Consider the following 44,428-nt stretch of genomic DNA (forward strand, 5'->3'; position numbering starts at 1 on the left):
AAAACGGAGAGTTTTTCAGGCAACTCTTTTTGGATAGAATCGATAAATAATGCAAATGCTCTATCTTCAATTATAGCAGATAATTTCAAATTTACCTGAAAGTTATCTGACTTTGAATAATCGGGTTCCGCTTTACCTTCCGAAAGTGTATTGTAATATATCTTATCAACTCCTTGTCCTGAACGCTCAACAATTCCTGTTTTCTGTAGAATATCCGCTAATAATCTATTTCTTGGAGTGCTTGGAATTTTTATTAGGTTTTCTAATGTTACACCTGATGGAAAACCACCAGCGTTAATAATATCAAGTCGTTGGGGAAATTGTTTAATTACAATTTCAGAAGTCCTTTTATAATCGCGATGCGATATTGCATTGTTAATAGATTCACGAATGACCTCTTCATTAAAATAAGGTACATTAAAAATATAAGCTCCATCTTGAATAGGAAAACTCCCGTTTCTTAAATTAATAGTTTTCCAGAGGTCTTCTATTAAAATAAAAAAAGGTTCAGTAAATTCGATTCTATTGTCAAATGGTATTTGACTCTCCGAATTTCTATATTCTAACATTACTTTGGCTTGTGGAAGCCTTTGTTGTAAAACTTCTTTTTTTGCTAAAAGAATTAAAGCAGCATTAGTTAAGTTTCCGTTTTTTAAAAGTTCTAAATCAGAAAGAATTTGCTCATTTGGCAATGATTTAAACTGAGGATTATTTTGTTTTATTGAGTATTTTTCTTTCAATAAAGCCATTGCTTTATTGTCTAAATCAAAAATTGTTAATCCTTCACATATTTTTTGAGAGAAGTCAGGTTCTTGTTCTTGAATAATTTTCAGATAAAATTCATCGGACATTGGCTTCAACTCTTCACCAACTCTCATTAAAGCAACGTCTTCAAATTTAAAAACCTTTCCTGCAGGGCGACAAGGAACTTCTATTACCAAAACTCTTTTTTGATCTTCAAACAATTCATAAACTTCAGGTCGGATACCTATATCAGTATATATCTTAGATTCTAATTCACCTATTGAACCCAAATTTTGTTTTGTACCTATAACTTCATGTGGGTAATTATCACTCATACCAATGACTAAAAAACCTCCACCTTCATTACATAAAGCGGTAACATATCCTAAGATACATCTTCGTCTATCATTTGGTTTTGGTTTAACTCCACCATCATAAGATATGTTACCTCCTTCGCCTTTTTTAAATTCCACTTTATCCTCAGATTCCTTGAGTTTTTTAAATTTTTCAATGGTTATCATAAATAAAGTTTAATTTAAAAAATTATTTCTTCCCTTGGTACAAAACAGGATTCAATTCGTCGTCATTGTACATTTTCATTTGCTTGTACACTTTCATGAATTTATCTCCATTTCCAATATCAGTCAACAAATCATCAATTGCTGTAGACAAATCTGTTCTTTGTTCTAAAAGAATGTTTAGTTTTTCCTGACATTTGTCTCTGTGTTCTTGCGAAGCCTCTGCACGATTAGCTTCTTCGGTCATGTGGTAAATTTTCAATGCTAAAATTGACAATCTATCAAATGCCCAAGCTGGACTTTCTGAGTTGATTTTAGCTTCTTCTTTTACAACAACCTTAGAGTATTTTTGTAAAAAATAACTATCAATATATTCCACCATATCCGTACGTTCCTGATTAGAAGCATCAATTCTTCTTTTCAAGGTCAAAGCCGCAACCGGATCAATTTGTGGATCACGAATAATGTCTTCAAAATGCCATTGCACCGTATCAATCCAATTTTTTAAATACAATAAATGCTCAAACTGTTCCTTTGGAAAAGGATTGTTTATCGGTTGATCTACATTATCAAATTGGTGATAATCTTTTATACTTTGCTCAAAAACGGAATAAGCTAATTTTGAAAACATCTTTATCTTTTTATTTAGACAAAGATACTTTTTATACTTTTATAAAAAAATTACATTTTAACTTTCTGTTTCTCATTCCTAACCAATAATTCGTCTCTTATGCAAATTCATTATTTATCCGAAAAAAACAGCATTTTAAATCACTTTCTAGGCGAAATTAGAGATGTAAACATCCAAAAAGATGCAATGCGATTTAGACGAAATATTGAGCGTATTGGCGAAATTATGGCGTATGAATTAAGCAAAGAATTAGATTATAAAGCGATAGAAATTCAAACTCCAATTGGAATCAAAAAAACAACTCAAATTACCAATCCTATTGTGCTTTGTTCCATTTTAAGAGCAGGTTTAAGTATGCATTTGGGGTTTTTAAATTATTTTGACCAAGCCGAAAACGGATTCATTTCCGCCTACAGGTACCATCCTAATAATGATGATTTTTTTGAGATAAAAGTCGAATACCAGGCTATTGCTGATATTACTGATAAATGTTTGTTATTAATCGATCCAATGTTGGCTACGGGTCAATCCATAGTTGCCGTTTACAATAAGTTGATTGAAAGAGGAATACCAAAAACAATTCATATTGCCGTGACAATCGCTGTTCCTGAAGGCATTGCTTATCTGGAAGAACATTTGCCTGACAGCTGCCATTTATGGATAGGTGCTTTAGACGAAAAACTAAATGAACATAATTATATTGTTCCAGGTCTTGGAGATGCTGGCGATTTGGCTTACGGAATCAAATTATAATTGAGAGAAAAAAGCAAATAAACTACACAACATCAATACCCCTAAAGCCAGTTCTTGATTTAATTTCAACTGAGGCATTTCGATATGGCTAGTAGTCATCATTGCCAAAGGAGCAATTGTAAAAACCAATAAATCATTGCTTTTATTTGCCGAAATCACATAAATGATAATCCCAATAAAAAAAGCAAACAGAATTTTCTTGAACGAAGCATGCAACAATAAGGGTCTAGAAGGCAAAGTCATTAGCATCGAAATAACAAAAAACAATGCCACGGTGGCGTAAATAGACAGCGCAGCATTCTGATAATTATTAGTAAAATAATCAATACTAAAATTAGTTTCTACTCCATTAGTAATATAGCTAATTGCGTCGGAATTGAATACTAACGAATACACTGCAAAAATAATTCCTATTGCGAAAAAGGCAATGAAAGGTAAAAGCCAGTTTCTATAATCTCCCGAAACATGCGAAATAATAGAAACAAATACCAACACAAAATACAAAATACACCAAAAATGAAATAAGGAAGCAACAAAAATCCATAAAGAAGCGTCAAATATTTTCTCTTTAGAAGCCTTTTGAGATTGTAACGAAATTAGTCTTCGAAAAGCCAAAAGAATAAAAAAGTTAGAAAAAACCAGATTGATATCATCAAAAAGTGAGGGAAAAAAAAGAAAAAATAACATAAAGAACAAAACGCTGTATGCACTGTCTTTACTTAGGTCGTTTTTTTTGGCTATAAAATTAGTTATCAACGCCGAAGCTAAAATAACCAATCCAATTCCAATTTTTTTTAAAACTAAAATAGTCGAATGCGACCAAGCTAAATCTTGAATTTGATATACAAAATCGAAAAACAGGATTAAAAATACTACTAATGAAAAATTTAATGGTGTAGATTTTTTAAAAACACTTGTAATCATAAGGATATTTTATACTTTTGTGACTGTAAATATAATACTTGTTTAAAAAGGAAACGAGTTATAGTAAATTTTTATTGGTATAAAAAATTTAAAATATTTACTCAATTATAACAACGATTAATAAAATTTAAAAATTCTATATCATGAAGTCATTTTTCGAAGGAATACAATCTCTTTTTGTTGATTTTCTTTTCTTACCATTAGATGGATTACGCTCTTTAGAGTTAAGCCACTGGTTTTTAGCAAACACAATTAACTGGATTTTTATGATTATCTGTGCAGTTGCAATGGTTTACTGGATTAAACAATTACGTATTTTTGATGATGCAGGAACTGAAAATCAAGATACTACTGCACACTCTTTCTTTAAATAAGAATAGAAACTAAACGAATAAAAAAAAATCGAATTGCACTTCAAAATGCAATTCGATTTTTTTATTTAAAAAGGTTTCAATTTTAAACTAAATCGAAACCAATATCTTTTCTAAAATACACATTGTCAAAATGAATGGCTTCAATGTTTTGGTACGATTGTGCCAAAGCTTCCTGGAAAGAATCACCGTAAGATGTAACTGCCAATACTCTTCCTCCATTCGTAACTACATTTCCGTTATCCAATTTTGTTCCTGCGTGGAAAACAATCGAATTACGCACATTTTCTAATCCAGTAATTACTTTTCCTTTTTCAAAATCTTCAGGATATCCACCAGAAACAAGCATTACCGTGGTAGCACTTCTTGGGTCGATTTCCAGTTCAAATTGATCTAATTTTTCATTGGCTACAGCCAAAAACAATTCTACTAAATCCGTTTTCAATCTTGGAACAACTACTTCCGTTTCTGGATCACCCATTCGAACATTATATTCAATTACAATTGGTTCATTTTTAACATTGATTAATCCAATAAAAACAAAACCTTTATACGGAATTCCATCTTTCTGGAAACCTTCAATCGTAGGTTTTACAATACGAGTTTCAATTTTTTCCATCAACACCGCATCCACATAAGGAACTGGAGAAACTGCTCCCATCCCACCCGTATTCAATCCTGCATCACCTTCACCAATACGTTTGTAATCTTTAGCAGTTGGTAAAATTTTATAGCTTCTTCCGTCTGTCAAAACAAAACAGCTCAATTCAATTCCGTCCAAAAATTCTTCGATAACTACTTTTGAACTCGCAGCACCAAATTTTTGCCCTACTAACATGTTTCTCAACTCTTCTTTGGCTTCAGCCAAATCATGAATAATCAAAACTCCTTTTCCAGCTGCTAAACCATCAGCTTTCAATACGTAAGGCGGTTGCAACGTTTCTAAGAAATCGCATCCTTTTTCTACTGTTTCAGCAGTAAAACTATCATAAGCTGCTGTTGGAATTTTGTGTTTTACCAAAAATTCTTTGGCAAACTCTTTACTCCCTTCTAATTGCGCTCCAATTTTTGAAGGACCAATTACTGGAACATGACTCAATTGCTCATCATTCAGGAAAAAATCATAAATACCTTTTACTAATGGATCTTCAGGACCTACCACAACCATTTCGATCTTTTCGGCAATAACCAAAGCTTTAATAGCTTCAAAATCGGTCACAGCAATCGCAACATTAGTGGCAATCTCAGCAGTTCCAGCATTTCCAGGTGCCATAAAAAGGGTATCACAAAGTGGACTTTGAACCATTTTCCATGCAAATGCATGCTCTCTTCCGCCTGAACCCAATAGTAATATATTCATGTCTTTTAATTTTAGTTGCAAAAACTCATTTTTTAGAGTGCTGCAAAAATAATTGCTTTTGAACTTAAAAAATAATTATTTTTTAAAAAGTTGTCGATTCTTCCCCTTTAGTTCTTGTTATAATATTATTTTTGAAGAAATAAACACTCGCATGTTTTCTATTTTCGACCTTTCGCTGCAACTAAACGGCTTTCCAATCCGGAAAGCAAAATCCGATTTGGACAAAATAGTAGCACTTTCTCCTGCCGAAAAAAGACAATTTATTGAAAATCAGAAACTCACTATTGTGGAATTTCATTTAGAAAACAATGCTTTTTATCAAAAATTAGTTGGTTCAAAAAAGTATACAAACTGGGAAGATTTACCTATTTTAAACAAAACCAATCTCCAAAGTCCTTTAGAATACCGACTTTCAAAAGGCTTTACAACCAAAAACTGTTATATCAACAAAACTTCTGGTTCGAGTGGTACCCCTTTTATTTTTGCCAAAGACAAATATACTCATGCGCTCACTTGGGCATCCAATATGTACCGTTTTGGTTTACATGGAATTAATTTTAATCGTTCGCTACAAGCGCGATTTTACGGAATTCCATTGGATTTTATGGGCTACAAAAAAGAACGTTTTAAAGACTTTTTGAGCAGACGTTTCCGATTTTCTATTTTTGATTTATCGGATGCTGTTTTAGAAAAAATGCTGAAAAAATTCGAAACTACAAAATTCGAATACCTCAACGGTTATACGAGTTCGATAGTTTTATTTGCTAAATTTTTGCGAAAGCGAAACCTCATCTTAAAAGATATTTGTCCCACTTTGAAAGTGTGTATGATCACCTCCGAAATGCTTTTTGAAGACGACAAGAAATTATTAGAAATGCAATTCGGAATTCCAATTGTCAATGAATACGGTGCTTCCGAACTGGATTTGATTGCTTTCGAATCCCGAAGCGTCGGGACTGAAAACCAATGGCAAATCAATTCAGAAACGCTATTTGTGGAAATCCTAGACGAAAATAATCAAGTTTTACCTTACGGCAAAGAAGGTCGCATTGTAATAACTTCTTTGTTCAACAAAGCACATCCGTTTATTCGTTACGACATTGGAGACATCGGAATTTTGGACGAAAAAAGTACTTTAGAAAAACCTATTTTAAAACAACTTATTGGTAGAACTAATGATGTTGCCGTTTTGCCAAGTGGTAAAAAATCGCCAGGATTGACTTTTTATTATGTGACCAAATCGATTATTGAAGACGATGGAAATGTGAAAGAATTTGTCATCAAACAACGAAAAATCGACCATTTTGAGATTGAATACGTAAGCGAAACCGAACTAGATTTGGCACAAATTCAAAAAATAGAACAAGCCATCGCTTTATATCTGGAATCCAACTTACATTTTACATTTATCCGAAAAAATACCTTAGAAAGAACCGCTAGAGGAAAACTAAAACAATTTTCTTCATTTTTATAATCTAAGTAAAATCGTATATTAGTATTTCTAAATTTTAAGCCATGGACGCTAAACTTATTCTTTCGGAAGAAACTATTTCTAACACCATTTACTACATTAGAAATCAAAAAGTGATGCTCGATAGAGATTTAGCAAAGCTTTACGGGATTGAAACTAGAGTTTTAAAACAAGCTGTAAAAAGAAATATATCCAGATTTCCCGAAGATTTTATGTTCGAATTGTCTAAAGAAGAGTTTCAAAACTTGACATCACAAATTGTGACATCAAGTTGGGGCGGAACAAGAAAATTACCTTCTGCTTTCACAGAACATGGAGTTCTAATGTTATCCAGCGTTTTGAATAGCGAAAAAGCCATTCAGACCAACATTCAAATTATGCGAATTTTTACCAAAGTAAGACAAATGCTTCTTGACACCACAGAAATGAAATTGGATATTGTTCAAATCCAGAAAAAACTGGAAAATCAAGGCAAAAATATTGAATTGGTTTTCTCCTATTTGGATGAGTTAACCGAGAAAAAAGAAGAAGAAAAACCAAGAACAAAAATTGGATACAAAAAATAATTAAATCGCCTTAGAATAACACTGTTTTATGACTAATTGGGTGAATAAAAATCCAATCATACACAACATAGAAACAACTAAGTTAAAGCCATGAAACTGTCTGTAAACCGCAAAATTATATTGAATTAAAGCAGTTTTAGAAGTGGACAAAGAATTCTCCCGAATGCGATAAAAAGCCAAACTTTCAGGAACTGGTTTTGCTGTTTTTATTTTCTTTAAAATGGTCAACCAATGCATCCAATCTTGGCGTTTTCGAATATTTGAAATACTGATTTTTCCAAAATATTCCACATCATAAATCCCCGTCAAATTACCCACATAATTACAGAAAAATAGTTGGCGATACGATAAATTTCGTGGTGCTTCTACTCTTCTGTTTAATGAATTTCCTTGTTCGTCGATGCAATCGTAAAACGAAAAAGTAAACGGCAACTTATGCGTTTGCAAAAAATTAATTTGCTTTTCGAGTTTATCCGATTTCCACAAATCATCGGCATCCAGAAACGAAATGTACTTTCCATTGGCTTTAGCAACCCCAAAATTTCGCGCAACGCCTGTACCTGAATTTTTTTCTAACGGATAAAATTGAATCCTTTTATCCACTAGAAAAGAAGTTATTATTGTTTGGGTTTCATCAGTCGAAACATCGTCAACTAATAGCATTTCCCAGTTTTGGTACGTTTGATTTTGGACAGAAATAATAGTATCTGAAATGTATTTCTCAGAATTGAATATTGGAATAATTACAGATACTAAAGCGTTTTCCATTCTATTTAATATAATCCGTAAAATCCTTATGCTCCTCTTTAGAAAGTTCTTCAGGAGACAAAGATTTGAAATACTCATAGGTAATTTTCATGCCTTCAGCACGACCCACTTTAGCTTCCCAACCCAATAATTCTTTGGCTTTAGTAGTATCTGGTTGGCGCTGTAAAGGATCATTTATTGGCAACGGATGATACACCACTTTTTGATTAGTTCCTGTTAATTTGATAATTTCTTCGGCAAAATCTTTAATGGTAATTTCGTCTGGGTTTCCAATGTTTACTGGATACACATAATCCGAATGCAGCAATCTGTAAATTCCTTCTACCTGATCGTCAACATAACAAAACGAACGCGTTTGTAATCCATCTCCAAAAATGGTCAAATCTTCGCCACGAATGGCCTGACCAATAAATGCCGGAATTACTCGACCGTCATTAAGACGCATCCTAGGACCGTAAGTATTAAAAATTCGAACAATTCTAGTTTCTACACCGTGAAAAGTATGGTAAGCCATTGTTATGGATTCCTGAAAACGCTTGGCTTCGTCATAAACGCCTCTTGGTCCTATTGTATTTACATTTCCGTAGTATTCTTCCGTTTGCGGATGAACCAATGGATCTCCATACACTTCAGAAGTGGAAGCAATCAAAATTCTGGCTTTTTTTACTCTTGCTAATCCTAATAAATTATGCGTTCCAAGTGAACCCACTTTCAAAGTCTGAATTGGAATTTTTAAATAATCAATTGGACTTGCTGGTGAAGCAAAATGCAAAATATAATCCAATTCGCCAGGAACGTGAACAAATTTGGTAATATCATGATGGTAAAATTCGAAATTTTCCAGTTTGAACAAATGTTCTATATTTTTCAAATCGCCTGTAATAAGGTTATCCATTCCTATCACAAAATAACCTTCGTTAATAAAACGATCGCACAAATGAGAACCCAAAAATCCCGCAGCACCTGTAATCAATATTCTTTTCATAAATAATTTTCTTTCTAACTGATATTAAAAATTTGTTCTAATATTTTAATGGTAATCAAATAAGTCGGTTTTACACCAGTGGTTCCTAATCCGCCAGAAGCCAACGTACTTCCTGTTTCTAACGGATTATCTGAAGCATAATACGCATAACGTACTTTGACATCTTTCGGAATACTTTTCCTTATTTTAGACGCCGATTGTATCGCTTTTTGATAATGCGAACCTTCCATTTCCAATCCAATTACGCTCCAGGTCGATTCGTGGAAAAATTTCAACAAATCTCTATTTTGCAACGAAGTTCCTAAAACGGTAACCATCGAACCCGAAAAAACAGCAATATCATTGCCTTCAAACATTTCAGGAGTTAATTCATTTTCGAAAAAATAGTTATCAGCTGTTCCCTCATTGATGTGTGCATTCGGAATCATAATATCACCTTTGTCACCTTCCAGAATTCCTGCTTTTCCCATAATTGAAACCGACTGAACATTGAGTAAAATATTCTTTTTATAGGGCTTTAACAACTCATCAACGGTTTCATACGCTTGTTCGCCAAAAGCATAATCCATTACAATTAACACTGGTTTTTCATCTCCAAGATTAGCATTTGGAAAAGAAGTGGTTGCCCAATCAATTTTAGCAGTATCAAAAATTTGGACATCAATATTAGTTCCTGCGTTTTCAGGCAAAAAAATCATTCCTTGATTTAAAGCAATTTTTTGGACCGTATTTCGAACTTCATAAGCTGACGATTTGCTTAATTCTCCAAAAATATCAAAATCCGACTTGCCTTTAAAAGTAGTTTTTAAAGCATTTTTTGCGAAAATTGAATTCATAACCGAGTGCATATTGGCACTAATAATATGAATAGGGCGACCTAAAAGTTGATTTTCCTTTAAAACCTCCTTAATGTGCGTTGCCCAAATTTCACCATGAATATGATGTCCTAAACGCTCTCGAAGAATAGGACTAAAAGTAATCGTTCTTTTGTTGTTAGTTAATACTTCCTCAATGGCTAATTTTCCCAACCAAAAAATAATATGTAAAAAACGATCCGGAACTTCCTCTGAAGCAAAATCATCATAAATTTCTAATACATCTTCAAAAGTTCTGGCAAGTATATTTGCTGCATGCGAAATAGCAATTTCCTTTTCGATTAACGATAATTTTTCGTTTTTTAAAACTGCCTGTTCTAATTTCTCCCAATCGCGCGAAACTTCGCCTCCATCGTCTAATAAAACACGATTTTTTATTTTATGCGATTCGATAAAAATAAACGTCAAATGTGTCAAAATATCGTAAATATCCGAACGGCCGCGAGTTATTTCGACATTCATTTGCTCTTCGTCAATTCGATAGCAATTGCGCCTTCTTTTCGGCGGAATTATAGCCTGAAAATGCGATTTCGAATAACCTTCATCTGAAGTTAAATTGATAAAACGACATTCTTCAATTCCTAGTGGTAATCGCTCAATAACGTACAAAAGTCCTTTTAATTCAACTTTTTCGTCGGCAATATTTCCATAGATTTCGGGACGCAAAGTCATCAATGCTTCCCGCAAAGTATCACCCGAAATGCCCATCGGTTTATAAAATCCTCTATTGAACAAATGTCGCATGGTAATGTACATCTTTTCAATAGCCGCCGAAGATTCCTGCGCTCTGGTTCTCGATATGTTTTTACCTTCTTTCATTAGTTGTTTTTTGATAAAACATCAGCAATTTTTCTATCGTTAGAAAGTCTTGGAATCTTATTTTGACCTCCTAATTTCCCGATGGATTTCATGTATTCCTGAAAACCATTTTTTGGTACTTTGGTAACAACCACTTTTCGCAACACATTGCCTACAATCAAATCATCGTAGTAAATATTTTGTTTACGCATGGCATTGTCTATCGCTTCCGCAAAATACTCAAAATCTTCTGGTTCTCCCGAAGCTTCGGGATCAAATTCAATAAACCATTCGTGATACGGCAAACCGCTTTCAGGATTGATTTGTGGCGCTACGGTAAACTCATTTACTCGAATAGTTGTTCCTTCCATAGCTTCCTGCAAAGCACTCTCGACTTCTTTGCCAATAACATGTTCGCCAAAAGCCGAAATATAATGTTTGATTCGTCCCGAAACAATTACTCTGTACGGTTTCAAACAGGTAAATTGAACGGTATCACCAATGTTATACGCCCAAAGCCCTGCATTGGTAGAAATAATCATGACATAATTCACGCCCAATTCGACTTCTCCAATTGTATAACGTCGTGGTCCCGAACCATCGGGATCGGTATAAAATTCATCTGATTTTATGAATTCGTAGAAAATTCCGGAATTCAACAACAGCAACATTCCCTTTGCTGCCTGTGAATCCTGATAAGCAAAAAATCCCTCCGAGGCAGGAAACAATTCGATGCTATCTACTTTTCGTCCTATTAGATTTTCAAATTTGGCTCGGTAAGGTTCATAATTGACGCCGCCATAAATAAACAAATTGAAATTTTTAAAGATTTCGCCTACTGGTTTCCCTCCTTTTTGCTGCAAACGCTCAAAATACATTTGCACCCAAGATGGAATTCCCGAAATCACCGTCATATTCTTATCGAAAGTTTCTTCGACAATGGCATCAATTTTAGTTTCCCAATCTTCGATACAATTGGTTTCCCAGGAAGGCATGCGGTTTTTTTGTAAATATTTCGGAACAAAATGCGCTACGATTCCAGAAAGTCGTCCAAATTTAATTCCGTATTTTTCTTCTAAAATGGGACTTCCTTGGAGAAAAATCATTTTCCCATCTACAAAATCGGCATTTCCTGTTTCGTGAATGTAATGCAAAATGGCATTTCGAGCCGCTTCAATATGATACGGCATCGATTCTTTAGTCAACGGAATGTATTTAGCTCCCGAAGTGGTTCCCGAAGTTTTAGCAAAATACAAGGGTTTGCCTTTCCACAACACATTTTCCTCACCTTTTACTACTTGCTCCACGTACGATTTTAAATCTTCGTAATCCCGAATGGGTACTTTTTTGGCAAAATCTTCGGTGGTTTTAATTTGGTCAAAATGATGGTCTTTTCCAAATTGCGTTTGTTGCGCATCTTTGATTAAACTTTCAAAAACTGCTTGTTGAGTCGCCACAGGATTCTTTGACCAAAGCTGTGTTTTTTTATAAATATTTTTAGCAAATAGTTTTGCCGCTATTGATTTTATTGACATTTCGTTTTGCTGATTATAAATTTGTTGAGAAAAAATGAATTCAATTTTTAAAAATCAAATGCTTATTTTTTCTTCTTTTTAGAAACCGTTTGCTGTTCTTTTTTCTCTTCCTTCTCCACCTCGGCTCTTAATTCTAATTCTTCTTCTGCAGGTGATAAATCTATTTTTTGAATCGTATCTATAGAAGCCGATAAAATGGAATCTTTATTGAACTTAGCGTAATCTAATTGCCCGTTGAGTACTTTTTGAATGGATTGAATGTAGGCTTCATTTTTCTTTAGTGCCATAGTTAGCGAATCGGATTTTAAAGCTAATTCTGTCGCATCTTTTTTCAATTTCGAAGAAGAATAGCCGGGAATAAATTCGCGTAGCGGTGTAAAAGCGATGATAAATGTGGTTACTGCAATTAAAAGAATAGCACCGAGTGTTGCCACCACAAAAACATTCATTAAAGTCAGTTTTAAAGAAAAAGTTTCTTCAAAAGTATCCTCATTCAATACAACCAATCGGTTTTTAGTGAATAATTTACTGTGGAGTTTCTTTCTTTTTAATCTTTTCCCTGACATGTTTTTTCTTTATTTCACAAATATAATAATTAATGTCAATCAATGTGCTTTGCCAGCATTAGCTTATCATTATAAACACATAGAAAAAAATTAAATAATTTTTAACTTTATAAAAACTAAATAATTGCCTTAAATGAGTTTGTGTTCGGTTATTCTAATTATCTTTGTAGCCAGTTTTTAATACAAATTTGCTTCGGCATAAATTATTCAATCATGGGAAGATTTGGAGTTACAGAAATCCTTGTTATATTGGCAGTTGTTTTATTACTTTTTGGAGGTAAAAAGATTCCAGAATTAATGAAAGGTTTGGGTAGTGGAATTAAAGAATTCAAAAACGCCTCTAAAGACGATCAACAGCCAGCTGATAAAAAAGAAGACGAAACAAAATAAAAATTTATTTTTTTATTAAGAATCCCAAAATCCAATTGTTACATATGGATTTTGGGATTTTTTGTTTTACAAAATCATTGCTAATTTTAATTTACCTTCAACCTAAATTAGAATAAATTTCGAAAATATCGTTTTCATCAGAATTAATAAATTCAATTATTTTATCTTTTTTCTCTGTAATTAAATCGACTAATTTTTTGGTGTCTAAATTATAAGTTTTCAAATAAATCAATTTGGGCGGTGCTTTTCTTAAAAGTACAATTTTCTCAAAATCATCGTCTTTACTTATGATTGTAAATCCATTTTTTTTAGCATAATTCCAAATAGAAATGTCATTTGCAGGTTGAATAATTTCTAATTCAGATGCATGAACAACTTCTGCAAAAAATGGCGTGAGCTTTTTTATCATTCGCCAAGATAAATTTTCGTCTAGTAATAACTTCACGATGCAAAAGCAATTTTAGTCATATTATCTCTATAAGCTGCAAATGAAAGTGTTGCTATTATTTTTTCTTTATCTAAGGCTGGAAAATCTTCTATAATTTCTTCCATAGACATACCAGCGGCTAGATATGATAAAACATCCGAAACCGTAATTCTTGTGCCAGAAATACAAGGTTTTCCACTTCTAATTTCTGGATTTATACTGATATATTTTTGCCAATTTTCCATAATTGATTTATTTAATATTCCAAAATTAATCAAAATTTTTGATTCCTTATTTATATTACAATTCTTAACCAACTTAATTCCTTTTAATTATGTATATATTGGAAATCTTTAAATAACCATCGTCAACTGAATACGTTTTCTTTCTTCATCTACTTCAGTCACTTTTACAGTAACATGCTGATGCAACTTGACTACTTCGTTTACATCGCTTACAAAGCCTGCTTTAAGCTGAGAAATGTGTACCAAACCACTTTCTTTGATTCCTAAATCGACAAAGCATCCAAAATTGGTAATGTTATTGACAATTCCATTTAAAATCATTCCTGTTTTCAAATCTTTAATGGTTTTTACATTCGGGTCAAATTCGAATACTTTAGCGGCTTTTCTTGGATCTAATCCTGGTTTTTCCAGCTCTTTAATAATATCTTTTAAAGTTAGTAAACCAATCTCGGGTGTAATATAATTTTCAAGTTTAATTAAAGCTGTTTTTTCTTTATTGGCAATCAAATCAGTTACTTTTAACTTTAAATCTTTTGCCATTTTTTCTACAATCGGATAAGCTTCTGGATGCACCGCTGAATTATCCAATGGATTTTTTCCTTCTTTTATTCGAATAAAAGCCACACCTTGCTGATACGCTTTTTCACCTAATCGAGGGACTTTTTTTAGTTGTTTTCTATCTTCAAAAGGGCCGTTTTCAGAGCGATAATTGACAATATTTTCGGCTAACTTCTCTCCTATTCCACTCACATAACTCAACAAATGTTTACTCGCCGTATTAATATTTATTCCAACAGAATTCACGCAACGAACAACGGTAGTATCTAATTCTTCTTTCAATTTGGTTTGATCCACATCATGTTGGTATTGGCCTACGCCAATAGCTTTCGGATCAATTTTTACCAATTCGGCCAACGGATCACTCAATCGTCGCCCGATAGAAACCGAACCACGAACGGTTACATCATAATTAGGAAATTCCTCTCTTGCAATTTTTGATGCCGAATACACCGATGCCCCAGCCTCAGAAACCACAAAAACCTGAACAGGTTTGTCGAAAGCAATTTTCTTGATAAAGAATTCTGTTTCTCTCGAAGCGGTACCATTTCCTATAGAAATAGCTTCAATATTATAGGCATTCACCATCGAACGAATTTTTTTCATTGCCATGGCGCTTTCATTTTGCGGTGCGTGTGGATAAATAGTTTCATTGTATAACAAATCGCCTTTTTCGTCTAGACAAACTATTTTACAACCGCTTCTAAATCCAGGATCAATAGCTAAAATTCGTTTTTCTCCTAAAGGTGGTGCTAACAATAATTGTCCCAAATTATTAGCAAAAACCTGAATTGAATTGGCATCAGCCTTAGCTTTCGCTTCTTGTAAAGCTTCATTTGAAATGGCAGGATTTAGTAATCTTTTATAACTGTCTTCAATGGCTAATTGCACATGTGGCGTGCTGGCATTTTGACCTTTTAAAACCAATTCGTCAATAATATCATAGGCTTCGTCCAAATCGACTTCGACTTTAAACTTGATAAAACCTTCGTTTTCGGCACGAAGCATTGCTAACAATCTATGAGAAGGTGCTTTTGTCAAGGGTTCAGACCAATCAAAATATTGGTTGAATTTTTGAGCGCCTTCTTCGTCTTTTTTGGTTTTTACTACTTTGGTTGTAATGGTTGCTTTGCGCTCGTAAAGGCGTCGTAATTGTTTACGAACAAAAATATTTTCGTTGATCCATTCGGCAATTATATTCCTTGCCCCCTGTAAAGCGGCATCTTCATTTGCTACATTTTCGTTCAAATATTTCGTTGCCAGGAAATCAACATCCTCTTTGTTTTGAGCCATGATGATTTTCGCTAAAGGTTCTAACCCATTTTCTCGAGCCACATCAGCTTTGGTTTTTTTCTTCTTTTTGAAAGGCAAATACAAATCTTCTAATTCTTGCGTATCAAAACTTTGTTGTATTTTTTTATCTAATTCAGGGGTTAATCCGTTTTGCTCTTCAATTGATTTTAAGATTGCTTCTTTGCGTTTTGCAATTGCTTCGTATTCTTTTTGAAGTTTGGCAATGTGTTCAATTTGTACTTCATCTAGATTTCCAGTGGTATCTTTTCGATAACGGGAAATAAAAGGAATCGTGCAGTCTTCTTCTAATAATTGAACGGTTTTTTGAATGTTTATGGCTGCTGTTTGAACAGACTTAGCGATGAATTGTATGTTGGTCATTTTTGCGTTTTTTAGTAAATAATGCGAGATTCTTGTAAAATCTCGCGTTATTTATAACTTATATGATTTTAATATTTTGTTGAAATTTTTAGATTTAATAAAATTATGCTTGATTTTATTAACTTGAATCTTTTCTAAAAATCCTAAACTTTCAAGATTATTTAAATCCATTCTTGCAGTAAAATTTGAGACATTAAATCTATTTTCAATTTCTTTACTACCAAAAACTCTATCTGGGTCTTCGTTTAAAATTTTTAATATTTGGGCTTGTCTATCGTTTACATTCGGTATTTTAATGAATTTTGCTGCTTGAACTACCTCTTTTTGTTTTCTACCAATGTATTCTTTCAAACTAATGAAAGCTTTTTCCATAGTTTTTAGATGATAGGTAATAAAATAGGTTACATCATTTTGATCTATTTCGGTGTATAAAAATGCTTTTTCATATTGATTTTTTGTGTCTTTAATAATCGTTGAAATTGCAAGATATTCTGTTAACCAATATCCTTTTTTGAGCATATACCAATAAAATAAAGCACGTGCTGTTCTACCATTTCCATCACTAAATGGATGAATCCATCCAATCATGAAATGAATTATAATTCCTTTTATGATTGGGTGTATAAATACTTTTTGATCGTTATTAAAAAAATCGCATAACTCATTAATCAAACCTTCAATTTCTTTATGATTTGGTGGAGTATGAACGACCTCACTATTAGAATAATTTACAACATAAATATCGTCATTCTCTCTAAAAATTCCTTCTTCTTGTTTGTTATCTAAAGTGTTATGTGAAATCAAATTATGAATATATAGTAATTTTTCTGGAGTTAAATCATCTGATTTATGTTGCACAATGTGTTTCATTGTAACAAAATTATTCATAATCATTTGTTCAGACTTACTTTTTGGTTTCAACTCTTTCTGGATCATCTCTTTAGCCTTTTTTCTGGTAGTATTAGCACCTTCCATCTGACTACTAGAAATAGCTTCCTCCATAATAGAGCTAATCATAAACTTTGTTTTATCAGTCTCGGCTATACCTACATTACTTCCTAGATTACTTCCAATATTTAAATCACAATAATGCAGTAATTGTTGAATATAATCTGTTATAACGAACTGAAATTCAGTTTTACCAAAAGTTATTATTTGAGCATTTATAGCTCTTGCAGTTTTTATAGCACTCCAATATTCTTGAGGGCTAGCAATCTTGGCTTTATATTTGATTTTATCCCAATATAAATAAGCATCATTTATTTCCTTCAACTCACCATTATCACGTAATTGAGTAAACAAAGTATAAACCTTTTCATCATATTTAAATCGTGGTGGAGATTCTATCATATAACAATTTTTTAGCTAATTTATATAAATAATGCGAGATTATTGTAAAATCTCGCATTATTTACTTGTTTCCTTTTTTGATTAAAATAATATCTTTGAAACTTAATTTAAGTAAAATGGATACTTTATTCTACTATTTTTTGATTTTGAATGGAATCGCTTTTATGCTAATGGGTTATGACAAACATTTGGCAAAGTCTCAAAAACAAAGAATTTCAGAGCGTACTCTTTTAAGTTTTGTATTTCTAGGCGGAACTATAGGTTCGGGATTAGCGATGATAATTTTTAGACATAAAACAGCCAAAAAAAGCTATTTATGGAAGCTTTGGTTACTTACAACTTTACAAATCGGACTGCTTTTTCTGGTCTATTATTTCGTACTCTTAGCTAATAAAATCTAAATAATTCTGTTTGTTAATCACGTCAAAACTAGCTTCAGGATACGCTTTGGCGAAAGCCGTAGGAATCTTTGTTTTTCGGTTTTCGTTCCATTTGAACTCAAATCCTGTTAGCTCCTCTCCTTTTTCCTCTAACCAATCCAATTCTTGTTGATCATAGGTACGCCAAAAATAATTATTGGTTTTTATTTTTTGGTAATGTTGTTTTTTTATTCTTTCGGAGGCGAGATAATTTTCCCAAAGTGCACCAATGTCATTACGGTTTTCTGGTTTATTAAAATTATTTACAATACCGTTTAGAATACCGTTGTCATAAAAATACCATCGTGATGATTTTACGATTTCCTTTCTAAGATTACGACTAAATCCTTCTATTTTAAACAAAACAAAAACTTTAGAGAGTAAATCCAGATAATTCGCCACCGTATTTTTGGACATTTGTAATTGTGTAGCTAACTCAAGTAAGGAAACTTCTTTCCCGATTTGAAAGGCTATTAAACGCAACAAATCATAAACTTTATTGGAATGTTTTATGCCATCAAATATCAAAATATCTTTGAGCAAATACGAATTAATAATTTCATTTATATAATCTTCTTTGCTATCCCAATCTGGGTATAATTCAAGTTCGGGATAACTTCCAAAAAGTAATCTTTGCTCTAAATTTTCAGTGGTTGTCTTGTAATTTTCTCGTTCCGAAAATTCTATTTGCGAAAGCGGAAAAAGATAGATCGTATTTTTTCTACCCACTAAAGGTTCGCCAAGATTATTAGACAAATCAAAAACGGATGATCCGGTCGCAATAATCTTTATACCAGTAATGGAATCAACTAACAATTTCAAAATCATTCCGATATCCGGAATATGTTGTGCCTCATCAATTACTAATAATGATACATTGGACAAAACGCGCTTGTAATTACTTACCGAACGCTCTTTTAATAAATTGGCGTCTTTTATATCTTCTCCATTCAAATGCAAATAGGAATCGGAAGGAATTGTTTCTAGATAATTTTTGATGAAGTGTGTTTTACCAACACGCCTTGCTCCCAATAAAATCAATACTTTATTAGGCAATACTTTCCTATTGAATTCAGTTAAAATAGCTCTTTTATAATTATTTAGCATTTCAAATTTTTTTGAATTAGCATACAAATATAAATAAAAAACGTTAATTCGGTCAGTACAATGACTAAATTTATATTAATTTGGTCAGTTAGTTGACCGAATTAACATTAATTCAGTCAATGGAAAATAAAAAAGTCCGGTTTTATACCGAACTTTCTATTTATTTTGGTGCGAAGCACCTCTATTTTTTTTATTTACAAGCAATTTTATCCACTCGGTTTTGGTGCCTTCCACCTTCAAACGCTGTGTCTAAAAAAGTTTCTACAATTTCAATAGCTTGTTGAATTGAAGTATAACGCGCTGGAATGCTTACAATATTAGCATCATTATGCAAACGTGTTAAATAAGCAATTTCTTTTGTCCAGCATAAACCAGCTCTTACTCCAGCATGTTTGTTAACTGTCATTGCAATTCCGTTTCCGCTTCCACAAATTACAATTCCAAAATCGGCTTTTCCTTCTTCAACATCAGTAGCAACAGGATGTCCAAAATCAGGGTAATCAACAGAAGCTTCTGTATCGGTTCCATAATTAGTAACTTTATATCCTCTTGCTTCAAGCATTGCAACAACTGCTTTTTTATATTCTGGACCTGCGTGATCATTTCCTATTGAGATTCTCATTTTATATTGATTTAATTTTTGCAAATTTACCAAAACTATTTGTATTTTATTATTTTAAAAAAATAGAAAATAACTAATTCAGTTTTACTCTATAATCATCAGTTTTAGAATAGGATAGGAGGTTGTTAACATTTATAATAATTTATAAAACACTGGAAATCAATTATTATAATATAATTAATTTATTAAAATTTTGAATTGTTAATAGCTATTCATAATCGCTTGATTTTCAGTTAACCTTAATTTAACATCTTTTGTTAATAAGTTGAGAAAGAAAATTAGAAGTTTTTTTTGGTTGTATCGAAAAAAAATCTAATCCAAAATTGGAATTTAATAACCTAAAAAAGTTTGGATGATTTTTAGAAAAGTTATAAACATAAAAAACTAGTTTATTAATACAATTTTAAAAATTACTTATTTACATTTTAAAATGATTTTAGGTTATCAACGGTTGTTAACTAAATTTCAAAAACACTTTAAAACTAAATATTTAGCCGTATATAACTATGTTAATAAGTCTTTATAACATGATAAAACTTGATTTAGACACTATTTCTAAAAAATTTATTGCAGCTATTAACACGCTATAATAACAAACAATAAATTAATTAATTTAAAATTTTCTTTTTTATAATAATATTATATGTTGACAACTTTAAAAAATTAAACAATTTTTAAATTGTTATTGTATTTCATTTTCTGGAGAATTGTTTTGACTGTTTCAAAATCGTTAGGATGAATTTTAAGTTTAATTCCGCCCAATGCCGAGGAATACATTGGAACAATGGATGAGATGATTTCGTTTTCAAAATAATATTGTAAACCTTCCTGATCCAATCGATGTTTTAGAATTTCGATTTCATGAATGTAATCAAAAGTAGCAATGGTAATAAAAGTTTCCATATCCAATTTTTATAATGTTGAAACGATTGTGAATGCGTTATATTTTCTTTAAAAATGTTCTTATATTCTTTTAACTGTGAACTATTTTGTAATTTTCGACTTTTAAGAAAAGACGTATGGGAAAAAGATTAAGAAAGCCTGCTAAGAAAGAGATGAGTTTTTCAGATAAAATTATAAAAATATTATCGAATAGTGCTAATAAAGCTTTCAATTATAAGCAAATAGCTGAAAAATTAGAACTTGATGATACACAAAGTAGAAATCAAATTATAAAAGATTTAAAGATTCTTGCAGCCGAAAAGAAAATTATAGAATCAGAACCTGGTAAATATTTAATCAAGGCAGTTAGTCAGGATTATTATGAGGGAACCATTGATATGACCAGTCGTAAAACGGCTTATTTTATTTGTGAAGATTTTGAAGAAGATGTTTTTATTCCAACCAATAATTTAAATCGTGCTTTAGATAAAGATAAAGTAAGCGTTTATGTTTACAATCGAAGAAAAGGAAGACGTGCTGAAGGTGAAGTAATTAAAGTTTTAGAAAGACATAAAACAGACTTTGTAGGAGTAATTGATATTCAAAAGAATTTTGCTTTTGTATCGACTGCAAATCCAAAAATGTACACTGATATTTTTATTCCAAAAGACAATTTAGGAGAGGCTGAAAATGGAGATGTCGTATTAGTTCATATCGAAGATTGGCCTAAAAGAGCTGACAGTCCTTTTGGAAAAGTGATTAAAGTGTTAGGAAAACCAGGAGAACATGATACTGAAATTCATGCTATTTTAGCTGAGTATGGTTTACCTGCTGAATTTCCAATTGAGGTAGAAACCTATGCACAAAAAATAGATACTTCAATTTCTGAAGCAGAAATAGCTAAGCGTCGCGATATGCGAGATACGCTAACTTTTACTATTGATCCAAAAGATGCAAAGGATTTTGATGATGCACTTTCTTTCAAAAAATTAGAAAATGAAAATTACGAAATTGGTATTCACATTGCCGATGTTTCGCATTATTTAGAAGAAGGAACTATTTTAGATGATGAAGCGTATCAAAGAGCCACTTCAGTTTATTTAGTGGATAGAGTAGTGCCAATGTTACCTGAAGTTTTATCTAATTTTGCTTGTTCATTACGTCCGCAAGAGGAAAAATATACTTTTTCTGCAGTTTTCGAAATTACCGAAAAATGTCAGGTAGTGAATCAATGGTTTGGTCGAACAGTAATTTATTCAGATCAACGATTTGCTTATGAAGAAGCACAATACATCATAGAAACGAAAGACGATACTATTCCGGAAGATATTTCGATAACGGGTAGTTCGTATCAAGTTTCGGAAGAAATTGTCTCAGCAACGCTTAAATTAGACGAACTGGCTAAAATTTTCCGTAAAAAGAGAATGAATGATGGTGCTATTTCTTTTGATAAAGTCGAAGTAAAATTTAATTTGGATGCCGAAGGAGAACCAGAAGGTGTTTATTTTAAAATTTCTAAAGATGCTAATCATTTGATTGAAGAATTCATGCTTTTGGCTAATAAAAAAGTAGCGGAATACATTGGAAAACAAAAGAAAACTTTTATTTATAGAATTCACGACGAACCCAATGAAGACAAATTAATTGCCATGCAAAATGTAATTGCAAAGTTTGGTTATAAAATTGATTTCCGTAATCCAGGTGATATTTCTAAATCATTGAATCAGTTAATGGCTGATGTAAATGGTAAAAAAGAACAGAATTTAATTGATACACTGGCGATTAGAAGTATGAGTAAAGCCAAATATTCTACGGATAATATTGGTCATTACGGATTAGCTTTTGATTATTATTCGCATTTTACTTCGCCTATTCGTCGTTATCCTGATGTTATGGTACACCGTTTGTTACAATTTTATTTGGATGGTGGAAAATCAGCCGATGAAGATTTGTATGAAACTAAATGTTTGCATTGTTCTACTATGGAAGGTTTAGCTACAAATGCCGAGAGAGATTCGATAAAATACATGCAGGTAAAATACATGCAAGATCATCAGGATCAGGAATTTTTAGGTGTTATTTCGGGTGTAACCGAATGGGGAATTTATGTTGAAATTGTCGAAAATAAATGCGAAGGTATGGTTCGAATTAGAGACATCAAAGAAGATTATTATACTTTCGATGAAAAGCAATATGCTTTGGTTGGAGCCACTTCAAATAAATTATTACAATTAGGAGACGAAATCTACGTTAAAGTTAAAAATGCTGATTTAGTAAAAAAACAATTGGATTTTAATTTTTTAAGAAGAGCAGAAGAAACAGTAAATTAATGAAAATGAAAATGAAAAAAGTATTTTTAGTAGCAATTGCAATTGTATCACAAGCAACATTTGCGCAGGTAACAAAAACATTAGGCGATTTTAACGCCTTAAAAGTATATGATAAATTAACGGTTAAGTTGATATCATCCACTGAAAATAAAGTAGTTATTAGTGGCGAAAGAGAAAAAGAAGTAGAGGTTGTTAATAATAATGGAGAGTTAAAATTAAGAATGCCTTTTCCAAAATTATTATCAGGAGATGCTATTTCTATTCAATTGTATTACAAAAACATTGATGATATAACTGCAAATGAAGGTTCAATAATTTCTAGTGATGCTGTTTTTAAGCAAACTATTTTTGATTTGAATGCAAAAGAAGGAGCTCAAATTAAGTTAAAAGTAGATGCTCAAAAAGTAAATGTAAAAGCAGTTACTGGAGGAATTATTGAATTAAGCGGAGCTGCGATCAATCAAGATGTGGTTATTATGTCGGGTGGGGTTTTAAAATCTAAAAACTTACTTACTTCGCAAACCACTGTAAATCTTTCTGCTGGAGGCAATGCCGAAGTAAATGCGAGCACATTAGTAGATGCTAAAGTCAAAGCAGGAGGAACTATTTTTATTTACGGAAAACCTAAACAAATTAATCAACAAACTGTTTTAGGAGGAAAAATCGAAGAAAAAGAATAAAAAAAATGTATTTTTATTCTAAAATAAATTCTAAAATTAATGATTAACGATATCTTATTAGGTATTCCTTGGGGATTTTTTCTTAGTTTTATGATTGGTCCTGTTTTTTTTATTTTACTAGAAACCAGTATTATAAAAGGATTCAGGGCCGCTCTTGTTTTTGATTTGGGAGTAGTTTTAGGGGATATTATTTTTATTGCCATTGCCTATTTAGGAAGTTACAGACTGATTCAAAATTTAAAGGATAATTCAGCTTTATTTATGTTTGGTGGAATAATGATGCTGGCTTATGGCGTTATTTCATATATAAGTTTACACAAAGAAAAAAGGATAGATACCAAAAAGATTGATAATGAAATTATAAAAAAAGATTATTTTGGTTTATTTATAAAAGGTTTTTTTCTTAATATTATAAATATTGGAGTATTAGGATTTTGGTTGGCTGTAATTATTTCTATTGGACCAAAATTGAATATGGAAACTTCAAGAATGCTAACTTTTTTCATTACAGTAATTTTGACTTATTTACTTGTTGATTGTATAAAAATAGTATTAGCTAAACAGTTAAAAACTAAAATGACACCAACTAATATTCTTAAAATAAAGAAAATAATCAGTATTGTTTTGATGATTTTTGGAGTGGTTTTAATCACTCAAGGTTGGTTTCCTGAAGAAAAAGAAATGGTTAAAAAAGCATTTCAGCATATAGAAAAACAAGAATAAAATTGATAATTAAGCCGCTTTTTAGAGCGGTTTTTTTATGCTCAGTCATTGATTCGTTTTTCGTAATGACAAAATTATGAGACATAAAAAAAAGAGATACATTTCTGTATCTCTTCTTGAGGCATCGTCCGGATTCGAACCGGAGTAGGAGCTTTTGCAGAGCCCAGCCTAGCCGCTCGGCCACGACGCCATTTATTTAATGGACTGCAAAGGTAGTATAAAAAATCAAAAATCCAAACGTCGAATTCTAAATAAAAAAAGTTTGTTTTTTACTTCTGAATTCTGAAATCAAAAATCGTTAATCTAAATTCTTAAATCTCAACTTCTGCTTTCTTTTAGTATTATGGTAACTGATTCAACATCACCACCAATAGGAGGATTGAGTTTAGAAACGGAAACAATTGTTTTCATTACTATAGGAATTTCTACAAGTACTCTTGTATTAATTCTTTTAGCAACATGTTCTAATAATTCAGATCTTATAGCCATTTCTTCAACTACAATTCGGTTTAAATGAACATAATCTACCGTATCTTTTAAATTATCCGTTTGTGTAGATTGTTGTAAATCGGCTTTAATTTCTAAGTCAACAGCATAATCAGAACCTATTTTTCCTTCTTCAACTAAACATCCGTGGTATGAAAAAGTTCGGATATTCTTTAATTTAATAGTTTCCATTTTTATAATTTTATTCTTTTAGTCATTGGATTTTATAATCCAAAATCAGCTGATTAATGAAGATAGTTTATCATTTTTTATATTAAAAAACACACTATATTGTTGTAAATGATTTATATAATGATACTATTTCTATTTTTCTTCTGTAGTATTTTTTAGTTGCCATATTGGCGTTTCATCTAGTATATCTCTATACTTCAATTTTTTATCCGTTAAATCTTCCTCAACAGAAACATCAGGAATATGTTTGATGAAACTTACAAAAGTTTCGTAAAAATCATCTGGAATTGTAACAGTCAATTGTTTCATAATTTTCAATATTTATACAAAAATAGGAATAAATATAATTCAAACTCTATTATTGCTAAGGCTATTAACTATCATCTATTTTTTTACCTTTGTACTTCAATAAAGAAAATTATGTCAACCGAAGAAAAATCACTGCATTTTATAGAACAAATTATCGAAGAAAACTTATCTAATGGTTTTCCTCAAAATAAATTACGATTTCGTTTTCCACCTGAACCTAATGGATATTTACACATTGGACATGCTAAATCTATTTGTTTGAATTTTGGTTTGGGCTTAAAATACAATGCTCCGGTAAACCTTCGTTTTGATGATACCAATCCAGCCAAAGAAGAACAGGAATATGTAGATGCTATTAAAGAAGATTTGCAATGGTTAGGATTTCAATGGGACAAGGAATTGTATGCTTCTGATTATTTCCAACAATTGTATGATTGGGCAATTCTTTTAATTAATAAAGGTAAGGCTTATGTAGATAGTCAGTCGTCTGAAGCAATGGCTGAACAAAAAGGAACGCCAAGTCAAGCAGGAGTGGATAGTCCGTATAGAAATCGTTCCATTGAAGAAAATTTAGCTTTATTCGAAAGGATGAAAAACGGTGATTTTGAAGAAGGAACTCATATTTTAAGAGCTAAAATTGATATGACTTCTTCCAATATGTTGATGCGTGATCCAATTATGTATCGTGTTTTACATAAAGAACATCATAGAACAGGCAATGATTGGTGTATTTATCCAATGTATGATTATACACATGGAGAAAGTGATTATTTAGAACAAGTTTCACATTCTATTTGTACATTAGAATTTGTAATGCACCGCGAGTTATACGACTGGTTTTTAGACCAAATTTATGATGAAAATCAAGTAAGACCACATCAATATGAATTTGCTCGTTTGAACTTGAATTATACGGTAATGAGCAAAAGAAAGTTGTTACAATTAGTTCAGGAAAATTTTGTAAATGGTTGGGATGATCCTAGAATGCCTACTATTTCAGGTTTGCGACGAAGAGGATACACAGCAGCTTCTATTCGAAAATTTTGCGAGAATATTGGAGTTGCTAAACGCGAAAATAGTATTGATTATTCGTTGTTAGAATTCTGTTTACGTGACGATTTGAATAAAACAGCGCCTCGTGTGATGGCAGTTTTAGATCCTGTAAAAGTGGTAATTACTAATTATCCTGAAGGAAAAGAAGAACTTTTGGATGCCGAAAACAATCAAGAAGATGAAAGTGCTGGTTTTAGAAAATTACCATTTTCTAAAGAATTTTATATCGAAAGAGAAGATTTTTTAGAAGTTGCTCCGTCTAAATTTTTCCGTTTAAGTATTGGAAATGAGGTCCGTCTTAAAAATGCGTATATCATTAAAGGAGAAAGTGTTGTAAAAGATGCCGAAGGAACTATTACTGAAATTCATGTAACTTATGATGAAGACAGTAGAAGTGGAAGTGGAAGTGAAGCTTCTAAACGTAAAGTAGCAGGAACCTTGCATTGGGTTTCTATTCCACATGCAGTAGCAGTAGAAGTCCGTTTGTACGATCGTTTGTTTACTGATGAAGCACCAGACAGTCATAAAGAGAAAAGTTTCCTTGATTTTATCAATCCAAATTCGTTATCCATCATCAAAGGATTTGTAGAACCAAGTTTAGCTACAGCGGTTTCTGGAGATAAATTTCAGTTTCAACGTTTGGGTTATTTTAATGTGGATAAAGATTCAACTCCTTCAAAATTAGTATTTAACAAGACCGTTGGATTAAAAGATGCTTGGGAAGAAAAAGGGAAAAAAGATACTAATAGCATTAATAATGCACTAAAAGACATTAATAAATATTTTAAAGTAAGCACTCGTGAAGAGCGTATTGCAATTAGAAAAGCGATAGGGGAGACCTTATCTGGAATTTCAAATTATAGTTTGCTGCAAAATTCATTAAAAAAGAATATTAATAATAATAAAAGTTCTTTGCTTTTTGCTCAATTTATTTTGAAATATGCTCCTTTAAAATCTTCTGATTATGATACTGAAGATTTAACTAAATTGTATTTGATGTCTTTAAGAAGCGAATCGACTTTTGTTCGTTCGAGAGCTTTGTTAAATTTAATTCATTTAGAATATGATTTATATTTTTTAAAATTCTTTAAAGAAGAAGTTTTAAAATTAAAAAACAATCCTCCTAAAAGTGCTACTGAAAGAGAAAAAGAATTTATAGAACAACTCTTAAATAAATTATAACTATCAAAAGCGCTTTAATTAGCGCTTTTTTCTATTATTGTAAAAATCTATTTTTAATTATAATTCTATAATATTTTTAGATTAAAAATGACTTCCATATTTTGATTTTAAACGACTTTTAAATGAAATAGGATACAGTGATTGTTTTAATTTTTTTCTGTTCGTTAAAAGTGTTTATTTTGATTTTTTCTTGTTTTCAGTTTGATAGAGGCTTCATTTTTAGAAATTTTATACTTTTTAGAAGTTGAAAAGTATCCGAACTATTTTATAACAATTCTTTAAGATTGATTTATTATATAATTTAGTATCTTTAAGAAAACTTAAAACTTAAAATATTATGTCAAATAGTACTGGAAATACAATTATAGCTCTTGTTAGTGGGGCAGCTATTGGAGCTGCATTAGGAATTTTATTTGCTCCTGATAAAGGAGATAAAACAAGAAAAAAAATCAAAGACGGGTATAAAGATCTTGAGAAAGATTTGAAGTCTAAATTAAATAATGCTAAAGTTGACTTAGAAGGAACTTATGGAGAATTAGTTTCTAACATGAGTCACAAAACCGAAGATGTTATTTCATTTTTAGAAATAAAATTAGCGGAGTTGAAAGAACAAAATGCAAAACTGCAAAAATAGTTTCTTTGTAATAATGAAATAAAAAAATATGGCTTTTGATGATTTAAAAGAACATTCAGAAAATATTCAAGAACATACTAAAGACTATATAGAAAAGAATCTTTCTTACTATAAATTAGTAGCATTTAAGATGGCTATGAAATCCACTACAATGGTTTTTAAGTTCACCTTAATTTTACTATGTTTTGGTATGGTCTTATTATTCTTATCTGTTGCGTTAGCATTTGGAATTGGAAATTATTTAGGAAGTTACACCTATGGTTTTCTTAGTGTTGGTTTAATTTATCTTCTTATAACGGGATTATTATTTTTAGTTAAAGATAAAATTGTGGAAGGACCTATTTTAGAGAAATTTTCAGAAATCTTTTTTAATGACTAATCATGCAAACAAAAAAATATTCTTCTTATGCGCAAATTGATAATGAATTAGAAATTCTGAAAATAGAGAAAGAAATCAGTTATCAAAAGTTAGTTTTAAGCGTTCAACAAACCAAAGAAAGTTTATCTTTTTTGAACATTTCAATAAATGTTTTGGACACTGTAAAAAGCACTTTATTTAGCTCGTACAGCTCCGTTTTACGATTTTTGATACCTATTATTATAAAATGGATTAAAAACAAAAGAAGAGGCAATTAAGCCTCTTTTTTTGTTATGTTTCTATTTTTTAAACTTCATCTTCATCAGTTTCATTTGATTGTTCTGATGGATTTTCAAATTCTTCGTATTTTGATTTCTCTTTTTTAGGCGAAATCTTGTTATTTTTCTTCATCATTTCTCCCACTTGATTGGATGCACTAAAAGAAGCTACCATATTGTTTAACATTTCGCTACCAGCTTGTGGAGAATTAGGCAGTAAAATTAAATTAGAATTGGTATCTGCTCCAATGGCTTGTAAAGTATCATAATGCTGCGTTACCACAATTAGGGCAGAGGCTTCTTGCGAATTTATTCCAACACGGTTTAAAACATCCACACTTTCTACTAATCCACGTGCAATTTCTCTTCTTTGATCAGCAATACCTTGTCCTTGCAATCTTTTGCTTTCTGCTTCTGCTTTGGCTTTAGCTACAATTCTAATTCTTGATGCTTCTGCTTCAAATTCGGCTACTGTTTTTTCTCTATCCGCAGCGTTAATTCTATTCATCGCATTTTTTACCTGAATATCCGGATCAATATCTGTTACTAAAGTATTGATGATGGTATACCCATAAGTAGTCATGGCTTCGTTCAGTTCTCTTTTTACAGCAATGGCAATATCATCTTTTCGTTCAAAAACGTCATCCAATTTTAATTTTGGAACTTCGGCACGAACTACATCAAATACATAAGAAGTAATTTGATCGTGTGGATACTCTAATTTGTAAAAGGCATCATAAACCGTTTCTTTGACAACCATAAATTGAACGGAAACTTTCAATTTTACAAATACATTGTCTTTGGTTTTAGTTTCAATAATAACATCCAATTGTTGGATTTTTAGGTTAACACGTCCAGCAATTCTATCAATCAATGGAATTTTAAGTTGTAAACCTGATTGTCTGATACTCAAAAATCTTCCAAAACGTTCTACAATAACAGCCGTTTGTTGCTTGACAGTAAAAAAGGAGGAGAGGAAAATAAAAAGGGCAATAAATAACAAGAAAATAAGAGGAATGTTCATAAGTTGTGTATTAATTAATATTTTTGGTTAATTTACGAAAAATCTTTAATTTAAAGTTTGTTATAAGCTCTTATTATGAAAAAGTTAGCGTTAAGTTTTTGTTTTCTTTTATTTTCAACATTTATTTTTGCTCAATATGGCTATCGTGATTCCAATAGAATTGGGATTATTGGAGGAATTAACCAGTTTACTTTGTATACTAATAATTTTGATACCCAACCAGAAATGGGCTGGAATGTAGGTTTATCCATGAGAGGTAATTTTTATGATAATTGGGATATGGTTTATGGCATTCAGTTTTCTGAAAACAATTTTTCTGTAGCTACTGACCAATTGGTTTTTGGAAAAGAAAATGTGAATTACAAACTACCTTCGGCTCAAATTTCGTTGCAACTAAGTTATGTTTTAATCGAAAATCATCTATCATTAGAATTCGGACCATTGGTTCAAATTAATGGGAAATTTAATGTCGAAGAAGGAAAAGAAAACAACATAATTTCAGGAACTACTTTATTAGCCAAAGATATTGTGGATATTGGTCAATTTAATTTTTATCCAACGGTTGGGATTACAGCAGGAGTAAAACATTTTAGATTCAATGTTTCTTACCAATATGGAATTTCAAATATGCTGGGTAATTTGAATTCTAAAAATCTGGGTTATAATTTTAAAGGAAATCCCGGAATTCTAAACGGAAATATTATTCTTTATTTATAAAAAAAGTCCCGATTTTTTGTCGGGACTTTTAGTTTTATATTGTTTCAATTGCTTTTTGAATTCTTGAAATTGTTTCTTGTTTTCCAATGACTTCAACAATATCAAATAGGTGAGGGCCTTTTAAAGCGCCAACCAAACTCAATCGGAAAGGCTGCATTACTTTACCCATTCCAATTTCGTTTTTCGTTAACCAATCCTTTACAATAGTTTCAATATTCATAGAAGTAAAATCGGTAACTTCTTCAAGAACCGAAATCAATTCTAGCATTAAAGCAGGCGTTTCGTCTTTCCAGTTTTTGCTGGCTTTTTCGTCATAAGTTGTTGGAGCAACAAAAAAGAAATCGCTTAATTCCCAAAATTCAGTTACAAAATGAGCGCGCTCTTTAATTAACGAAACTATTTTTGTTGTTTGTTCGAGCGAAGTCGAGAACCCTTTTTCTTCAACAATAGGAGCAAAGGCTTTCGCTAAATCTTCGTCTTTTTGTTTGATTAAATATTGGTGGTTGAACCATTTGTTTTTCTCCGGATCAAATTTGGCTCCAGATTTATGAACTCGGTTCAAATCAAATTTTTCTACTAATTCTTCTAATGAAAATAATTCTTGTTCTGTTCCATCATTCCATCCTAATAAAGCCAGGAAATTAATAACAGCTTCTGGGAAAAATCCGTTTTCTCTATAACCTGACGATTTTGTCATGCTGGAAGCATCATTCCATTCCAATGGGAATACTGGAAAACCTAATTTATCACCATCACGCTTTGATAATTTTCCGTTTCCAACAGGTTTTAAAATCAAAGGCAAATGAGCAAATTCAGGAGAAGCCCAACCAAAGGCATGATACAATAAAACGTGCAATGGCATTGACGGCAACCATTCTTCACCACGAATTACATGTGTAGTTTCCATTAAATGATCATCTACAATATTGGCTAAATGATACGTTGGCATTCCGTCACTTTTAAACAAAACTTTGTCATCTAAAAGATTAGTTTCAAATTTTACATGACCACGAATGATATCTTTTAAATGTAAAATTTCATCAACAGGTGTTTTAAATCGAATCACATAATGTTCTCCGTTAGCAATTCTTTGTGCTGTTTCTTCTGGAGAAATTACTAAAGAGGTATCTAGTTTTTCTCTGTTAGTATGATTGTAAATAAATGTTTTTCCTTGTTCTTCTTCCGCTTTTCTGTAAGCATCTAAGGATTCTGGAGTATCAAATGCATAATATGCCCAACCCGAATTGATCAATTGGTCAGCATATTGTTTGTATAATTCTTTTCTTTCGCTTTGACGGTAAGGGCCAAATTTTTCATTTTTTCCAATAGTTTCATCAGGAGCAATTCCTAACCATTCTAAGGCTTCCATGATATATTGTTCGGCACCGGGAACAAATCTACTTTGGTCAGTATCTTCAATTCTTAAAAAGAAAGTTCCTCCATTTTTTTTCGCAAACAAATAATTAAATAGGGCAGTACGAACTCCGCCAATATGTAAAGGTCCCGTTGGACTTGGTGCAAAACGCACACGAATTGGGTTTGACATTTTTTATAAATTTTGCAACAAAGATAATTAGAAGTTAGAAGTCAGGAGTTAGAAGTTAGAAGTTTTTCAAAAATAGTCTAAAATTAGAAGTTAGAAGTTAGAAGTCAGTAGTTAGAATTTGGAATTTGGAATTTGGAATTTGGAATTTGGAATTTGGAATTTGGAATTTGGAATTTGGAATTTGGAATTTGGAATTTGGAATTTGGAATTTGGAATTTGGAATTTGGAATTTGGAATTTGGAATTTTGTATTATTATAATTATTACTTTTATGGGTTATTAAAAAGCAAAAACAATTTGAATAGTTCCAATTTTATTTATCAAAAATTAGAAGCATTTATTAGAAAGTATTATTTAAACGAATTGATAAGAGGCGTAGTTTTCTTCATTGGTTTGGGATTATTGTATTTTCTCTTCACACTTTTTATTGAATATTTTCTTTGGTTAAAACCTATAGGCAGAACTATTTTGTTTTGGACTTTTGTTGGAGTAGAAGTCGTTTTGCTTTTCCGTTTTATTTTGTTTCCAGTTTTTAAACTATTTAAATTCAAAAAAGGAATTGATTACAACGAAGCTTCTTCCATAATTGGAAATCATTTTTCAGATGTAAAAGACAAGTTGCTTAATTTTATTCAATTGTCAGATTCTGATATTCATCAGAATAAATCTGAACTCCTTTTGGCTTCTATCGAACAAAAAGCAAATGCTTTGCAACCCATTCCTTTTACCAATGCAATTAATTTCAACTCGAATAAAAAATATTTACCTCTTGCGATAATTCCGGTTTTCTTATTTGCTTCTTTTTATTTTTCGGGAAATAAGGGAATCATTACTCAAAGTTTGAATCGAATTGTTCATTTTAATGCTACTTTTTTACCACCAGCTCCATTTGAATTTGTGCTTTTGAATTCGAGTTTACAAACCGAACAAAACAAGGATTTTATTCTAAAGTTTAAAACCGTTGGAAAAGTAGTTCCTGAAAATGCTATGATTTTCATTAATGATGAAAGTTATTTTATGGAAAGTACAAAGCCTGGTGAATTTGAATTTAAAATTGAAAAACCCACTCAGAATATTTCTTTTCATCTTCAAGGAAATGCTGTTTCATCCGAAGAATATCTTTTAAAAGTAGTTGCTGTCCCATCTATTTTAAATTTCGAAATGCAATTGAATTTCCCTTCGCATTTGAATAGAAAATCAGAGACTGTAAAAGGAACTGGTAATGCCATTATTCCAGAAGGAACAAAAGTGACTTGGAAAATTAATACTTATGCTACTGAAAAAGTGGTGTTTTCGAATACCAATTCGGTTTCTGAGTTCAGTAAAAGTAATAATAGCTTTATTTTATCGAAAAATATCAATGAAAATACAGATTATCAAATCATTAGCTCAAATAAAGCTATAATTAACTACGAAAAATTGAATTATCAGCTTACGGTTATCAAAGATCAGTTTCCTTCGATCACTGTGAGTCAGGCACCTGATAGTTTGAAGCTGGCTAACAGTTATCTTTTAGGGAAAATTAGTGATGATTATGGTTTACGCCAGTTGCAGGTGGTGTACTATGAATCTAATAAACCGGCTACTGCCAAACGTGGAACAATTGCAATCAAGCCAGGAGTTTTTGACCAATTTGTTTTTTCTTTTCCTGCTAATCTTCCAGTGGTAGAAGGAGTGACTTATGATTATTATTTTGAAGTTTTCGATAATGATTTTATACATCATTTTAAAAGTTCGAAATCTTCTGTTTTCTCTAATCGAATTGTTACTGCTCAGGAAAAAGAAGATTTGGTTTTAAAACAACAATCGGACAATATTCAAGGATTGCAAAAATCATTAAAGAGTCAGGACAAACAATTTTCTCAATTGGAAAAGATTCAGAAATCTGGAAAAGAAAAAGAAAATTTCGAATTTAAAGACCAGCAAAAAGTTTTAGACTTTATCCAGAAGCAAAAAAAGCAAGATGAAATGATGCGTAATTTTATGGATAAAATGAAAAATAATTTAGACGAATCTAAACAGAAAGAGGAGGATGAATTCAAAAAAGAATTAGAAAAACGCATTGAAAATAACAACGAAGAAATTGAAAAAAACAAAAAACTTTTAGAGGAATTAAAATCGCTGAATGATAAAATGAAGAATGAAGATTTGCTTGATAAATTAGATCAGTTCAAACAAAAGAGTAAAAATCAGGTTAAGAATTTACAACAGTTAGTTGAACTTACTAAGAAATATTATGTTCAAAAAAAGGCTGAACAACTGGCTGACAAATTAGATAAATTATCCGAAGAGCAAGATAAACTTTCCGAGAATGAGAAAGAAAATACACTTTCAAAACAACAGCAAATAAATAATGATTTTGATAAAATCCAAAAAGAATTGAATGATTTAAAAAAGAAAAATAAAGAATTAAAATCGCCAATTGATATTCCTAATGAAGATGCTTCTGAAAAAAGTATCGATGAAGATTTAAAGAAAGCTTCGGAAGAATTAAAAAACAATAATTCGGCTAAAGCAAAACCAAATCAAAAAAATGCTTCTAAGAAAATGAAGGCCATGTCTAAGAAAATGGAACAAGGAATGGAAGGAGCTGAGATGGAACAAATGGAAGAAGATGTTAAAATGTTGCGTCAAATTTTAGACAATTTATTAGCATATTCTCTTTCTCAGGAAGCCTTGATGTTGCGTTTTAAATCTTCTAATTCTAGTTCGCCAGCTTTTAATAAGAACATAAAAGTGCAACAAGATTTGCGTTTGCAATTCAAACATGTTGACGATAGTTTGTTTGCTATGTCTTTGCGTAATCCAAAATTGACAGAAGAGATTACCAAGGAAGTTGGCAATGTACAATACAATGTCGATAAAGCTTTAGAGACTTTAACCGATTCTCAAATTTCTAAAGGATTATCTCATCAACAATATGCTACTGCTTCAGCTAATAAACTGGGGGATTTTTTAAGTGAATTGCTTAATAATATGCAAATGTCTTTGTCTTCAATGGGACAAGGAAAACCAAAACCGGGTCAAGGACAAGGAATGCAATTACCAGATATTATTTCGAAACAACAAAGTTTAGGCGAAAAAATGAAACAGGGAATGAATCCTGGTGAGTCAAAAGAAGGTAAAGATGGAAAAGGAACTTCTGGTAATGGAGAAGATGGAGAAGGAGATGCACAGTCTATAATGGAAATTTATAAACAGCAAAAAGAACTTCGAGAAGCTTTAGAAAACGAATTGAAAAAACAAGGTTTAGGCAATTCAGGTCAAAGCGCTTTAGAGCAAATGAAGCAATTAGAAAAACAATTGTTAAACAAAGGTTTTAAAAATGAAACGCTTCAAAAAGTGATGAATATCAAGCAGGAATTATTAAAACTAAACAATGCCATTCAGCAGCAAGGAGAAGAAAATAAAAGACAATCTCAAACTAACAACAAAGACTTTTCTAATCAATCAAGAGCCTTGCCTAGTAGCTTGTTAGAATATTTGAATAGCATAGAGATATTAAACAGACAATCATTACCTTTGCGCTCCAATTTTAATCGCAAGGTTCAAGAATATTTTAAAACAAAATGATAAATTTTAACTACGAAAGTGACTTTAATTTAGTTAATGAAGAAGCAATTGCTGCTTGGTTATCTGCTGTAATTGTTTCCGAAAAAAAGAAAGAAGGGGAGATTAATTATATTTTTTGTGATGATGATTACCTTCATAAAATCAATCTCGAGTATTTAAATCACGATACACTTACTGATATTATTAGTTTTGATTATACTGTTGGTAACGAATTAAACGGCGATGTTTTTGTTTCTATTGAACGTGTTGAGGATAATGCTAAAGATTTTGAAGTTCCTTTTGAAGAAGAATTAAAGCGTGTTTTGGTTCATGGTGTTTTGCATTATTGTGGATATAAAGATAAAGACGAAGAAAGCGAACGTATAATGCGTTTAAAAGAAGATGAAAAAATCGCTATGTTTCACGTGGAACAATAAATTTTTTTAGTTTAACGATTATAGATTTCAGATTGTACAGTATTGTAAATAGTATTCGACACTTTTCTTTAAGTAAAATGTTTACTAAACAATGTTTCACGTGGAACAAATGTAAAAACAAATACTTAAATCTGAGAAAAAATCTAAAATCTGTAATCGTTAATCAAGAATCTTAAATCAAATGTTTCACGTGGAACAAAGTTTAAAACAATGATTTTAGCCGAAAATCTGAAATCAAAAATAAGAAGAAAATGTTTCTAGAAGAGTATGATGTAATTGTTGTTGGTGCTGGACATGCAGGTTCTGAAGCTGCTGCTGCTGCTGCAAATTTGGGTTCGAAAACTTTATTGGTTACAATGAGTTTACAAAACATTGCTCAAATGTCTTGTAATCCTGCCATGGGTGGAATAGCAAAAGGACAAATTGTTCGTGAGATTGATGCGCTTGGAGGATACTCAGGAATTGTTTCTGATCGAACGGCAATTCAATTCAAGATGTTGAACAAATCAAAAGGCCCAGCAATGTGGTCTCCAAGAGTTCAAAGTGACCGTATGCGGTTTGCTGAAGAATGGAGAATGATGTTAGAAGGAACTCCAAATCTTGATTTTTATCAGGAAATGGTAAAAGGATTGATTATTGAAAATGGTAAAATAAAAGGAATCAAAACTTCTTTAGGAGTTGAAATTCGTTCGAAATCGGTGGTGTTGACCAATGGAACTTTCCTAAACGGATTGATTCATATTGGAGAAAAGCAATTCGGTGGAGGTAGAGCGGGAGAAAGTGCTGCTTACGGAATTACCGAAGATTTGATTCAGGCCGGCTTTGAAGCTGGAAGAATGAAAACAGGAACGCCTCCACGAGTGGATGGACGTTCTTTAGATTATTCGAAAATGAATGAAGAAAAAGGAGACGCGAAGCCTTCTAAATTTTCTTATTCTGATTTAACTTCTCCGTTGACGCATCAGCGTTCTTGTCACATGACTTATACGTCTCTTTATGTTCATGATATTTTGCGAGAAGGATTTGATCGTTCACCAATGTTTAACGGACGAATTAAAAGTCTTGGGCCAAGATATTGTCCTTCTATTGAAGATAAGATTAATCGTTTTGCTGATAAAGAACGCCATCAGCTTTTTGTAGAACCAGAGGGTTGGAATACCTGTGAGGTTTATGTAAACGGATTTTCAACTTCGCTTCCTGAGGATATTCAATTTAAAGCATTGCGTTCTGTTGCTGGATTTGAAAAAGTAAAATTCTTTCGTCCTGGTTATGCAATCGAATATGATTATTTTCCGCCAACGCAATTGAAACATACTTTGGAAACCAAGTTGGTTGAAGGTTTGTATTTTGCAGGACAAATTAATGGAACTACAGGATATGAAGAAGCAGCTTCGCAAGGATTAATGGCTGGAATTAATGCGCATTTAAAAGTCCATGAAAAAGCGCCGTTAATTTTAAAACGTGATGAAGCTTACATTGGAGTTTTAATTGATGACTTAATTACGAAAGGAACAGAAGAGCCATACAGGATGTTTACTTCTCGTGCTGAATATAGAACGTTATTGCGCCAGGATAATGCCGATTTTAGGTTGACTCCAATGGCTTATGAAATTGGTTTGGCTTCAGAAGCGCGTTTGAGAAGAATGGAACACAAACTGAATGAGTCTGAAAAAATGGTGGCTTTTTTCAAAGAAACTTCTGTTTCAGTTGCAGAAACAAATCCAATTCTAGCTTCTAAAGAAACAGCGGCCATTTCGCAAGGTGATAAAATGTTTAAAATATTTTCTCGTCCGCAAATTGATTTAGAAGATATGATGCAGTTTGAAAAAGTTCAAAATTATGTTGCCGAAAATGTTTTGGATGAAGAAATTTTAGAACAAGCCGAAATCCAAGTCAAATATTCGGGTTACATCGAGAAAGAAAGAAACAACGCGGATAAACTAACTCGACTAGAAGATGTGAAAATTCCAGTTGATTTTGATTATAATAAAATCAAATCAATGTCTATAGAAGCCAAGCAAAAGTTAGACAAGATTCGTCCAGTAACTATTTCACAAGCTTCAAGAATTAGTGGAGTTTCACCGAGCGATATTTCGGTCTTACTGATTTATATGGGAAGATAGAAAAGTGTTCAGTGTTCAGTTTTTTTTTAGTATTCAGTTTAGTAGAAATCCACTAACTGACCACTTAAAGCTGACCACTGAATACTAATAACAAAATTGTTCCACGTGAAACTATTTTTAAATTACAAATAAATTTATTAGTAAGACGACTAAACTGATTACTAAAAAAACTGACCACTGACCACTAAAAAATGGATATTTTAAATAAAAAGCATTTCCTTACTGTAAAAGACCATTCGGTTTCTAAAGAGATTTTTGATTTGTATCAGGATGAAACTTTGGATATGTTGATTACGCATCCGCAACCCAGTTTGGATACTTTGGGGAAATATTACGAAAGTGAAGATTATATTTCGCACACCGATAACAAAAGATCTTTATTTGAAAAAGCCTATCATTTTGTGAAGCAAATCGCTTTAAAAAATAAATTAGATTTAATTAATTCTTTTCAACCGAATAAAGGACGCATTTTAGATATTGGTGCTGGAACAGGAGATTTTTTATTAACTGTACAAGAAAATGGTTGGCAAACAATAGGAGTAGAGCCAAGTCCAAGAGCAAAAGGAATTGCTATAAAAAAAGGAATTTTATTTGTTGAAGATACTAAGGAATTAGAAAGCCATTCTTTTGATACCATTTCAATGTGGCATGTTTTAGAACACGTTCCAGATTTAGATGCTCAAATTAAAGAATTAAAACGTTTGCTAAAACAAGATGGAACTTTGATTGTTGCGGTTCCTAATTACAAATCTTTTGATGCAAAACATTACGGAGCATTTTGGGCGGCTTATGATGTACCTATTCATTTTTGGCATTTTTCTAAAAAAGCGATTGAATTGCTTTTTGCAAAAGAAGGAATGAAATTAGAAAAAGTACTTCCTATGAAATTTGATTCTTTTTACGTGAGTTTACTTTCTGAAAAATACAAATCTGGAAAAATGAATTTTGTAAAAGCATTTTTCATTGGATTACAGTCGAATTGGAAAGCCCAGCGTAATTTTGAGTATTCATCCCATATTTACGTCTTAAAAAACAACTAAAAACCATTTTAAGCTGTTTTCTGAGCTGTTTTAAAGTTAAAAGATATGTTTTGGGGTCTTTTTTAAAAAAGTCGCTCATAAGCGAGATAATAAAGCTGGTTTCAATAAGGTTATCTTATTGTTATTGTTTTTACAATAATTAAATCTAATACTATAAAAAACGGGCATTTTCTAAAGTTTTTTAGGATGCTGTCTATTTTTTTATATTTTTGTCACACACACATTAATTCAGAAATAAATCAAAATGAGATCAACGATTCAAGATTGCCCAAAAAGAAATATTTATAATAGGAGTAAAAAAGCTTTAGTAATTATTGCCATTTCTATTTCAGTTGTTGCTTGTAACAAAACAACAGAAACAGTTAAAGAAGTAAAAACGGCTTACATTGATACTTCGGAATTGATGAAAGAATATACTGAGGCGAAAGATTTAGAAGCAAAATATAAAGCGCAATCTGAAGAAAAGGGAAGACAGCTAGAAGCCGAGATTAATCGATTCAAACAAGATGCTGCCAATTTCCAATCGCAAGCACAAGCTAACGGTCAGGAGTGGGCACAAAAAAGAGGAGCTGAATTGCAAAAAAGAGAACAACAACTGGGTTATGCTCAACAAGCATTGGCACAACAATTACAACAATCAAGCGGTGCCGAAATGGATAGTTTAGTAAGTGGTGTGAAAAAATTCATCAAAGATTACGGGAAACAAAAAGGATATGATTATATCTACGGTACTGGTGATGCTGCTTCAGTTTTATACGCTCAGGAAAAATATGATATCACTAAAGAAATCATCAAAGCTTTGAATGAAAAATACAAATCTTCATCTAAAAGCGAAGAAAAAGTAGAAGATAAAAAAGAAGAAAAGAAATAGTTGTTTCCTATTAATTCAAAAAAATGCCTTCAATTCTCGTTTGAATTGAAGGCATTATTATTTAAAATGCATAGTTGTAATAAGTAAATAATAACTTATATTTTTTAATTTAATATTTTTATTAATTTAGTTCTCTAATTCCACCAGCCATGCAAACCTTATCCGAAGCCGCTCAATATACCTTACAGTTTATCAATCAAACGCAACGTTCGGTCTTTTTGACTGGAAAAGCGGGGACTGGCAAGACTACACTTTTGCGTGAAATTATTGAAACTACGCATAAAAACACGGTCGTTGTTGCGCCCACAGGAATTGCCGCTTTGAATGCTGGTGGAGTCACTATTCATTCGATGTTTCAATTGCCGTTTAGTGGATTTATTCCTTCACATACTGCTGAATCCCAATTTTCAGAAACAGTAAAATTTGAGAATAAAGAAAGTTTGCGTAGGCATTTTAAAATGAGTGGTTTGAAAAAAGCAGTGATTCGCAATATGGAATTGCTGGTTATTGACGAAGTGAGTATGCTTCGTGCCGATTTGCTCGATGCTATGGATTATATGATGCAAACGGTGCGTAAAAAAAGTGCTCCTTTTGGCGGCGTTCAAGTGCTTTTTATTGGCGATTTATTGCAATTGCCGCCCGTAATTCGGGATGAAGAATGGCGAACGTTACGCAATTATTATAAAGGAAAATTCTTTTTTCATTCGCATGTTATTCAGCAATCTCCGCCTTTGTACATCGAATTATCTAAAATTTTCCGTCAAACGGATTCTAGTTTTATTTCCGTTTTAAATAATTTAAGGAATAACCAAATTACGCCCGATGATGTTCAGGTTTTAAATCAATATGTAAAACCTAATTTTGATTTAAAAGCCAATAAAGGCTATATCACATTAACCACTCATAATGCTAAAGCGGATGCAATGAATGCACAAGCTTTGGAGGATTTGAAAGGAGAATTAATTACGTATAAACCAGAAATTATTGGCGATTTTCCAGAGAAAATTTATCCTGTGGAACATAATTTGCAATTGAAAGTGGGTGCCCAAATCATGTTTGTGAAAAACGATTTGGCTTTCGAAAAAAACTATTTCAATGGTAAAATGGGAATTATTAAATCGCTTTCGAGTCAGGAAATCTTGGTACATTTTCCTGAAGAACATAAAACCATTGAAGTGGAACGATACGAATGGCAAAATATTAGATACAAAGTCGATCCATTAACAAAGGAGGTTCAGGAGGAGGTTTTGGGTACTTTTGTGCATTATCCTATCAAATTAGCCTGGGCAATTACGGTGCATAAAAGCCAGGGATTAACATTTGATAAAGCTGCGATTGACGTTTCGCAAGTTTTTATGCCCGGACAAGCTTATGTCGCTTTGTCGCGTTTGCGTTCGTTAGAGGGTTTAGTTTTGCTTTCTCCTCTGCGAATGAATGGTATTTCTAACGATCAGGATGTTATGGATTATGCACAAAATAAAGCTTCGGAAGAGGTGCTTAAAAATTCGCTGCATTTTGAAACCAAAAATTTCATCCATAATTATTTGATTAACAGCTTTGATTGGTATGATTTGGCTCAGGAATGGCGCAATCATAAATTCAGTTATTCGGATAAAACGGAAACTTCGGCAAAATCTAAAAATGCGCTTTGGGCAGCAAAGCAATTGGAGAATATCGAATCACTTTTGGATCCATCCAAAAAATTCATCATTCAATTGAATCGAATTTTTGCTAATGAAACGGTGGATTTAATTCATGTATCTGCCCGAATTCAGGCGGCCTTTGATTATTTTTTCAAAGCTATGGACGATTTGGTTTTTGAAATTCTGTGGAAAATAGAAGAAATTAAACGACTCAAGAAAGCCAAAGCTTATTTTGAAGAATTATCGGAATTAGAAGAATTGCAATCGAAAGCCGTTTTGCGTTTGATGAAAACCAAACTTTTGATAGAAACCGTTATTGCAAATGAGCCTATTTCGAAAGAAAAACTCACTTCAGACGAAATCAAAAAATACCTTTCGAGAAAGAAAGAAGCCATTCAAAATCAATTCAAAGAAGCGAATATTACGTTGATTGAAGATGAAGAAGATGTAAATCGCTACACTTCGAAGAAAAAAGATCAGGCAGCGCCAAAAAAGTCAACTGTTGAGGAAACTTTCGATTTGTGGATTGCTAAAAATTCGATTCAGGATATTGCCGATATTCGAAAATTAAGTATTACAACTATTGAAACGCATTTGGTCAAATTAATTCAGGCAAAACGTATTTCGATAAGCGAAGTCTTACCGCAGGATAAAATGGACGAATTAGCCGAAGCTTTTAAATATTACAAAGAAGAATCGCTAAGTGGTTTGAAAGAACAATATGGCGAAAAATTCTCTTGGGATGAGCTGAAAATGTTTAAAGCGAGTTTGAATTAAAAAGTCATTGCGAGGAACGAAGCAATCTCACAAACAGTTATACAGTACTTGACTTTGCAAATGAGATTCCTTCGTTCCTTGGAATGACAATTTTGGTCCTTTTTGAGTTATTTTTTATACTTTTGCAAAAAATATTCTCACTTAAACCGTTTATAGCATGCAACTGTACAACACCTTAAGCGCAGAAGAAAGAGCTGAATTGATTGATCAAGCGGGTAAACAACGTCTTACGTTGTCTTTCTATGCGTATGCCAAAATTGAAGATCCCAAAAAATTTCGCGACGATTTATTTCTAGCCTGGAATGCACTGGATGCTTTGGGTCGAATTTACGTTGCCCACGAAGGTATTAACGCTCAAATGAACGTTCCTGCCGAAAATATTGAAGCTTTTAGAGAAACTTTAGAAGTATATGATTTTATGAAAGGCATTCGTTTGAATGTAGCCGTTGAACAAGATGATCACGCATTTTTAAAATTAACGATTAAAGTGCGTCACAAAATTGTTGCCGACGGTTTAAACGACGACACTTTTGATGTAACCAATAAAGGTGTACACTTAAAAGCCAAGGAATTCAATGAAATTCTGGAAGATCCCAACACGATTGTTGTCGATTTTAGAAATCATTACGAAAGTGAAGTCGGGCATTTTAAAGGCGCAATCACTCCGGATGTAGAAACTTTTAGAGAAAGTTTACCCATAATAAATGATCAACTTCAAGATCACAAAGACGATAAAAATCTGGTAATGTATTGTACTGGAGGGATTCGTTGTGAGAAAGCGAGCGCGTATTTCAAACACCAGGGTTTTAAAAATGTTTTCCAATTAGAAGGCGGAATTATCAATTATGCCAAGCAAATTGAAGAGGAAGGATTAGAAAGTAAATTTATTGGGAAAAATTTTGTTTTCGATAATCGTTTAGGAGAAAGAATAACTGATGATATTGTTTCGCAATGCCATCAGTGTGGAAAACCTTGCGACAATCACACCAACTGTGTTAACGACGGTTGTCATTTGTTGTTTATCCAATGTGATGATTGCAAAGCGGCTATGGAAAATTGCTGTTCTGCAGAATGTCAGGAAATAATCCATTTGCCTTATGACGAACAAATAAAATTAAGAAAAGGGAAACAAGTAGGAAATAAAGTTTTTAGAAAAGGAAAATCAGAAAGTTTGAAGTTCAAACACTCTGGAGAACTATCTGATACTGCTTTGGCTACAGCTCCAAAATCGGCAGATATACGTCAGAAAATAAAAGTAAAAAAGACCTTAGTTGGAAAAGCCGAGCATTATTATGTAAAAGCTCAGGTGGGACTTTTTACTATTGAAAACCAGGAATTGAATTTGGGTGATAAAATTTTAATCTCAGGACCAACTACAGGAAATCAGGAATTGGTTTTAGAAAAAATGATAGTAAACGACTCAGAAAACACAGTAGCCAAAAAAGGAGACCGAGTAACATTTGCAGTTCCTTTCAGAGTCAGATTATCTGATAAAATATATAAGATTTTAGACTAAAAATACAGTCAAAAATTGTTTTAAAGCCTATTTCAATTCATTTGAAATAGGCTTTTTTTATAAAAATTTTAATGTTTTGGAGAATCTTTAATTAATTTAAATTTCACAGGTTGAAAAAACTCTTTTGAATCTTTCTCAAAATAAATTCCGTTTTCTTTTTCCTCTAATTTTACTTGGTAGTTATGAATTATAGAAGTTTGTGCAATCACATTTACTTGGTATGTATTACCCATTTTGTTTTCTATTGAGATATTTTGAACAATTCCATTAATCACAATTGATTTTGGAATTATGGCGGTGTTATTGAGTTCAAAAGTAACGATATATCCTTTTTCACTGTTCCTGTTATAGCTTTTATAGGTTTGGTTTTTAATGTCTAAAATCTGCTTGGAACAGGATAAGAGAAAAAAACATCCGAA

At 31.9% G+C, this 44,428-nt stretch carries 42 protein-coding genes and 1 tRNA gene (1 of these 43 running past the window's edge); 21 read left to right on the top strand and 22 right to left on the bottom strand.

Annotated features, from left to right (window positions below; all coding sequences use genetic code 11):
* Together AAGV28_RS13610 and AAGV28_RS13615 are read right to left on the bottom strand one after the other, a co-directional pair.
* Positions 1-1,217, bottom strand: the 5' portion of a protein-coding gene (locus AAGV28_RS13610; RefSeq protein ID WP_373407304.1) for an ATP-binding protein. It extends 493 nt beyond the left edge of the window; only the first 1,217 of its 1,710 coding nucleotides appear in the window; it begins with the start codon at positions 1,215-1,217; the stop codon falls past the left edge of the window.
* Between the two features lie 70 nt (positions 1,218-1,287).
* Positions 1,288-1,893: a DUF4254 domain-containing protein gene (locus AAGV28_RS13615; RefSeq protein ID WP_373407305.1), complete on the bottom strand. Its 606-nt coding sequence runs from the start codon at positions 1,891-1,893 to the stop codon at positions 1,288-1,290.
* 99 nt (positions 1,894-1,992) lie between these two features.
* Between AAGV28_RS13615 and upp the strand changes: the two genes are divergently transcribed.
* The gene (gene upp, locus AAGV28_RS13620) at positions 1,993-2,646 is read left to right on the top strand and encodes a uracil phosphoribosyltransferase (protein WP_373407306.1); all 654 of its coding nucleotides are present in this window, start codon (positions 1,993-1,995) and stop codon (positions 2,644-2,646) included.
* Here upp and AAGV28_RS13625 read toward each other — a convergent pair.
* Positions 2,641-3,570: a hypothetical protein gene (locus tag AAGV28_RS13625; protein WP_373407307.1), complete on the bottom strand. Its 930-nt coding sequence runs from the start codon at positions 3,568-3,570 to the stop codon at positions 2,641-2,643. The genes upp and AAGV28_RS13625 overlap by 6 nt on opposite strands.
* A 143-nt stretch (positions 3,571-3,713) precedes the next feature.
* Here AAGV28_RS13625 and AAGV28_RS13630 point away from each other — a divergent pair, with 143 nt between their 5' ends.
* A complete protein-coding gene (locus AAGV28_RS13630) occupies positions 3,714-3,944 on the top strand; it encodes a DUF6341 family protein (RefSeq protein WP_373407308.1) in 231 nt (76 codons plus the stop codon).
* An 82-nt stretch (positions 3,945-4,026) separates the two neighbouring features.
* Here AAGV28_RS13630 and purD read toward each other — a convergent pair whose 3' ends face one another.
* Positions 4,027-5,301: a phosphoribosylamine--glycine ligase gene (gene purD / locus AAGV28_RS13635; protein WP_373407309.1), complete on the bottom strand. Its 1,275-nt coding sequence runs from the start codon at positions 5,299-5,301 to the stop codon at positions 4,027-4,029.
* Positions 5,302-5,452: 151 nt separating this feature from the next.
* Between purD and AAGV28_RS13640 the strand changes: the two genes are divergently transcribed.
* Together AAGV28_RS13640 and AAGV28_RS13645 are read left to right on the top strand one after the other, a co-directional pair.
* Positions 5,453-6,775, top strand: a complete 1,323-nt coding sequence (locus AAGV28_RS13640) for a phenylacetate--CoA ligase family protein (protein ID WP_373407310.1) — start codon at positions 5,453-5,455, stop codon at positions 6,773-6,775.
* 41 nt (positions 6,776-6,816) lie between these two features.
* Positions 6,817-7,338 carry an ORF6N domain-containing protein gene (locus AAGV28_RS13645; protein WP_373407311.1) on the top strand — a complete coding sequence of 174 codons (522 nt, stop codon included), beginning with the start codon at positions 6,817-6,819 and terminating at the stop codon, positions 7,336-7,338.
* On the opposite strand, the gene AAGV28_RS13650 is transcribed toward AAGV28_RS13645, so the two are convergent.
* The 5 genes from AAGV28_RS13650 to AAGV28_RS13670 form a co-directional block, all read right to left on the bottom strand.
* On the bottom strand, positions 7,339-8,106 hold the full coding sequence (locus AAGV28_RS13650) for a glycosyltransferase family 2 protein (protein ID WP_373407312.1): 768 nt from the start codon (positions 8,104-8,106) through the stop codon (positions 7,339-7,341).
* A gap of 1 nt (position 8,107) precedes the next feature.
* Entirely contained in the window at positions 8,108-9,091 is a 984-nt protein-coding gene (locus AAGV28_RS13655) for a UDP-glucuronic acid decarboxylase family protein (protein ID WP_373407313.1), read from the bottom strand.
* A 14-nt stretch (positions 9,092-9,105) separates the two neighbouring features.
* Entirely contained in the window at positions 9,106-10,785 is a 1,680-nt protein-coding gene (locus AAGV28_RS13660; protein ID WP_373407314.1) for a DUF6909 family protein, read from the bottom strand.
* Positions 10,785-12,299, bottom strand: a complete 1,515-nt coding sequence (locus tag AAGV28_RS13665; protein ID WP_373407315.1) for a GH3 auxin-responsive promoter family protein — start codon at positions 12,297-12,299, stop codon at positions 10,785-10,787. Before AAGV28_RS13665 ends, AAGV28_RS13660 begins: the two co-directional genes overlap by 1 nt.
* A gap of 62 nt (positions 12,300-12,361) precedes the next feature.
* Positions 12,362-12,865 (bottom strand): peptidase, encoded by a 504-nt coding sequence (locus tag AAGV28_RS13670; RefSeq protein WP_373407316.1) that lies wholly within the window; start codon positions 12,863-12,865, stop codon positions 12,362-12,364.
* Positions 12,866-13,078: 213 nt separating this feature from the next.
* Here AAGV28_RS13670 and tatA point away from each other — a divergent pair, with 213 nt between their 5' ends.
* Positions 13,079-13,255 carry a twin-arginine translocase TatA/TatE family subunit gene (gene tatA, locus AAGV28_RS13675; RefSeq protein WP_373391140.1) on the top strand — a complete coding sequence of 59 codons (177 nt, stop codon included), beginning with the start codon at positions 13,079-13,081 and terminating at the stop codon, positions 13,253-13,255.
* Positions 13,256-13,352: 97 nt separating this feature from the next.
* Here tatA and AAGV28_RS13680 read toward each other — a convergent pair whose 3' ends face one another.
* The 4 genes from AAGV28_RS13680 to AAGV28_RS13695 all read right to left on the bottom strand — a co-directional run bounded on the left by AAGV28_RS13680 (position 13,353) and on the right by AAGV28_RS13695 (position 17,509).
* Complete coding sequence (locus tag AAGV28_RS13680) at positions 13,353-13,700, bottom strand: DUF5615 family PIN-like protein (protein WP_373407317.1); 348 nt, start codon at positions 13,698-13,700, stop codon at positions 13,353-13,355.
* Positions 13,697-13,927 (bottom strand): DUF433 domain-containing protein, encoded by a 231-nt coding sequence (locus AAGV28_RS13685; RefSeq protein WP_373407318.1) that lies wholly within the window; start codon positions 13,925-13,927, stop codon positions 13,697-13,699. Before AAGV28_RS13685 ends, AAGV28_RS13680 begins: the two co-directional genes overlap by 4 nt.
* Before the next feature lie 108 nt (positions 13,928-14,035).
* Positions 14,036-16,159, bottom strand: coding sequence for a Tex family protein (locus tag AAGV28_RS13690; protein ID WP_373407319.1), 2,124 nt, complete (start codon positions 16,157-16,159; stop codon positions 14,036-14,038).
* Positions 16,160-16,210: 51 nt separating this feature from the next.
* Entirely contained in the window at positions 16,211-17,509 is a 1,299-nt protein-coding gene (locus AAGV28_RS13695; protein ID WP_373407320.1) for a Fic family protein, read from the bottom strand.
* 116 nt (positions 17,510-17,625) lie between these two features.
* On the opposite strand from AAGV28_RS13695, the gene AAGV28_RS13700 reads away from it, so the two are divergent.
* Positions 17,626-17,910, top strand: coding sequence for a DUF1294 domain-containing protein (locus AAGV28_RS13700; protein ID WP_373407321.1), 285 nt, complete (start codon positions 17,626-17,628; stop codon positions 17,908-17,910).
* On the opposite strand, the gene AAGV28_RS13705 is transcribed toward AAGV28_RS13700, so the two are convergent.
* The 3 genes from AAGV28_RS13705 to AAGV28_RS13715 all read right to left on the bottom strand — a co-directional run bounded on the left by AAGV28_RS13705 (position 17,893) and on the right by AAGV28_RS13715 (position 20,560).
* Positions 17,893-19,035, bottom strand: coding sequence for an ATP-binding protein (locus tag AAGV28_RS13705; protein WP_373407322.1), 1,143 nt, complete (start codon positions 19,033-19,035; stop codon positions 17,893-17,895). The two genes, AAGV28_RS13700 and AAGV28_RS13705, sit on opposite strands and share 18 nt — an antisense overlap.
* A gap of 190 nt (positions 19,036-19,225) precedes the next feature.
* A complete protein-coding gene (gene rpiB / locus AAGV28_RS13710; protein ID WP_373407323.1) occupies positions 19,226-19,657 on the bottom strand; it encodes a ribose 5-phosphate isomerase B in 432 nt (143 codons plus the stop codon).
* A gap of 663 nt (positions 19,658-20,320) precedes the next feature.
* On the bottom strand, positions 20,321-20,560 hold the full coding sequence (locus tag AAGV28_RS13715; RefSeq protein WP_373407324.1) for a DUF2007 domain-containing protein: 240 nt from the start codon (positions 20,558-20,560) through the stop codon (positions 20,321-20,323).
* A 116-nt stretch (positions 20,561-20,676) separates the two neighbouring features.
* On the opposite strand from AAGV28_RS13715, the gene rnr reads away from it, so the two are divergent.
* Genes rnr through AAGV28_RS13730 form a run of 3 tightly spaced genes read left to right on the top strand, consistent with a single transcriptional unit; the run spans position 20,677 to position 24,272 of the window.
* The gene (rnr, locus tag AAGV28_RS13720) at positions 20,677-22,869 is read left to right on the top strand and encodes a ribonuclease R (RefSeq protein WP_373407325.1); all 2,193 of its coding nucleotides are present in this window, start codon (positions 20,677-20,679) and stop codon (positions 22,867-22,869) included.
* Positions 22,870-22,880: 11 nt separating this feature from the next.
* Complete coding sequence (locus AAGV28_RS13725) at positions 22,881-23,549, top strand: head GIN domain-containing protein (RefSeq protein WP_373407326.1); 669 nt, start codon at positions 22,881-22,883, stop codon at positions 23,547-23,549.
* A gap of 39 nt (positions 23,550-23,588) precedes the next feature.
* On the top strand, positions 23,589-24,272 hold the full coding sequence (locus tag AAGV28_RS13730; protein ID WP_373407327.1) for a LysE family translocator: 684 nt from the start codon (positions 23,589-23,591) through the stop codon (positions 24,270-24,272).
* A gap of 119 nt (positions 24,273-24,391) precedes the next feature.
* Here AAGV28_RS13730 and AAGV28_RS13735 read toward each other — a convergent pair.
* The 3 genes from AAGV28_RS13735 to AAGV28_RS13745 all read right to left on the bottom strand — a co-directional run bounded on the left by AAGV28_RS13735 (position 24,392) and on the right by AAGV28_RS13745 (position 25,259).
* Positions 24,392-24,462 (bottom strand) — tRNA-Cys (locus tag AAGV28_RS13735).
* Positions 24,463-24,590: 128 nt separating this feature from the next.
* Positions 24,591-24,950 carry a dihydroneopterin aldolase gene (gene folB / locus AAGV28_RS13740; protein WP_373407328.1) on the bottom strand — a complete coding sequence of 120 codons (360 nt, stop codon included), beginning with the start codon at positions 24,948-24,950 and terminating at the stop codon, positions 24,591-24,593.
* A gap of 132 nt (positions 24,951-25,082) precedes the next feature.
* Positions 25,083-25,259: a hypothetical protein gene (locus tag AAGV28_RS13745; protein ID WP_373407329.1), complete on the bottom strand. Its 177-nt coding sequence runs from the start codon at positions 25,257-25,259 to the stop codon at positions 25,083-25,085.
* Positions 25,260-25,370: 111 nt separating this feature from the next.
* Between AAGV28_RS13745 and AAGV28_RS13750 the strand changes: the two genes are divergently transcribed.
* From AAGV28_RS13750 to AAGV28_RS13765, 4 genes are all read left to right on the top strand, one after another.
* Positions 25,371-27,494, top strand: coding sequence for a glutamine--tRNA ligase/YqeY domain fusion protein (locus AAGV28_RS13750; RefSeq protein ID WP_373407330.1), 2,124 nt, complete (start codon positions 25,371-25,373; stop codon positions 27,492-27,494).
* A 337-nt stretch (positions 27,495-27,831) separates the two neighbouring features.
* Positions 27,832-28,128: a YtxH domain-containing protein gene (locus tag AAGV28_RS13755; protein ID WP_373407331.1), complete on the top strand. Its 297-nt coding sequence runs from the start codon at positions 27,832-27,834 to the stop codon at positions 28,126-28,128.
* A 28-nt stretch (positions 28,129-28,156) separates the two neighbouring features.
* Positions 28,157-28,507: a phage holin family protein gene (locus tag AAGV28_RS13760; RefSeq protein ID WP_373407332.1), complete on the top strand. Its 351-nt coding sequence runs from the start codon at positions 28,157-28,159 to the stop codon at positions 28,505-28,507.
* Positions 28,508-28,509: 2 nt separating this feature from the next.
* The gene (locus AAGV28_RS13765; RefSeq protein WP_373407333.1) at positions 28,510-28,764 is read left to right on the top strand and encodes a DUF6327 family protein; all 255 of its coding nucleotides are present in this window, start codon (positions 28,510-28,512) and stop codon (positions 28,762-28,764) included.
* A gap of 28 nt (positions 28,765-28,792) precedes the next feature.
* On the opposite strand, the gene AAGV28_RS13770 is transcribed toward AAGV28_RS13765, so the two are convergent.
* Positions 28,793-29,788: an SPFH domain-containing protein gene (locus AAGV28_RS13770; protein WP_373407334.1), complete on the bottom strand. Its 996-nt coding sequence runs from the start codon at positions 29,786-29,788 to the stop codon at positions 28,793-28,795.
* Between the two features lie 75 nt (positions 29,789-29,863).
* Here AAGV28_RS13770 and AAGV28_RS13775 point away from each other — a divergent pair, with 75 nt between their 5' ends.
* Positions 29,864-30,505, top strand: coding sequence for a PorT family protein (locus tag AAGV28_RS13775; protein WP_373407335.1), 642 nt, complete (start codon positions 29,864-29,866; stop codon positions 30,503-30,505).
* A gap of 34 nt (positions 30,506-30,539) precedes the next feature.
* Here the strand turns inward: AAGV28_RS13775 and gltX are convergent, their stop codons facing one another.
* A complete protein-coding gene (gene gltX / locus AAGV28_RS13780; RefSeq protein WP_373407336.1) occupies positions 30,540-32,051 on the bottom strand; it encodes a glutamate--tRNA ligase in 1,512 nt (503 codons plus the stop codon).
* 296 nt (positions 32,052-32,347) lie between these two features.
* On the opposite strand from gltX, the gene AAGV28_RS13785 reads away from it, so the two are divergent.
* The 7 genes from AAGV28_RS13785 to trhO all read left to right on the top strand — a co-directional run bounded on the left by AAGV28_RS13785 (position 32,348) and on the right by trhO (position 44,009).
* Positions 32,348-35,623 carry a DUF4175 family protein gene (locus AAGV28_RS13785; RefSeq protein WP_373407344.1) on the top strand — a complete coding sequence of 1,092 codons (3,276 nt, stop codon included), beginning with the start codon at positions 32,348-32,350 and terminating at the stop codon, positions 35,621-35,623.
* On the top strand, positions 35,620-36,039 hold the full coding sequence (gene ybeY / locus AAGV28_RS13790; RefSeq protein ID WP_373407337.1) for an rRNA maturation RNase YbeY: 420 nt from the start codon (positions 35,620-35,622) through the stop codon (positions 36,037-36,039). The genes AAGV28_RS13785 and ybeY overlap by 4 nt, the downstream gene beginning before the upstream one ends.
* Positions 36,040-36,290: 251 nt before the next feature.
* Complete coding sequence (mnmG, locus tag AAGV28_RS13795) at positions 36,291-38,162, top strand: tRNA uridine-5-carboxymethylaminomethyl(34) synthesis enzyme MnmG (protein WP_373407338.1); 1,872 nt, start codon at positions 36,291-36,293, stop codon at positions 38,160-38,162.
* Positions 38,163-38,353: 191 nt separating this feature from the next.
* Positions 38,354-39,202: a class I SAM-dependent methyltransferase gene (locus AAGV28_RS13800; protein ID WP_373407339.1), complete on the top strand. Its 849-nt coding sequence runs from the start codon at positions 38,354-38,356 to the stop codon at positions 39,200-39,202.
* A 244-nt stretch (positions 39,203-39,446) separates the two neighbouring features.
* Positions 39,447-40,073 (top strand): OmpH/Skp family outer membrane protein, encoded by a 627-nt coding sequence (locus AAGV28_RS13805; RefSeq protein WP_373407340.1) that lies wholly within the window; start codon positions 39,447-39,449, stop codon positions 40,071-40,073.
* 149 nt (positions 40,074-40,222) lie between these two features.
* A complete protein-coding gene (locus tag AAGV28_RS13810) occupies positions 40,223-42,493 on the top strand; it encodes a helix-turn-helix domain-containing protein (protein ID WP_373407341.1) in 2,271 nt (756 codons plus the stop codon).
* A 157-nt stretch (positions 42,494-42,650) separates the two neighbouring features.
* Positions 42,651-44,009 carry an oxygen-dependent tRNA uridine(34) hydroxylase TrhO gene (gene trhO, locus AAGV28_RS13815; protein ID WP_373407342.1) on the top strand — a complete coding sequence of 453 codons (1,359 nt, stop codon included), beginning with the start codon at positions 42,651-42,653 and terminating at the stop codon, positions 44,007-44,009.
* Between the two features lie 68 nt (positions 44,010-44,077).
* On the opposite strand, the gene AAGV28_RS13820 is transcribed toward trhO, so the two are convergent.
* The coding region (locus AAGV28_RS13820; RefSeq protein WP_373407343.1) for a hypothetical protein at positions 44,078-44,428 on the bottom strand (351 nt) is incomplete at its 5' end.

Source organism: Flavobacterium zubiriense (assembly GCF_041729725.1).
In the GTDB taxonomy this organism is placed as follows: domain Bacteria; phylum Bacteroidota; class Bacteroidia; order Flavobacteriales; family Flavobacteriaceae; genus Flavobacterium; species Flavobacterium zubiriense.

Bases quoted from the DNA above. Each gene is read 5' to 3' on its own strand.
- AAGV28_RS13615 (WP_373407305.1), bottom strand. From the start codon at position 1,893: ATGTTTTCAAAATTAGCTTATTCCGTTTTTGAGCAAAGTATAAAAGAT.
- upp (WP_373407306.1), top strand. From the start codon at position 1,993: ATGCAAATTCATTATTTATCCGAAAAAAACAGCATTTTAAATCACTTT.
- AAGV28_RS13625 (WP_373407307.1), bottom strand. From the start codon at position 3,570: ATGATTACAAGTGTTTTTAAAAAATCTACACCATTAAATTTTTCATTA.
- AAGV28_RS13630 (WP_373407308.1), top strand. From the start codon at position 3,714: ATGAAGTCATTTTTCGAAGGAATACAATCTCTTTTTGTTGATTTTCTT.
- purD (WP_373407309.1), bottom strand. From the start codon at position 5,301: ATGAATATATTACTATTGGGTTCAGGCGGAAGAGAGCATGCATTTGCA.
- AAGV28_RS13640 (WP_373407310.1), top strand. From the start codon at position 5,453: ATGTTTTCTATTTTCGACCTTTCGCTGCAACTAAACGGCTTTCCAATC.
- AAGV28_RS13645 (WP_373407311.1), top strand. From the start codon at position 6,817: ATGGACGCTAAACTTATTCTTTCGGAAGAAACTATTTCTAACACCATT.
- AAGV28_RS13650 (WP_373407312.1), bottom strand. From the start codon at position 8,106: ATGGAAAACGCTTTAGTATCTGTAATTATTCCAATATTCAATTCTGAG.
- AAGV28_RS13655 (WP_373407313.1), bottom strand. From the start codon at position 9,091: ATGAAAAGAATATTGATTACAGGTGCTGCGGGATTTTTGGGTTCTCAT.
- AAGV28_RS13660 (WP_373407314.1), bottom strand. From the start codon at position 10,785: ATGAAAGAAGGTAAAAACATATCGAGAACCAGAGCGCAGGAATCTTCG.
- AAGV28_RS13665 (WP_373407315.1), bottom strand. From the start codon at position 12,299: ATGTCAATAAAATCAATAGCGGCAAAACTATTTGCTAAAAATATTTAT.
- AAGV28_RS13670 (WP_373407316.1), bottom strand. From the start codon at position 12,865: ATGTCAGGGAAAAGATTAAAAAGAAAGAAACTCCACAGTAAATTATTC.
- tatA (WP_373391140.1), top strand. From the start codon at position 13,079: ATGGGAAGATTTGGAGTTACAGAAATCCTTGTTATATTGGCAGTTGTT.
- AAGV28_RS13685 (WP_373407318.1), bottom strand. From the start codon at position 13,927: ATGGAAAATTGGCAAAAATATATCAGTATAAATCCAGAAATTAGAAGT.
- AAGV28_RS13690 (WP_373407319.1), bottom strand. From the start codon at position 16,159: ATGACCAACATACAATTCATCGCTAAGTCTGTTCAAACAGCAGCCATA.
- AAGV28_RS13695 (WP_373407320.1), bottom strand. From the start codon at position 17,509: ATGATAGAATCTCCACCACGATTTAAATATGATGAAAAGGTTTATACT.
- AAGV28_RS13700 (WP_373407321.1), top strand. From the start codon at position 17,626: ATGGATACTTTATTCTACTATTTTTTGATTTTGAATGGAATCGCTTTT.
- AAGV28_RS13705 (WP_373407322.1), bottom strand. From the start codon at position 19,035: ATGCTAAATAATTATAAAAGAGCTATTTTAACTGAATTCAATAGGAAA.
- rpiB (WP_373407323.1), bottom strand. From the start codon at position 19,657: ATGAGAATCTCAATAGGAAATGATCACGCAGGTCCAGAATATAAAAAA.
- AAGV28_RS13715 (WP_373407324.1), bottom strand. From the start codon at position 20,560: ATGGAAACTTTTATTACCATTGCTACTTTTGATTACATTCATGAAATC.
- rnr (WP_373407325.1), top strand. From the start codon at position 20,677: ATGGGAAAAAGATTAAGAAAGCCTGCTAAGAAAGAGATGAGTTTTTCA.
- AAGV28_RS13725 (WP_373407326.1), top strand. From the start codon at position 22,881: ATGAAAAAAGTATTTTTAGTAGCAATTGCAATTGTATCACAAGCAACA.
- AAGV28_RS13730 (WP_373407327.1), top strand. From the start codon at position 23,589: ATGATTAACGATATCTTATTAGGTATTCCTTGGGGATTTTTTCTTAGT.
- folB (WP_373407328.1), bottom strand. From the start codon at position 24,950: ATGGAAACTATTAAATTAAAGAATATCCGAACTTTTTCATACCACGGA.
- AAGV28_RS13745 (WP_373407329.1), bottom strand. From the start codon at position 25,259: ATGAAACAATTGACTGTTACAATTCCAGATGATTTTTACGAAACTTTT.
- AAGV28_RS13750 (WP_373407330.1), top strand. From the start codon at position 25,371: ATGTCAACCGAAGAAAAATCACTGCATTTTATAGAACAAATTATCGAA.
- AAGV28_RS13755 (WP_373407331.1), top strand. From the start codon at position 27,832: ATGTCAAATAGTACTGGAAATACAATTATAGCTCTTGTTAGTGGGGCA.
- AAGV28_RS13760 (WP_373407332.1), top strand. From the start codon at position 28,157: ATGGCTTTTGATGATTTAAAAGAACATTCAGAAAATATTCAAGAACAT.
- AAGV28_RS13765 (WP_373407333.1), top strand. From the start codon at position 28,510: ATGCAAACAAAAAAATATTCTTCTTATGCGCAAATTGATAATGAATTA.
- AAGV28_RS13770 (WP_373407334.1), bottom strand. From the start codon at position 29,788: ATGAACATTCCTCTTATTTTCTTGTTATTTATTGCCCTTTTTATTTTC.
- AAGV28_RS13775 (WP_373407335.1), top strand. From the start codon at position 29,864: ATGAAAAAGTTAGCGTTAAGTTTTTGTTTTCTTTTATTTTCAACATTT.
- gltX (WP_373407336.1), bottom strand. From the start codon at position 32,051: ATGTCAAACCCAATTCGTGTGCGTTTTGCACCAAGTCCAACGGGACCT.
- ybeY (WP_373407337.1), top strand. From the start codon at position 35,620: ATGATAAATTTTAACTACGAAAGTGACTTTAATTTAGTTAATGAAGAA.
- mnmG (WP_373407338.1), top strand. From the start codon at position 36,291: ATGTTTCTAGAAGAGTATGATGTAATTGTTGTTGGTGCTGGACATGCA.
- AAGV28_RS13800 (WP_373407339.1), top strand. From the start codon at position 38,354: ATGGATATTTTAAATAAAAAGCATTTCCTTACTGTAAAAGACCATTCG.
- AAGV28_RS13805 (WP_373407340.1), top strand. From the start codon at position 39,447: ATGAGATCAACGATTCAAGATTGCCCAAAAAGAAATATTTATAATAGG.
- AAGV28_RS13810 (WP_373407341.1), top strand. From the start codon at position 40,223: ATGCAAACCTTATCCGAAGCCGCTCAATATACCTTACAGTTTATCAAT.
- trhO (WP_373407342.1), top strand. From the start codon at position 42,651: ATGCAACTGTACAACACCTTAAGCGCAGAAGAAAGAGCTGAATTGATT.